The sequence below is a fragment of the Rhodanobacter soli genome (genome assembly GCF_040548735.1).
Classification (GTDB): domain Bacteria; phylum Pseudomonadota; class Gammaproteobacteria; order Xanthomonadales; family Rhodanobacteraceae; genus Rhodanobacter; species Rhodanobacter soli_A.
The window spans coordinates 512815-567612 of record NZ_JBEPSD010000003.1 but is presented as its reverse complement, the minus strand read 5'-3'; the positions used below and the strand labels follow the sequence as shown (position 1 = coordinate 567612).

The window sequence follows — 54798 nt, the reverse complement described above, 5'->3', positions numbered from 1 at the left end:
CTTGTAGCCGCGATTCTCGTCGAGCCAGCCGGCGCTGCCGACCAGCTTGTCGGCATTGCGGTAGGCGTAGTACACCGAACCGTGGAATTCGTTCGTGCCGCTCTTGGTCACCGCGTTGATGTTGGCGCCGACGGTGTCGGAAGCCACGTCGAAGTTCGCGGTCGAGATGTTGTATTCCTCGATGGTGTCGGTGGACACCGGCGAGCCGATGTACGGCATGCCGTTCGAGTTCAGGCCGAACGGGTCGCCGACGGAGACGCCGTCGACGCTGATGTTGTTGTAACGGCTGTTCTGGCCCATCGTCGACATCGAGCCGTCACCGCGATCGGTGATGACGATGCGCGGATCGAGGCGGGCGATGTCCTGGATAGAGCGGCCCGGCGTCGGTGCGGCCTGCAACTCGCGCTGCGACACGTTGGTCGAGAGGCCCTTGTTGTCCGGCGTGAAGGTCTGCGCCAACGCGCTGGCCGAAACGGTCACGCCTTCCAGATTCTTCGCTTCCACCGCGCCCATGGTCAGGTTCACCGCGGTGCTCTGCGACAACTGCAGGTAGACCTTGTTCTGCTCGCCCTGGGTCAGGCCGGCCTTGGACGCCGTCACGTCGAACGGGCCGCCGACGCGCAGACCCTGCGCCGAGTAGCGGCCATCCGCGTCGGTCGTGGTGATCTTGGTGGTGCCCGACGGCTCATGCACGATCTGCACGGTGGCGCCGGCCACCGGCTGGCCGTTCGCGTCAAGCACGCGGCCACTGATCGAGGAGGAGGTGTCCTGCGCGATGGCAGGCACCGACGACGCCAGCAACGAAGCAATGGCAAACGGCAGGAGTTTGGCGCGAATTCGGCTGTTCATTCTTGATCGACCCTCAGGCTCGCAACGAAAAAAACTTGATTGGGGGCAAAAAAAGCCCGACCTCGCCCGGCGCATGCCAGGCGTAACATCGACGCGATGCGTGACCCCAGTTGTGGTATTGCCGCGACTCCATGGAGCATGGAACCGCAAATCTCAGCTCGCCGGACCTTCCCGCCTGCGGCGATTGTTAAGCGATTTTAACGGCATTGTATGACATTTTTGTAACATTTACACGTCAGTTGCGGCTGCCCCATCCCCTCATAACCGCTACACGAACCGTTTGAAATCAGACAGATGGAAGGCCGCCCCCGCGACTTCCATCACCACCATGGTGCATCACATCCGGCTCGCTGCCTATACCCCTGATCAGTCGCGCTTGCCGAGATAGCGTGCACGCTTCGCCGGTTTCAGGTTGGCCAGGTCCAACATCACCAGGCCGTCCACGCAACCGGAAAAATCCGGGTCCTCGCCGAAGTCGAGGAACTGCACGCCAGCGGGCTCGACCAGGTCGACGTACTGCCGGTACAGCACCGGCATGCTGACGCCCAGTGCATCCAGATGATGCTTCAGCTGGCCCAGCCCAGCGACAGCGTCCAGCCCCTCCAGCGCCGCGCGCACGCCCTGCACCACTTCAGGCGAGACCACGAAAGGCTGGCGTGCAGCGGCCAACCCCGGCGCACCGAAATAATGCTGGTGCGCCGCCGCGATCCATTCGCGCGCCTCGCGCGGCAGGTTCACCGACATGCTGACCGGGCCGAACAGGTAACGCAGTTCCGGGTGCCGTTGCAGATACAGGCCGATGCCCTGCCACAGCTGGTCCAGCGCACGCGAACGCCAGTAGGCCGGCGCAATGAAACTGCGCCCCAGTTCCAGCCCCTGCGCCAACCTCGACTCGAGCGCCGGCGAGTAGTTGAACAGGCTGGAGGTATACAGGCTGGCCATGCCGCGCTCGGCAATCAGCCGGCCGCCATGGCCGAAGCGATAGGAGCCAACGATGCGCAAGGCCTGCGGGTCCCACAGCACCAGGTGCTCGTAATGCTGGTCGTAGGCATCCAGGTCGCGTCGCGCGCCGGTGCCCTCGCCGACCTTGCGGAAGGTCAGTTCGCGCAACCGGCCGATCTCGCGCATCACCGCGCTGTCGGGCGCGCCCTTGAACAGCCAGGCCTGCTTGCCGTCGCCGAGATCGGCCAGTTTCTCGCAGCGCGCCAGTTCGGCAGCGACCTGTTCGACCGGCTCAGGCAATGCCAGCGGTGCCTGTCCGCCGAAGACCAGGCCGCGATGCTGGCCGACCCGGTAGACGTGCCGGCGCATCAGCTTCGCCGCCTGTGCCGGCGAACCGCCGCTGCGCTGACCGAGCTCCTCGGCGCTGACCAGCGCGCCGATGCTGAAACCGATCCGCCGCTTGCCTGGCGCCACCGCTTCGCGCGGCAGCATCGCCGTGCTCAGCGGCTTGGCCAGCATCGACAGGCCGTAGAACATCGCCGAGTTGCGCGCCGAAACATGCACCGGCAGCACCGGTGCCTTGCTGCGCAACGACAACCGTGCGAAGCCGTCCGACCAGCGGCCGTCGCGCACGCCGCCGGCGCGCACGCGCGAGACCTCGCCGGCAGGAAACACGATCAGCGCTTCGCCATTCTCCAGTGCGCGATAGATGCCGCGCAGGCGCGAAGCGGCGCCCTTGCCGAACACGTCCACCGGCAGCAGCAGCTTGCCCAGTGGCGGCACCGTGGCCAGCCAGTCGTTACCCAGGATGCGCACGTCGCGGCGCACCGAACCGATCATCTGCAGCATCGCCATCGCGTCCTGCATGCCCAGCGGGTGGTTCGCCACCACCAGCAGCGGGCCCTCCGCCGGGATGTTATCGAGATCGCCCGGGTTGACGTGATGGCTGGTGCCGAGCACGTCCAGTACGCGGTCGACGAAATCGAAACCCTCGGCGGTACCGACCCGGTCCAGCACGCGGTTGAAGCCTTCTTCGTCGGCCAGGCGCCCGAGCATGCCCGCCATCGGCCGGCGAAGGCGTGGGTACTGCGCCAGCCATGGCAGCCGCTCGACAAGGGACTGTTCGATACTCAGCATGTCTGCGTCCTCGGATTTCCCCCATCCTGGCGGCCGATTATGACAGCTGCACGATCATCCGAAGCGACGCTTGCGACATTTCGACGACGTCGTCGTTTCAAACGCTCATGTGCAGGAACGACGCCACGCCGGCCATGAACATCTGCACCGACAACGCGATCAGCAGCATACCCATCACACGCTCCAGGGCGGTCAGCACGCTCTCGCCGAGCCAGCGGAAGAGGTAGGTCGCACTGAGCAGGATCAGCGAACTGGCCAGCCACGCCAGCAGCAGCGCGATCGTCCAGTCGGCGGTGCGGCCGGGCTGGGTATTGGTCAGCAGCAGCAGCGCCGCCATTGCCGAAGGGCCGGCCACGCCGGGTATCGCCATCGGCACGATGAACGGTTCGCCGCCGCCGGACTTGCCGAAGATGCCGCTGCCGTCGGCCGGCGGAAACACCATGCGGATGCCGATCAGGAACAGCACGATGCCGCCGGCGATGCTGATCGATTCCTGCTTCAACTGCAGCAGCTTGAGGATGTACTGGCCGCCGAACAGGAACGCCAGCAGCACGCCCAGTGCGATCAGCAGCTCGCGCACCATGACGCGACGACGCCGCTTCGGCGGCACGTCCTTCAGCAGGCTCAGGAACAGCGGGATATTGCCCAGCGGATCCATGATCAGGAACAGCAGGATGCCCGCCGACAATGTGGTCATCTGCGATTCCATCTCAACTCCATCCTCGTTGGGCGGGCGCCCCGCCGGCGCCGCCGGGGCAACCGCTCAGGCGACCCGCAAATCCAGTATCGCGCCACGCGCCGCTGCGCCCTGCGCGCTGAGCAGATAGACCGCGGCGGATGCGGCGGTATCCGGCAGCGGTCGCTGCAGGATGTCTTCGCCGAAATACGCCAGTTGCCGCAGCGCCGTGCGCATCGGCCCGGGCAGCATCGCATGGGTACGCAACGTGCTGCTATCGGTTTCCTCATGCAGGATCGCCACGAACCGTTCGAGCGCCGCCTTTGACGCGCCGTAAGCGCCCCAGTGCGCACGCTGCAGCAGTTCGGAGTCGTCCAGCACGAACACCACGGCGCTGTCGCCGGCCTTGGTCAGCAGCGGCAGGCAGGCCTGGGTCAGCGCAAACGGCGCGTTCACGTTGACGTGCATCGCGCGCAGCCAGGCATCCGGCTTGTGCATGCTTATCGGCGTCAATCCGCCGAAACTGACGGCGGCGTGCACGATGCCGTCGAGCCGGCCGAAGTCGCGTTCCAGCCCCTCGGCCAGCGCGGCGTATTCGCGCGGCGTGGCCACCTCCATGTCCAGCGGATGGATTACCGGCTCGGCCAGGCCTTCGGCCAGCATCGCGTCGTACAGTTGTTCCAGCTGGCGCTTGCGCTTGCCGGTGATCACCACCGTGGCGCCGGCGCGCGATGCCGCGCGCGCCACCGCCCCGCCGAGGCCGCCGTAGGCGCCGGTGACCAGCACCACGCGATCGGCAAGGGTATCGGCGGTCGTCTGCCAACCTGCGGGCAATCGTGAAACGGGCAGCATCGTCAAGGCGCCACCCCGGCCACGTCGCTGGCCATGCGGGACAACTCGCCGGCGGAGTTCAGGTCCTCGATGATGTCGCAACCGCCGATCAGCTCGCCCTGGATGAACAACTGCGGAAAGGTCGGCCAGTTCGAGAAATGCGGCAGCGCTGCGCGGATCTGCGGATCGGCCAGCACGTTCACCGCATGGAACACGGCGCCGGCTTCCGTCAGCGCCTGGGCCGCACGACTGGAAAAGCCGCACATCGGAAATTCGGGCGTGCCTTTCATGAAAAGCACGATGGGATGCGCGGCCAGCATCGCCTTGATTTGCTCGTTGATGTCCATAGCTCGGTGTTTCATCTTTACAATGCAGGCAGACCGATATTGTATCAGTCACCCGTCGGCTGCCGTTTGCTGCGCCGACACATCTCCCCCAGCCAACGCTAAGGAGCCTCATCATGGCGATCGAACTTCCTCCGCTTCCGTACGAAAAGAACGCTCTGGAGCCGCACATTTCCGCCGAAACGCTGGAATACCATTACGGCAAGCACCACCAGGCCTACGTGACCAACCTCAACAAGCTGATCGAAGGCACCGAGTTCGCGAACGCGCCGCTCGAGGAAATCATCAAGAAGTCATCCGGCGGCGTGTTCAACAACGCCGCACAGATCTGGAACCATACGTTCTACTGGAATTCGATGAGTCCGAAGGGCGGCGGCGCACCGAGCGGCAAGCTGGCCGACGCGATCAACAAGGCGTTCGGCTCGTTCGACAAGTTCAAGGAAGAGTTCAGCAAGTCCGCCGCCGGCAACTTCGGCTCCGGCTGGACCTGGCTGGTGCAGCGCCCGGACGGCTCGCTCGGCATCGTCAACACCTCGAACGCGGCCACCCCGATCACCGGCAGCGACAAGCCGTTGTTCACCACCGACGTGTGGGAACACGCCTATTACATCGACTACCGCAACGCCCGCCCAAAATACGTGGAAGCGTTCTGGAACCTGGTGAACTGGGAATTCGCGGCCAGCAACCTGGCCTGATCCCCGGCTGAAACAAGAACGGAGCCCCCCCGCGGCTCCGTTTTTCATGCCCGCGCCTGCGCCCGGCTCAACCGAGTTCCGGCAGCACCGGCGCCACTTGCACCTCGCGCCCGAGCGCACTGGCAATCCCGCCCAATCGCGCCGCCAGCTGACCGGCATCCGGCGCGCACACCGTGGCATGGCCTACCTTGCGACCCGGCCGGGCCTGCTTGCCGTAATCGTGCCAGTGCGCGTCGACCGCCTGCAGTACCGCCGAGGTGTCGGGCAGCTCGCCGATCCAGTTGAACATTGCCGACATGCCGCGCGCACCGGTGTCGCCCAGCGGCAGGCCAAGCACCGCGCGCACATGGTTCTCGAACTGGCTGGTGTGCGCGCCCTCGATGGTCCAGTGGCCGGAGTTGTGCACGCGCGGCGCCATCTCGTTGCCCAGCAGCTCGCCGTCCCTGACGAACAGCTCCAGCGCGAACACGCCGACGTAACCCAGCCGCTCGGCCAGCGTGCGGGCCAGTTCGGTGGCGCGCGGCTGCAGCAGCTCGATGTCCGGCGCCGGCGCCAGACTCATCGACAGCACGCCATCGACGTGCCAGTTGCGGGTCAGCGGCCAGGTGCGGAAATCGCCATCGCGACTGCGCACGGCAAGCACCGAAAGCTCGCGTTCGAACGGCACGAACGCCTCCAGGATCAGGCCGTGTTTCGACGCCTGCGCACCAAGCGCGGCCCACGCCGCATCCGCGTCCGCCGGCTTGTGCAAGCGGAACTGGCCCTTGCCGTCGTAGCCGAGCCGGCGCGTCTTCAGGATCGCCGGAGTGCCGACCGCAGTCAGCGCCTGATCCAGCTGTTCGCGCGTATCCACCGTCATGAAGTCCGGGGTGGGCAGGCCGCACTCGCGGAACAGGGTCTTCTCGGCCAGCCGATCCTGCGCCACCGCCAGCGCCTGCGGTGCGGGGAATACCGCCACCCGTTCGGCCAGCCAGTGTGCCGTCTCGGCCGGCACGTTCTCGAAATCGAAGGTGACCACGTCGACCCTGGCGGCAAATGCCTCCAGGGCGGCGTAGTCGGTCCAGTCGGCCACCACCAGCGGCGCGACCTGCCCCGCACAGGCGTCGGCGGAACTGTCCACCGCCAGGGTCTTCACGCCCAGTGGTGCCGCCGCCAGCGCCAGCATGCGGGCCAGCTGCCCACCGCCGAGTACGCCCAGCACGGGCTGTCGCCGTTCGCTCACCGGCGCGGGTCCGGCTGCTCGATCACGGCTTGGGTCTGGCGTGCGCGCCAATTGTCCAGCGACGCGGCCAGCGCCGGATCGTGCAAGGCCAGCACCGCCACGGCCAGCAAGCCAGCGTTCACCGCGCCGGCACGGCCGATCGCCAGGGTGCCGACCGGGATGCCGGCCGGCATCTGCGCGATGGACAGCAGCGAATCCATCCCGTTCAGCGCCTTCGACTGCACCGGCACGCCGAACACGGGCAGGCGGGTCTTCGCCGCCAGCATGCCGGGCAGGTGGGCGGCGCCGCCGGCGCCGGCGATGATCACCTGGATGCCACGCGCCGGGGCCTGCTCGGCGTAGCTGAACAGCAAATCCGGTGTGCGATGGGCGGAAACCACCTGCACTTCATGCGCCACGCCCAGCTCGGTCAGCACGTTCGCGGTGTGCTGCATGGTTTCCCAATCCGAACGCGAACCCATCACGACGCCAACGCGTGGTCTGCTTGTTCCTGTCATGGCCGGACCGTCCAAAAACGGCTATTGTACGGGCTTTCCCTACCCCGGCACACCCAAGCGATCCATGGACAAGCGCCTACTCGACATCCTGTGCTGCCCGGTCAGCAAAATGCCATTGCGCCCGCTGGGCAAGCGCGAACTCGATGCGCTGAATGACGCCATCGGGGCCGGCAAGGTCGACACCGTGGCGGGAGTCGCCGTGCGCGAACGGATCAGTGAAGGCCTGATCACCACCGACCACAAGGTGATCTACCGGATCGAGGACGGCATTCCGGTGATGTTGCCGGAGGAAGGCATCGGCACCACCCAGCTGACCGGCTTCCCCGCAGCCTGAAGCATACCGGCGGTTCCAGGCGGATACCCGCGCATGACACGGACACCCGCTTTGCCTTATCGTCGACACCTGCGCGGCCCGTCCTGGGTTCAGCTGCGCATCGCAATGCTTCAGGGGTTTGGCGATGAACGAAGCCAGTGATCCATCCCGAGTCATCAATCTGAGCCAGCGCCTGGACCCGGCCAGCGAGCGCGTCGGCGAGTTGCTGGGTGCCGTGCGCAGCATCGCCAGCAAGCGCTTGCAGCAATGGGTGGGCAACGCCTTCGAGCACGTCGACGACGCGTTGTTCGACCTGGCCGAGAAAGCCGAGAACAATGCGGCCCAGATGCATTACTTCGACGGCATGCGCGAGGTGCGCAAACGCCGTCCGGCGGTGGAACGCAGCTTCCTGGGCGCGATCAGCCGCCATATCGGCGAACTGGCCCATCCGCAGCAGTCGTCCGGCTCGTCGACGTCGTTTGGCGCGGTTGAACTGACGCTGGTGGCCGACAACGAGCTGGAAGAGTCGCTGGCGATCACCAGCATGATCGGCAAGAACGAATCGCGCCTGTCGCGCGACCTGTTTGCGGTCAACCAGCGGCTGTCGGTGATCTGCGGTGGCCGCAAGGTCGAGGACGCCAGCAATCCGGTGGCTCCGGCGATCCTGGCGCAGGCATTCCGCCAGGCGTTGCACGAACTCAGCGCCGACATGCGGGTCAAGCTGATCATCTACAAGCTGTTCGACCGCTACGTGCTGTCGTCGCTGGAAGATCTCTACCAGGAAATCAATACCGAGCTGGTGCGCGCCGGCGTGCTGCCGCAGTTGCGCCACGAAGTGCCGCGTGGCGACGCGAAGGCCGCAGGCGCCGCCGGCCAGGCGACGGACGAGGCCGCCGGCGACATCCCCAGCGACCTGCTGCAGACCCTGCATGCGCTGTTCAGCGCACGCCGCGGTCCGGCCGTCGGCGGCAACGTCGGCATGCACGCGTTGTCGAGCGGCCCGCTGCCGTCGGCGAACGAATTGCTCGGCGCGCTCAGCGTGCTGCAGAGCCAGATTGCCAGCGCCGGCCCGTTGCCGTACGCGCAGCCGGACGATGCCGCCGCGCTCACTCGCGAAGTGCTGCAGCTGAAGGGTCAGTTGCTGACCCAGATCGGCGCGCTGCGCGGCGAGAAACCCAGCCATGTCGCGACCATCGATGAGGACACCATCGACCTGGTCGGCATGCTGTTCGAATTCATCCTGGAAGACCGCAACCTGCCCGCCGCCATGCAAGTCATGCTGGCGCGGTTGCAGATCCCCTACCTCAAGGCGGCGATCCTCGACCGCAAGCTGTTCGCGCATCGCCAGCATCCGGCGCGGCGGCTGCTGGACTGCCTGGCCGAACAGGCCAAGAGCTGGTCGGAGGAATCCGACCGGGACCATCGCCTGTACGACAAGGTGAAGTCGATCGTCGACCAGTTGCTGCATGACTTCGACGACGACATGGGCGTCTTCGAGCGCCTGCTGGTCGATCTGCAGCAGTTCCAGGACGTCAACAAGCGTCGCTCCGAACTGGCCGAGCAGCGCGTGGCCGAATCCACCCGGGGCCGCGAAAAACTCGAGCAGGCGCGCCGCCGCGCCGCCCGCGAGATCCTCGACCGCATCGGCGAGCACAAGCTGCCGCCGCTGGTGCACGGCGTGCTGGCCCGCGCCTGGGCCAACCATCTGGTGCTGACCCTGCTGCGCCAGGGCGAAACCTCGCCCGAGTTCAAGAGCGCGCTGCGTTTCGTCGACGACTTCATCGCCAGCACCAAGCCGGCCACCAGCCCGGAAAGCCGGCAGATGCTGCGGCAGATGCTGCCCGGGATCGAGCGTGCGCTGCGCCAGGGCCTGGCCAACGTGGCATTCCAGGAACAGGACATCGAACGCCTGCTGGGCCAGTTGCATACCTATTACCGGCAGCAGCTGGGCGAAACGCTGGATGCCGCCGAGGTGGTCGCCGTCGACGAAGACGCCGCCATGCTGGCGATCCCCGACAGCATCCAGCCGGTCATCGACCAGGGCACCGCGCCGCAGGACAGCGTCGAAGAAGACCTCGCCGAGGCGCCGCTGGACAGCCCGGAATGGCACCAGGTGCAGGCATTGCAACCCGGCACCTGGCTGGAATTCTGCCTGCCCGACGAGCCGATGACCCGCGCCAAGCTGTCGTGGATCAGCCCGATGAGCGGCCGCTACCTGTTCGTCAACCGGCGCGGCCTGAAGGTGGCGGACTACTCGCCGCAGGAGCTGACCGCGCTGCTCACCGACGGCCAGGCCCGCATGCTCGCCGCCAACGCGCTGTTCGACCGCGCGATGAGCGCCATCGTCGACAAGCTGAGCCAGCCCGACGCCGTGCCGCCCGCTGATACGGCCGCCGAATGAGCCAGGCTCCATCGTTCGCGGCGCCGGACGCCGCCCAGATCGCCATCGATATCGAACGTGCCCTCGCCGAAGACCTCGGCCAGGGCGACGCCACCGCGGAACTGCTGCCGATCGACGCCCGGGCCCACGCCGTGCTGACCTGCCGCGATGCGGCGGTGATCGCCGGCACAGCATGGTTCGACGCCTGCTTCCGCCGGTTCGACCCGGCCGTGCGGATCGACTGGCAGGTCCGCGACGGCGACCGGGTCGCCCCCGACACGGTGATCTGCCGCCTGTCCGGACATGCCCGTTCGCTGGTGACCGCGGAACGCTCGGCGCTCAACTTCCTGCAACTGCTGTCCGCCACCGCCACGGTGACCGCCGAGTATGTCGCCGCCGTTGCCGGCACCGCGGTGTGCGTGCTGGACACCCGCAAGACCATTCCCGGCCTGCGCCTGGCGCAGAAATACGCGGTGCGCTGCGGCGGCGGCCACAACCAGCGCATGGGCCTGTACGACGCGATCCTGATCAAGGAAAACCACATCATCGCCGCCGGCAGCATCGCCGCCGCCGTGCAGGCGGCACGTCGGCTGCACCCGGACCTGCTGCTCGAGGTCGAGGTCGAGAACCTCGACGAACTGGAGCAGGCGCTGCAGGCCGGCGTGGACCGGATCATGCTGGACAATTTCGAGCTGGCGCAGATGCGCGAGGCGGTGCAGCACACCGCCGGCCGCGTGCCGCTGGAGGTATCCGGCAACGTCGATCTGCGCACGATCGGCGAATACGCGCACACCGGCGTCGACTTCATCTCGGTCGGCGCACTGACCAAGCATGTGCGCGCCGTCGACCTGTCGCTGCGCCTGCAACTGGACTGAACGCCAGCTTGCACCCGGTCGCTTGCGCCCACACACTGCGGGGATGAGCGACCTTTCCAACCTGTTGCTGCTGCTGGCGCTTGGCGCCATCGTGGGGCTGTGGCTGAAGCTCAGCTCGGCGCGCGAACGCGCCGTGCAGGAGGCACGCCAGCAATGCCAGCAGCACGGCCTGCAACTGCTCGACGAAACCGTCGGCCTGCGCGGCGTGCGCCTGCGCCGCGTCAACGGCTTGCGCGTGATCGAGCGCTGCTACGGCTTCGAGGTGAGCATCGACGGCCACGACCGCGAGCCGGGCCGGCTGTGGATGATCGGCAACGCGCTCAGCAGCCTGAGCCTGCCCACGATCGAACTGCTGCCGCACCAGGAGGTCGCCGCAAGGGGCACCCTGCCCTCGCCATCCGGCAACGTCGTGCCGCTGCGCCCGCGTCCGCGCGACCGGTTGAACTGAACACCGCTGGCGTTCGCCGGAGCGGGCGAACGCGGCGGCGGATTCCTACTTGACCACCCGCAGATGCGGCGTGCTGCGCTTCGGCTTGTCGCCGCCAGCGTCATCGGCACCCGGCGCCGGCGTGGTGTCGTCGGGTCCTGGAGCGGGCGGCGGCGTGTCGCCGCCTTCCTCCTCGGCCGGGAACATCATGCCCTGGCCGTTCTCCTGCGCGTACAGCGCCAGCACGGCCTGCACCGGGATCTGGATCGCCTGGCTGACCCCGGAGAAACGCGCCTGGAAACTGATCCACTCGTTGCCGAGATCGAGGTTCGCCACCGCGCGCATCGCCAGGTTGAGCACCACCTGGCCGTTCTTGACCACCTGCGGCGGCACCCGCACGCCGGCGAACCCCGCGTCGACCAGCACGTACGGGGTCAGGTTGTTGTCGCTGATCCAGTCATAGATCGCCCGCAGAAGGTACGGGCGATTGGTGGTCATCGGTACTGCTTCATTCTTGCTCATGGACTTGCCGCATCGCCTTTTCCTGATCGGTCATGCTGCGCGCAAAACCCTGACTATGGAACAAACGCTCGCCGTAATCGATCACCGGCTTGCCCTCGCGCCCCAGATCCACGCCCAGCCAGGGCAGCCGCCAGATCACCGGCGCCACCAGGCAGTCGGCCAGGCTCATTTCCGGGTTGAGAAAGAATTTCGCGGCCTTGAACAGCGGGACCGAGGACAGCAGGTGTCCGCGCAGGCGCTTGCGCGCTGCATCCGCGGGCCGGCCGCCGGCGCGGATGATGTCCACCTCGGTCAGCCAGTCCTTCTCGATGCGTACCGCGGCCACCCGCAGACGCGCACGCGACTGCGGATCGATCGGCATCAGCGGCGGATGCGGGTAGCGCTCGTCGAGGTATTCGCAGACCACCGAAGTATCGAACAGGGTGAGGTCGCGATCGACCAGGGTCGGCGTACTGGCATACGGGTTCAGGTCGACCAGGTCTTCCGGCGGCTTGGCCGGATCCACCAGGACCCGTTCATAGCTGACCCCTTTGGCGGCCAGCACCAGCCGGGCGCGATGACATTGCACGTCGTCGGCGGTGGTGTAGAGCGTCAGTACGCTACGCGAGCGAGCGCTTGGGACCATGCGCGATTCCCCATCGGTGAGACGACTGCGGCGGCTCGTGGCCGCCGCAGTCGGATAATGCCATCCGGGCTCAGTGGACGTCCTTCCAGTATTCCTTCTTCAGCATGGCGGCCAGGAAGGTGAAGAACGCCAGGAACAGCAGCACCCAGATACCGTAGTGATGGCGCTGCAAAGCAGCCGGTTCGGAAGCGTATTCCAGGAAGGCCGTCAGGTCACGAGTGGCCTGCTGGAACTGCACCGGGGTCAGCTTGCCCGGCTGCGACAGCACCAGCTTCTCCACCGCCGGATCCTCGCCAGCCTTGGCCGGCTTCATTTCCGCAGTCTGCAGGCCCTGCAGCTCCCACAGCGGGAACGGCATCGACGCGTTCGGGAACACCGTGTTGTTCCAACCCACCGGGCGGCTCGGGTCCAGGTAGAACGAGTTGAGGTAGGCGTAGACCCAGTCGGCGCCCTTTGCGCGCACTTCCAGCGACAGGTCCGGCGGAGCCTTGCCGAACCACTTGGCGGCCGACTCTTCCGGCATGTGCGAAACCACGGTTTCACCGAACTTGGCGCCGGTGAAGTTGAGGTTCTGCATCACGTCCTGCTCGGTCAGCCCCAGGTCGCTGGCGATCCGCTCGTAACGCATGTACTTCAGCGAGTGGCAGCCGACGCAGTAGTTGAAGAACAGCTTGGCGCCCCGCTGCAGCGAAGCCTGGTCCTGCACATTGGTGCCGGCATGGGGCAGGCCGCCTTCCTCCGACGCATGCACCGACACGCTGCCGACGATCAGACTGAACGCCAACGCCACCGGGAAGATGTATCGCTTCATTAGCAGCTGCCGCTTAGTCATGCGTCGTCACCCGTTCCGGAACCGGCTTGGTCTTTTCCCAGCCGAAGTATGTATAGGCCCAAAGGAATGCGAAGAACCCGAAGTAGATCGCCGTCATCACGCGGCCGAACAGGTTCTCCCAGAACGTCACGTCGATGTCGCCGAACCAGACCGGGATCACCTCGGCGGTGATGCCCGCGCCCACCGCGCCGAGCATGAAGAACGACAGCACGAACAGGCCCAGCGCCACCTTGAAGCCGGTGCCGCGGTAGCGGATCGACTTGACCTTGCCGCGATCCAGCCACGGCATCGCGAACAGCACGCCGATCGAGCCGAACATCGCGATCACACCCCACACGGCCGAGCCGAGGAAGGACGGGATCATGCGCACGATCGCGTAGAACGGGGTGAAGTACCACACCGGCTTGATGTGCGACGGTGTCGCTAGGTTGTTCGCCGGAATGAAGTTGTCGTGTTCCAGGAACCAGCCGCCGAAGGTCGGCGCGAAGAAGATGATGAACGCGGCGATCAGCAGGAAGAAGCCCACGCCGACCAGGTCCTTCACCGTGTAGTACGGATGGAACGGGATGCCGTCGGTCGGCTTCAGCGCATCCCAGCGGTTGCCCTTGGGACCTTTCTTGATCTCCACGCCGTCCGGGTTGTTCGAGCCCACCTCGTGCAGCGCGGCGATGTGCAGCACCACCAGCAGCAGCAGCACGATCGGCAGCGCGATCACGTGCAGCGCGAAGAAGCGGTTCAGCGTGGCATCGGCCGGCAGGAAGTCGCCCATGATCCACTCGACCAGGTCGCCGCCGATGTAGGGAATCGTGCCGAACAGCGAGATGATCACCTTGGCGCCCCAGAACGACATGTTGCCCCACGGCAGCACGTAGCCCATGAACGCTTCGGCCATCAGCACCAGGAAGATCAGCATGCCGAGCAGCCACACCAGCTCGCGCGGCTTCTTGTACGAGCCGTACATGATGCCGCGGAACATGTGCAGGAACACCACCACGAAGAACAGCGAGGCGCCGGTGGAGTGCATGTAGCGGATCAGCCAGCCCCACTCCACGTCACGCATGATGTACTCGACCGAGGCGAAGGCTCCCGCCGCGCTCGGGTTGTAGTTCATGGTGAGGAAGATGCCGGTGACGATCTGGTTGACCAGCACCAGCAGCGCCAGCGAACCGAAGTAGTACCAGAGGTTGAAGTTCTTCGGTGCGTAGTATTCGGTCATGTGCGCGCGATACATCGGCATCATGCCCGGTGCGCGCTCGTTGACCCAGTCACCGATGCTCGTGAATACGTTGGCCATTAGCCAGCCTCCTTCGGATCCACGCCAATCTGGATGGTGCTGTCGTCGATGAAATGGTACGGCGGCACCGGCAGGTTCTTCGGCGCCGGCACGCCGGCGTAGACGCGACCGGCCAGGTCGTAGCGCGACTTGTGGCAGGGGCAGTAGAAGCCGCCCTTCCACTCCGGGTCGAACGGCTCGGGCTTGATCTCGGGCACGAAGTCGGGCACGCAGCCCAGGTGCGTGCAGATGCCGATCACCACCAGCCATTCCGGCTTGATCGAGCGTGCCTCGTTCTGCGCGTACTTCGGTTGCTGGTCGGCGGAGGCGCCGTCGGACTTGGGGTCCACCAGGCGCGAATCGACCTGCGGCAGCGTGGCCAGCTGTGCCTTGGTGCGGTTGAGCACGAACACCGGCAGGCTGCGCCACGACACGGTCAGCATCTGCCCCGCCTCGATCTTGGCCAGCGACTGGGTGACCGGAGCGCCAGCGGCCTTGGCGCGCGCGCTGGGTTCCCACGACTTGATGAAGGGCACAGCCGCCGACACGATTCCGATGCCACCAACCACCGCGGTGGTTGCTGTCAGGAAGCGGCGGCGGCCATGATCGACGACTTCGTTCGCCATCAGGCTCTCCGGTACTTGCAATGTCATGCCAGTGGGGTTTGGGGCCCCGCAAAAATCGCGTTAGTGTAGCGTCAGGCCCCGCCCCGTACAATAAACCGCATCGCGGCGAAGTCCAGCCGCCGCAACACTCGCCACGATTGCCGGGACCCTTTCCTTTCGACATGAAACATGCCGCCGGCACGCTCCTCTTCATCGCGCGCTTCGCCGTCCTCGGCTTGGCCATGGCCTTCGTGGTCGGCCTGTTCTGGCCCGGCAGCGGCGAACGTCTGCGCGAACGCTTCGGCCTGACCGCGCCGCCGGCACAGCACGCCAGCCAAGGCCACGTCGGCAACGGCCCGGTCTCGTACGCCGACGCGGTGGCTGCCGCGGCGCCGTCGGTGGTCAACATCTATGCGAACAAGATCGTCACCGAGCAGGCCGTGCGGATGTACGACAACCCGGTGCTGCAGCAATTGTTCGGCGGCCAGCCCACCACCTTCCAGCACCGCGAGCAGACCCTGGGTTCCGGTGTCATCGTCAGCGCCCAGGGACAGGGCTATGTGCTGACCAACAATCATGTGATCGCGCACGCCGCGGACATCCAGGTGCTGCTGTACGACGGCCGCATCGCCAAGGCGAGCCTGGTCGGTGCGGACGAGGAATCCGACCTGGCGGTGCTGAAGATCGAAGCCAGCAACCTGCCGGTGATCCACATCGCCGAACAGCAACTGCGCCCCGGCGACGTGGTGCTGGCGATCGGAAATCCGCTCGGCCTCAACCAGACCGTCACGATGGGCATCGTCAGCGCGATCGGCCGCCAGCTCAATGGTTCCAGCGCGGAGGATTTCATCCAGACCGACGCGGCCATCAACCTGGGAAATTCCGGCGGCGCGCTGGTCAACGCCGAAGGCGAGCTGGTCGGCATCAATACCTTGCTGATCGGCAAGGCCGCCGGCGCCGAAGGCATCGGCTTCGCGATTCCGGTCACCACCGCCAAGAAGGTGCTGGACCAGATCATCGCCACCGGCCACGTGGTGCGCGGCTGGCTCGGCGCCGACTACGCGTTCGTGCCGGTGGCGGCCAATGGCGGCCTGCCGGCAGCGGCGCGCGGCGCCCTGGTCACCGTGGTCTATCCCGGCAGCCCGGCCGCGCTGGCCGGCATCCGGCCGCGCGACATCCTGCTCAGCATCGGCACCGACGACATCCTCGACCCGGCCGATCTGCGCCGGCACGAGGCCGCGCTCAAGCCCGGCAGCAAGGTGCAGGTCTCGGGCCTGCGCAACGGCAATCCATTCCACGTCGAAGTCACCCTGGCCCAGCGCCCCGCCATGAGCGCCAGCGCCGAGCTGGACAATTGAATTCGTGGATCCGGCCGGCGCCGGCGGGAATCAACCCGGCCCGCGCGATGCCAGCGGCGGATGGATCGCTGCACCGTAGCGCCTGCGCAAGGTGTCCACGCGCTCCACATACACCTGGGTCTCGGCGTACGGCGGCACGCCCTTGTAACGCTGCACCGCACCGGGACCGGCGTTGTAGGCTGCGGCGGCCAGCCGCTCGTTGCCGTCGAAGTCGCGCAGCAGCAGGCCCAGATAACGCGCACCGCCGCGGATGTTCTGATCGGAATTGAAGGCATCCAGCACGCCCATGTCGCTGGCCGTACCCGGCATCAATTGCATCAGCCCTTGCGCACCCTTGAGTGACAGCGCGCGCGGATTGAACGCGCTCTCGGCGTGGATGATCGCGCGCAGGAACGCCTCGTCGACGCCGTACTCGATGCTGGCCGCGCGGATCGTGTCCGCGTACGCGGTGAGGTTGAGCGACACGCTGCCCCAGCGTATCGTCGAATGCAGGTTGCACGCGGCACAGGTGGCGATATAGGTGAACAGCATGGTCACCGCATGGCCCTTGCCGCCAGCGGGACGCAGGTTGGTGTACTCCACGCTGCCGTCCGCGCGCACGATGCGGTACACCGCGCCGCGCAGGACCTTGTCCGCCGAGTCATCCGCCATCGGCGCAGCCGCTGCCGCGGTCGTATGCGATTCGCGGTAGCTCCATTGCCCTGGTACGCCGGCAGCAGCCACTGGAGGTTTCGTGCGGGTCTCGGCCGAGCCCTGCACCGCTGCCAGCGACGTCTGTTCCGCCTGGGCTTCGCCGATGCGAAGTGCGCTGGTTTCGACCGTCCCGCGCACGCCGGTCAGCGAGGTCGATTCGGTACCGTCCGCCGAGAGGTTGCGCGCTGTGGTCGCGACCGAACCGGTCACCCGGGTCAACGACGCCTGGGGCGGCGGCGCCCGACGCCGTGACGTGGGCGCGGCATAGCTGCTGATCGCCTTGCAGCGGTGATACCCGACTTTGCTGCTGCTGAATACCGTCTCGCCGCTGGCACCGGCACATTGATACAGGACACCGGCTCGCGCCGCCGGCCACCACAGCAGCGCGCAGACGAACGCGACCCCGCAAAGGATCGAACGTAATGGGAAGCCCCCGGCAGGCCGATCGGCGCTTCCCCCATGGCTTGCGACGCCGAACATGGGCGCAGTGTGCCGCCATGCGCTGTCATCGCCAAGTGCGCGCCGGTGATTTTGTGGACCGCTGCTCCGAACCATGCAGCGCTTGTCGGAGCATGCACTGCCGAGGGACCACGCCCGGCCGGCGCAAGTGCTTGATCCGTCATGTCGAATTACTGGCAGGCGCGCCTTCACGCGGGTAAACTGCGCGGTTCGGCGGACCCTGCGTCATGCCTCACGAAACCACGGTGCCTCAAGCCATGAGCGGCAAGCTTTTCATCAAGACCCACGGCTGCCAGATGAACGAGTACGACTCGGCCAAGATGGCCGACGTGCTGAAGGCCTCGCATGGCCTGGAGCTGACCCAGGACGAGTCCGAGGCGGACGTGATCCTGATCAACACCTGTTCGATCCGCGAAAAGGCGCAGGAAAAGGTCTTCAGCCAGCTCGGCCGCTGGAAGCAGCACAAGAAGGACGGCAAGCCGGTACTGATCGGCGTCGGCGGCTGCGTGGCCTCGCAGGAAGGCGCGGCGATCGTCAAGCGCGCGCCCTACGTCGACCTGGTGTTCGGGCCGCAGACCCTGCATCGCCTGCCCCAGCTGATCGAGGCGCAGCGTGCCAGCGGCTTGCCGCAGGTCGACATCAGCTTCCCGGAGATCGAGAAGTTCGACTGCCTGCCCGAGCCGCGCGCCGAGGGCCCGACCGCCTTCGTCTCGATCATGGAAGGCTGCTCGAAGTACTGCAGCTATTGCGTGGTGCCGTACACCCGCGGCGAGGAGATCAGCCGTCCCTTCGACGACGTGCTGGTGGAAGTGGCCAAGCTTGCGGCGCAGGGCGTGCGCGAAGTCAACCTGCTCGGCCAGAACGTCAACGCCTACCGCGGCCCGACCCACGATGGCGGCATCGCCGATCTTGCCGTGCTGATCCACGCGATCGCGCAGATCGACGGCATCGGCCGCATCCGCTTCACCACCTCGCACCCGCTGGAGTTCTCCGACTCGCTGATCGAGGCCTACGCCAACGTGCCGCAGCTGGCGAACTACCTGCACCTGCCGGTGCAGGCCGGCTCCGACCGCATCCTCGGCGCGATGAAGCGCGGCTACACCGCGCTGGAATTCAAGCAGAAGATCCGCAAGCTGCGTGCGGTGCGGCCGGACATCTGCGTCTCGTCCGACTTCATCGTGGGCTTCCCTGGCGAGACCGAAGCGGATTTCGAGAAGACCATGAAGCTGATCGACGACGTCGGCTTCGACCAGAGCTTCTCCTTCATCTTCTCCGCCCGCCCCGGCACGCCGGCGGCCAAGCTCGCCGACGATACCCCGATGGAGGTGAAGCACGAACGGCTGGCGCGCCTGCAGGCCGCGATCAACGCCAACGCGAAGAAGATCAACGAGGCGATGGTCGGCTCCGTGCAGCGCGTGCTGGTGGAAAAGCCAAGCACGCGCAATCCGGACGAACTCAGCGGCCGCACCGAGAACATGCGCTACGTGAACTTCGCCGGCAACCCGCGCCTGATCGGCCAGTTCGTCGACGTGGAGATCACCGAGGCGATGAGCAATTCGCTGCGCGGACGGGTGAAACCGGTCGACGAACCGGAGGCGCTCGCTTCGTGAGCGATCTGGTGACCCGGGAAATCGGCGCGGATGAATTCGTGCGCGTGTGGCCCTTTTTCCAGGCCATCGTTGCTGCCGGCGACACCTACACCTACCCGCTCGACATGAGCCTCGAACAGGCCCGCACCATCTGGACCACGCCGCCGGCACGCTGCTTCGTGGCCGAACGCGACGGCCAGGTACTGGGCTGTTACCGGCTGGCGCCCAACCAGATGGGACCGGGTAACCACGTGGCCAACGGCAGCTACATGGTGGCGCCGCAAGCGCGCCGCCAGGGCATTGCCTCCACGTTATGCGAGCACTCGCTGGAACAGGCGCGACAGGCCGGCTTCACCGCGATGCAGTTCAATGCCGTCGTCGCCAGCAACACCACCGCCGTGCGGCTGTGGCAGCGCCACGGCTTTCGCATCGTCGGCCAGGTGCCCGGTGCGTTCCGTCACGCACAACTCGGGCCGACCGATCTCTACGTGATGCATCGCGCCCTGTGAGCCACTGGCCGCACGCGGCGCAACGGATCAATCCAGCCGCTTGCGAAAGCGCAGTATCGCCAGCGCCATCATCACCAGCGTGAACACCGCCAGCGCGAGCACGTCGATCCACATCTCCCACAGGCCCGCGCCGCGCAGCATCACGCCGCGGATCAGGCGCAGGAAGTGGGTCAGCGGCAACACCTCGGCGATCCACTGCACCAGCTTCGGCATGCCGGCGAACGGGAACATGAAGCCGGACAGCAGGATCGACGGCAGGAACACGAAGATCATCATCTGCATCGCCTGGAACTGCGACTGCGCACGCGTGGAAATCAGCAGGCCCAGCGTGAGGTTGGCCAGGATCAGCAGGCCGGACGCGAGATACACGTCGAGCACGCTGCCACGGATCGGCACGTCGAACAGCCACATGCCCAGCGCCAGCACCACGCTGGTCTGCACCAGGCCGATCGCGACGTACGGCAGCACCTTGCCGACCATCAGTTCGGAACTGGTCAGCGGCGTGGCGATCAGCAATTCCATGTTGCCGCGCTCGCGTTCGCGCACGATCGCGATGGCGGTGAACAGCACCATCGTCATGGTCAGGATCACCCCGATCAGGCCGGGCACGATGTTGACCGCCGAGCGCCGCTGCGGGTTGTAGAAACTGACCACGCTGATCCGTCCGCCCGGCGGCGTGCTGGTCAGCGGCGCGCGCATGTCCGGCCGGGCGCTGTCGATCGGCACCTGCGCAAGCTGCGCGGCGGCGCCCTGCACCGCGGTGTCGCTGCCGTCGACCAGCACCTGCGCCAGTTCGCGGCCGTCGATGCGGCGACGCTCGAAATCCGGCGGCACCACGATGCCGATGCTGATGCGGCCTTGGCGGATCATCGCCATCAGTTCCTGCGGTGTGTCCGCCCTGGCTACCGGCGCCACCACGCCGGTGGCCAGCATGTCCATCACCAGCGCCCGCGAACCGGCGGTGTTGGCCTGGTCGACGACGCCGGTATCGAGCCCGCGCAGGTTGGTGTTGATCGCGTAGCCGAACAGGACCAGCTGGATCACCGGAATGCCCACGATCATCGCCAGCGTGACGCGGTCGCGGCGCATCTGGCGCAGCTCCTTGACCACGATCGCCCACAGCCGGCGCCAGTTCATGCGGCGCGCTCCTCGCCACCGTCACCCTTGCGCGTGGCGGCGACGAACACGTCTTCGAGGTTCGGCGGTGCCGCCGCCAGCCCGGCCTTCTGCCCGGCCGCGGCCAACGCCTTGTCCATGTCCGGCGTCGCGCCGTCGGCATCGGTCAGCACGCGCAGGGTATTGCCGACCTGGGCCACGCCGAGCACGCCCGGCACGTCGACCAGCACGCGCTGGGCCGCGCGCGGGTTGTCCGTTTCGACGATGAAGGTGCGCCCCTCCAGTTGCGCGGTCAGCTCATGCGGCGTGCCGTCGGCAACCAGCGCGCCGCGGTCGAGGATCGCCAGCCGATGGCAGCGCTCGGCCTCGTCCATCAGGTGGGTGGAGACCAGCAGCGTGGTGCCAATGTCGGCCAGCTCGAACAACTTCTCCCAGAAATCGCGGCGCGATTCCGGGTCGACCGCGCTGGTCGGCTCGTCCAGGAACAGCAGCTCCGGTTCGTGAATCACCGCGCAGGCCAGCGCGAGGCGCTGCTTCTGGCCGCCGCTCATGGTGCCGGCCAGCTGCTTCTGCCGGTCGCCGAAGTGGTACTGCCCGATCAGTTCGTCGATGCGGGCTTTCGTCTTCGCCTTCGGCACGCCCTGGATCGCGGCCAGGAACTCCAGGTTCTCGCGCACGCTGAGGTCCTCAAACAGGGAGAACTTCTGCGTCATGTAGCCGATGTGCGGGCGCAGCTCGTCGGCCTGCGCCGGGATGCGCAGGCCGAGCACCTCGATCTCGCCCTCGCTCGGCGTCAGCAGGCCGCACAGCATGCGGATCGTGGTCGACTTGCCCGAGCCGTTCGGGCCGAGGAAGCCGTAGACGCGCCTGGCCGGTACTTCGAGGTCGACATGATCGACCGCCACCAGTCTGCCGAAGCGCCGGGTCAGGCCACGCGCGCGGATGGCCACGCCGTCGGCATCGGTGGTCATTTCGCGGGCCCACGGAATTCGACGCGCACCGGCAGGCCGGCCGGAAGCTCGGCCGCGTCCGCGCCCAGCGCGACCTCGGCGAGATAGCTCAGCCGCGCCGCGTCGTCACCGATCAGCGCGTAGTACGGGGTGAAGTCGGGCTCGCTGCGGATCATCCGCACCTTGCCGGCATACGGCTGCTCGCGGCCGGCCACGAACACCTGGATCGCATCGCCCACACGTACCCCGGCGCGCTGCGGCTCGGGCACGTAGATGCGCGCGTACGGCGCATCGCCGGCCAGCAGGATCGCCACCGGCGCGCCGACCGGTGCCTGGTCGCCCAGCTTGTACGGAAGGCTGTCGACGCGCCCGGCGCGCGGCGCCAGGATGTTCAACTTGCCCAGCAGCACCTGCTGCGCGCTGGCCTGCGCCTCCGCCGCCGCGACGGCGGCCTGCGCCTGGGCGATCTGCTCGGGACGGGTGCCGTGCAACAGCTCGTCGAGCGCGGCCTGCGCCGCCGCCACCTGGCCCGCGGCGTTGCCGGCCGCAGCCCGGGCCCGATCGAGATCGGCCGCAGCCACATAACCCTTGCCCTTCAGCGGAGCCAGCCGGTCGTAATAGGCACGCGCCTCGCGCGCCTGCGCCTGCGCGGACGCCAGGTTCGCCCGCGCCCTGTCGATGTCCTCCACGCGCGGGCCGGTCTCGAGTTCGGCCAGCACTTCATGCTGCTGCCGCACCTGCGCCTGGGCCGCGGCGAGTTCGGACCGGGTATGCGCGGGATCTAGCTGCAGCAGCGGCTGCCCGGCCGCGACCTGTTCGCCCTCGCGCACCTGGATCGCCACGATGCGTTCGGCGGCCGGTGCCGGCAGGGTGATGCGGTCATATTCGAGCGTGCCCAGCGCCTGCGGCGGTTGTTTGCTGCAGGCGGCAAGGCCGGCGACCGCGAGCAGGATGGCCAGCGGCAAGCGACGAATCGTGCGTGCGACGTTCATGCGGTTTCTCCGGATCCGGCTGCACCCGTGCCACGATCGAGCAGCGCAAGCGTGTGTCTGAGCATGGCCTCGGGCCCCAGCCCCTCGGCGCCGAACGCGCGCCGCCAGATCGGCGCACCGGCGGCGGGAAACAGGGTCAGCCCGACCAGCGAGACGACCAGCAGACGCGGATCGAGATCGGCATTCAGCCGTCCATCCGCCTGCGCCGCCGCGAAGCGCCGGGCCAGCAGTTGCGGCACGCCCGGAACGGCCTGGGCGAACAGCACTTCGCGCAACGCGCCGCCATCGCACAGCACCTCGCGCACCCATAGCGGCGGCAGCCATGGATGGCGCGCCACCACCTCGCCGATGCCGCGCACGAAAGTCTCGATCAATACCCGCGGATCGTCGCCGGCCTGTTCCAGTTGCACGCGCAGCGGCGCCAGGGCCGGCAACAGGCGCTCCTCGACCAGCGCCTGGACCAGCCGCGGCTTGTCGCCGAAGTAGTAATGCAGCATCGCGGGCGTGACCTCCGCCTCGCTGGCGATCGCGCGCAGCGGGGTCGCGCCTATGCCCACCCGGGCGAACTGCGCGATCGCGGCATCCAGCAGGCGCGCGCGCAGGTCCAGGTCGTCGCCGCTGGGACGTCCGGCGCGGCGCCCGGCTTTCGCACGCTTGGTCGAGGTAGCCATGCGCATAAATTAATTTAATATTTAATTGTACGCAACCGTGAAATCGCGACCGTCACGGCCGACGGTCGTCATGGCTCTTCCAGCAGCGGCGCGCTACTCTCGCGCCCCTATGAGCGAACTCAATCAACGCGATTTCATTCTCGACCCCGAAGACAACGCCCGCCTCGCCAACCTGTGCGGGCCATTCGACGAACACCTGCGCCAGGTCGAGCTGCGCCTCGGCGTGGAGATCAACCACCGCGGCAACATCTTCCAGGTGATCGGCGAGGATGCCCCCGCCAGGGCCACCGAGAAGGTGTTGCGCGCGCTGTACGCCACCACCGAGGACGAGGCACTGACCGGCGCGAGGATCAACCTGCAACTGGCCGAATCCGGCATCGACGCGATCACCGACGCGGCCGCCGAAGGCGCCCAGGAAGTGGTGATCAAGGTCAAGCGCGGCGTGATCAAGGGCCGTGGCCCGAACCAGGCGCGCTACCTGCATGCGATCGCCAGCCACGACATCAACTTCGGCGTGGGCCCGGCCGGTACCGGCAAGACCTACCTGGCCGTCGCCAGTGCGGTCGAGGCGCTGGAGGCGAACCGGGTGCAGCGGCTGATCCTGGTGCGCCCTGCGGTCGAGGCCGGCGAGAAGCTGGGCTTCCTGCCTGGCGACCTCAGCCAGAAGGTCGATCCCTACCTGCGCCCGCTGTACGACGCGCTGTACGAGATGCTCGGCTTCGAGAAGGTGGCCAAGCTGATCGAGCGCAACGTGATCGAGATCGCGCCGCTGGCCTACATGCGCGGGCGCACCTTGAACGATTCCTACGTGATCCTCGACGAGGCGCAGAACACCACGGTCGAGCAGATGAAGATGTTCCTCACCCGCATCGGCTTCGGCACGGTGGCGGTGATCACCGGCGACGTCACCCAGGTCGACCTGCCGCGCAATACGCGCTCGGGCCTGCGCCAGGCGATCGAGGTGCTGCGCGGCGTCAGCGGCATCAACTTCACCTTCTTCACCTCGCGCGACGTGGTGCGCCACCCGCTGGTGGCGAAGATCGTGCGCGCCTACGAGGCGTTCGAACAGAAGGACGAGGACGGCGAATGAGCGGACCGGTGACGCTCGCCGTCGGCTATGCCGTGCCGCGCGCTGGCCTGCCCGCGCCGGCCAGCTTCCGCCGCTGGGTCGAGGCGGCGCTGCGCGGCGCGAAACGGCGCAAGCCGGCCGAGCTGGCGATCCGCATCGTCGACGCCGACGAAGGCCGCGCGCTCAACCGCGACTATCGCGGCAAGGACTACGCCACCAACGTACTGTCATTCCCTGTCGAACTGCCGCCAGGCGTGGCCCTGCCGCTGATCGGCGACCTGGCGATCTGCGCCCCGGTGGTGCTGCGCGAGGCCGCCGAACAGGGCAAATCGGCGCGCGACCACTGGGCCCACCTGACCGTCCACGGCGTACTGCACCTGCTCGGCTACGACCATATCGAGGACACCGAGGCCGAAGCGATGGAGGCGCTGGAAACCCGCATCCTGGCGGGCTTGGGCATCGCCGACCCGTACGCCTGAGCCGCGCTCGGCATGCTTCCTCCCCCGCGCGGCAGGGAGGGCTGGGGTGGGGTGCTCTTGCCTGCACCGCCATCGAAATGAAAGCGAAGGCCCTGAATCGTCAAAAATTTTCCGCTAGAATCGGCCTTCCGCCCGGTTTCGGGCAGAATCCCAACGAGTAATGAGCGACGACCCCGGCAGTACCAGCGGCCCGGCCCACCGAACCTGGTGGGATCGACTGGGCCACATGTTTTCCGGCGAACCGCGCAACCGCGACGAACTGATCGAGGAGTTGCGTTCCGCCCAGACCAACGGACTGCTGTCCGTGAACACCCTCACCATGGTCGAGGGTGCGATCAAGGTCACCGAACTGAGCGTGGACGACGTGATGGTGCCGCGCGCGCAGATCGTGATGCTGGCGGCCGAGTCGCCGCTGCCCGACATCCTCGCCGCCGTGGTCGAATCCGGCCACTCGCGCTTCCCCGTGCACGGCGAGGACAAGGACGAAATCCTCGGCATCCTGTTGGCCAAGGACCTGCTGAAGTACTTCGGCGCCGCCGAACACTTCGACATCCGCGCGATCCTGCGCCCGGCCGTGTTGATTCCCGAGTCGATGCGCCTGAACGTGCTGCTGGAAGAATTCCGGCTCAGCCGCAACCACATGGCACTGGTGGTCAACGAGTACGGCGGCGTCGCCGGCCTGATCACCATCGAGGACGTACTGGAAGAGATCGTCGGCGAGATCGACGACGAGCACGACGACGGGGAAGAGCCCGAGTTGATGCACGAGCAACCCGGCGGCGACTGGCTGGTCAGCGCGCTGACCCCGATCGAGGATTTCAACGAGCAGACCGGCGCCGATTTTTCCGACGAGGAGTACGACACCGTGGGCGGCATGGTCACCTCCGAATTCGGCCACTTGCCCGAGGTCGGCGAAGAGGTCGGCATCGGCGACTACCTGTTCCACGTCACCGAAGCCGACGACCGCCGCGTGCAGCAGTTCCGCGTGGTCAAGCAGTAAGCCGCATGAACCTGATTGGCCGCAACCTCCTGCTGCTCGCGCTGTTGATGCTGGCCCTGCTCCCGCCTGCCCATGCCAGCGTCGCCAACGCCCCCGGCGCCAACCTCGAAGTCTCGCTGGTCACCTACGGCCCCGGCGAAACCTACTGGGAGCGCTTCGGCCACGACGCGATCGAGCTGCGCGACACGGCCTCGGGCGAAGCGATCAACTTCAACTACGGCGTGTTCGATTTCAGCGAGAAGAACTTCCTGCTGAACTTCGCCCGCGGCCGCATGCACTACCTGATGGACGCCGCGCCGAGCGGCCTCGACGAGAATTTCTACGTCGAGGCCGGCCGCTCGATCACCCGCCAGCAACTGGCGATGACTGCCGACCAGGCCGCCGCGCTGCGCGACTTCCTGCTGTGGAACCTGCGCCCGGAGAACGCCGGCTACGACTACGACTACTACGTCGACAACTGCACCACCCGCGTGCGCGACGCGCTGGACAAGGCGCTGGGCGGCGTGCTGGAAACCCGGCTGAAGGCCCGTCGCGGCGGCATGACCTACCGCCAGCAGACCGTCCGCCTGATGAGCGCGCAACCCTGGCTGATGCTGGTGCTCGACCTGGGCCTGGGGCCGTATGCCGACCAGCCGCTGGATGCCTGGCAGGAAAGCTTCCTGCCCGAGGTGTTGCAGGCGCAACTGCGCGAGGTGCGCATCGACGATGGCCACGGCAACCTGCAGCCGCTCGTGCAGAGCGAACAGCTCCTCTCGCCGAACCGGTTGGACGCGCCGCCACCGGCCGCACCCGACCTACGCCTGCCGCTGGCCCTGGCCGGGCTGCTGCTGGCCGCGCTGATCGTGCTCAGCCGCCGCTGGTGGCCCGCCGGCTACGCCCTGCTCGGCACGTTGTACCTGCTCGCGGCCGGCTTGGTCGGCCTGTTGCTGCTGACGCTGTGGACGCTGACCACCCACCACTCGGCGTGGGCCAACGCGAACCTGCTGCTGTTCAACCCGCTGGCCTTCCTGCTGCTGCCCACGCTGTGGCGATCGCGCCGCGGCTACGCCGCCTCGCGCTTCATCGACGGCGTGATCGCTCTGCAATTGCTTGCCTGCATGGTCGCCGTGCTGCTGCACCTGCTGCCCGGCACCGTGCAGCAGAACCAGCCGTGGCTGCTGTTCGCCCTGCCGTGCTGGCTGGCGCTGGCCTGGAGCCTGCGCCGCCATCGCCGGTAATCCAATTGCCCCGCCCACTGGCGCGGGGCATGATGCGCGCATGAATCCGATCACACCGTCGAGCGCACCGTCGACCAGCGACCAGCCCATGGTGGTCAACTGCATCGCCTACCGAAAGGACGGCAGCCGGATCGGCGACGTCACCATCGACGCGATCAGCGACGTGCTGGCCGAACCGGACACCTTCGTCTGGGTCGGCCTGTACGAGCCGGACGAAGAGCTGCTGGAAAAGATCCAGGACGAATTCGGCCTGCACGACCTGGCGATCGAGGACGCGCACGCCGCGCACCAGCGCACCAAGCTGGAGGCCTACGGCGACTCGCTGTTCCTGGTGGTGCAGACCGCGCAGCTGATCGGCGGCGAACTGGCGTTCGGCGAAACGCACATCTTCTTCGGCCCGCGCTACCTGGTCACCGTGCGCCACGGCGCTTCGCAGTCCTACGCGCCGGCGCGGCGCACCTGCGAACACGCGCCGGAGCTGCTGGCGAACGGCCCCAGCTACGGGCTGTACGGCGTATTAGATTTCATCGTCGACAACCTGCTGCCGATCGTGCGCGACTTCCGCGAGGAAGTGCACCAGCTGGAACACGACATCTTCGGCGAGACGTTCAAGAGCAGCACGATACGCCGCCTGTACGACATGCAGCGTGACCTGATGACGCTGCGCCTGGCAGTCGCGCCGCTGCAGGACATCATCAACCAGCTGATCCGGCTGCACCCGAACCTGATACCCGACGAACTGCACGTGTATTTCCGCGACGTCTACGACCACGCCTTCCGCGTCAACGAGGCGATCGGCGCCATGCGCGAGATGCTCACCGCCGCGATCAACGTGAACCTCTCCCTGGTCAGCCTGCGCCAGAACGAGGTGATGAAGAAGCTCGCCGGCTGGGCCGCCATGCTCGCCGCGCCGACCCTGCTCACCAGTTGGTACGGCATGAACTTCGCCCACATGCCCGAGCTCAGCCGCCCATGGGCCTACCCCGCAATCATCGTGGTGATGGCCAGCATCGTCAGCGGTATCTACATCGGACTCAAGCGCGCGCGGTGGCTGTAGCCCGGGGGCGCGCCTGCCGGCGTGGCCAGCCGGTTGTCGCTGCCGCCGGGAACGGTCACCATGTCGGCTGGTTTTTCCCGCACCCGATGACCGATGAACGACTCCGCCAGCCGCATCCCCGCCGACGCCAACGCCCCGGTGGAAACCCTGCATGAAGGCCGCTGGCTGAGCCTGCGCAGGCGCGGCCGCTGGGAGTACGCCGAACGCAACAACCCTGGCGGCGCGGTGATCATCCTGGCGGTGACGCCCGCGGACAAGGTGCTGTTCGTCGAGCAGTACCGCGTGTCGATCCTGCAGAACACCATCGAGATGCCGGCCGGCCTGGTCGGCGACCTGGCTGGACAAGCCTACGAAAGCGCGCTGCTGGCCGCCCAGCGCGAACTGGAGGAAGAAACCGGCTGGCGCTGCCAGCGGGTGGAATTCGTCCATCGCGGTCCGTCGTCATCGGGCATGAGCACCGAGATGATCACCTTCGTGCGCGCATGGGAACTGGAAAAAGTCGGTCCCGGCGGCGGCGACGAAACCGAGAACATCGTGGTGCACGAGGTCCCGCGCCGCGAGGCGGGCGCCTGGCTGTTCGCGCGCGCCGCCGAGGGCTATTCGATCGACCCGAAATTGTTCGCCGGGTTGTGGTTCATCGAGCACCCCGACCGGTAACGACCCGACAAGGTCCCCGGTCGGCGCACCGCCCGTATCCCGCCCTTCTCGACCCACCACCGCGCAACACGCGGCGGGTTGCCGTGCACCGCCCGGCACGAACCGGACTTCATGGCGAGCCTAAAGATTCCGGCGTGCCGGCCGACTCTGAGGATGTGGACCTTTGTCGCTCCCCGGCCGGTCCCTACCTGGCTTCCCTGGACCTACGGATTCGTGCCCATGAAAACGCTGCTTCTCTCCGCCTCGCTGCTCTTCCTCCCGCTGGCCGCCCACGCCGCCTGCGCGCCCACCGATTTCGCCATCAAGGATGTCAAGCTGTCCGCCAATGGTGCCGGGGGAACGACCCGACTCGTCCTCAGCGGCGAACTGGTGAACAACTGCGCCGAGCCGGCCGCCGCGCAGATCAATATCGATGTCAAGGACGCCAGCGGCAAGGTGATCCAGAGCAAGCAGGGATGGCCGGCCGGCACCACCAACATCGCCCCTGGTGCGACAGCGAGGTTCGACTTCGGCAAGCGTTTCCGCTACCAGTCGGACATGGCCGCCTATACGGTCTCCGTGATTTCCGTGCGCGCCTGGTAGACCCGACGATACTGCGACTGCCGCAACAAGAAGGCCCCGCACGGGGCCTTTTTGCTGTCTGGCTTGCGAGGCCCTGGCGGCCCGTCAACCCCGCGGAGCTTTCAATGCAGGACGAACAACTTGTCGAAGCCGGCCACGCGCAGCGTATTGCGCAATTCGTTGCCGGCATTGACGATGCGGATCTCGGCGCGATCGGCGCCGGCATGCTCGCGCAGCAGCAGCAGCATGCCCAGCGCCGAGCTGTCCATGCTGGTCACCTCGCCCAGATCGATGACATAGCTGCGGGCCGCCTTGCCGCTGTCCAGGCAGGCCTCATGGAAATCTCGATGGATGCTGAAGTCGAAGCGCTGGCCCAGTTGCAGGGTCAGGCAATCGTGTTCGCTGTCGTGATGGACGATCATGCTGTGCTCCTCAAAACAATTCGATCTCGCCGGCGTCCATCGAGCTCTGCAAGGCCGGACCGCGTGAGCGCAGGCGTGCCTTTTCGCGCTGGACCGCCAGCCGGCTGCGCACCCGTTGGGCGCGTCCTGCCAGCGCATCGGCGTCGATCGGGCCGCAGGCCAGTTCCTCGATGTCGCGCGTGCACTCGCCCACGACCTCCTGCAGCTCGACCAGCCGGGTGCGGGTCTGCCGCAGCAGCTGGCTGAGGATGTCCTCGAACTGCAGCGAGCGGATGGTGGTGGAAACGTCGCTGCCCAGGCCGCGATTGATCTCGACCACCTGGTCGGCGACCGCGCTGGTGCGTGCGTCGCTCTCGGTGACGTGGGCCATCATCGCGTCGATGCCGCCCTTGGCCGACAGCGCCACGTTGAGGTCCTGCGACGCCATCGCGCCGACCAGGCCGCGCAACTGCTCCATCGCCGCGCGGGCGCGCTCGACGTGGCTGCCGATCTGTTCGTTGAACTGGTTGGAGTTGCTGGCCAGGCTGCGGATTTCGCCCGCCACCACGGCGAAGCCGCGGCCGGACTCGCCTGCACGGGCCGCCTCGATCGCGGCGTTGAGCGCCAGCAGGTTGGTTTCCTCGGCGATCGTGCTGACGTTCTTCAGCAGGCCGAACACCGCGTCCATCTCCTTCGCCATGCCGTCGATGCGGTAGACGATGCGCAGGCTTTCGCGCGACATCTGCACGACCATGCCCACGAAATGCTGCAACAAGTCGCTGGTGCGGGCGGCAAAGTCCTGTACCGACACGCCGCCGTTCTGCACGTCGATGATCTGCTTCAGCAGCGACTGCTGCAGTCCCGTCTTGTGCGACAAACCGTCGAACCCGCCGCCCAGCTCGGACACCGCATCGCGCAACAGGTCGAGTCCCTGGTGCAGCTCGCGGGTGGCATGGCCGAGTTCGTCGACCAGTGCGCCACGCACATCCTCCAGCGCCTCGCGCACGGGAGCGTTGTTGCCGGGCAAGGCCACCGGTGCAGCGATCGGCGGCCGGCGCCGGCTCTCGACGATCCATACCGCGGTGAGCACGACGATCAGCAACGGCGCCAGCCATGTCGGATGCCACAGCAGCGCCAGCAAAAGCGCGAGCGTACTGGCGATCCAGCCGTAGAGCGGATGGGTGGCGACGATCCGGGCAATGTGAGATAGGACAGCCATGAGCCGATATCCGAGGTCAGGTGCGTGAAACACCGTCGTGGGGTTGGCGCGCCAGTGCAAGCAGGCGTGCGGCAATGTGGTCAAGCGGCAGCATCTCTGCGGCCGCACCGAGTTTCCAGGCAGCACCGGGCATGCCCCATACCACCGAACTGGCCTCGTCCTGCACCAGCGTCGCGGCGCCGGCCTGTTTCAGTTCGAGCAGGCCGCGCGCGCCGTCGTCGCCCATGCCGGTCAGCAGCACGGCGATGGTGCCCACGCCGGCGCTGGCCGCCATCGAGCGGAACAGCACGTCCACGCTGGGCTTGTGCCGGTTGACCGGCGGGCCATCGTGCAGCCGGCATACGTACTTGGCGCCGTCCCACATCACCAGCAAATGGTGGCTGCCTGGCGCGATGTAGGCATGGCCGGTCTGGATCGGCTGTCCGTCCTGCGCCTCGCAGACCCGCATCGCCGAACAGCGGTTCATCCGCTCCGCGAACGGGCCGCTGAAAGCCTCGGGAATGTGCTGGGTCACCAGGATCGGCGGTGCATCGGGCGGCATCGATTCCAGCACCACGCGCACCGCCTCGGTGCCGCCGGTCGAGGCGCCGATAACGATGATCGGACTGCCTCCGCGGCTGCCCGAGGTCTGCACCCGTGGCAACACCGCATCCGCCGACAGGCGCGGGGGCACGTCCAGCCTGCGCACCACCGTACGTGCACGCGGCTTGGCCTTGGCAGCCAGCTTCACCTTGGCGCAGATCTCCTGCGCACTCTGACCGAAGCTGTTGGCCAGGTCGCTGCTTGGCTTGGCCAGAAAATCCACCGCGCCAAGCTCCAGCGCGCGCAAGGTCACTTCGGCACCCTGCACCGTCAGCGACGACACCATCACCACCGGCATCGGCCGCAGCCGCATCAGGTTTTCCAGAAACGTCAGGCCATCCATGTGCGGCATCTCGACGTCCAGCGTCAATACGTCCGGATTGAGCAGCTTGATCTTCTCGCGCGCGATCAGCGGATCGGCCGCGGTGCCGACCACCTCGATCGCCGGATCGCAGGCAAGCATCGTCGTCATCAGCTTGCGCACCAACGCCGAATCGTCAACCACCAGAACACGCACTCTTTCCATTGCCATCCATCTCGTTGCCATGAAGCTCAAGCCGCGTCGCAATCGACGGCGGCCTCGCCGGTTTTCCGCGATGAAGCCGCCACTAGAAAAGCTCGACCTCACCCTTTATCGGGTCATTTGCCAAACGCTTGAGGTAGCCGGGCTCATCGGCCACCAACTGCACATCGTCGTGGCGACGCAACAGCCGCACGCGTGCGCGGCCGCTGTTGGGAAAAAATTGCACCTGCCGCGGATACACGTCGCCGAGATCCGACGCACACAGATTCAGTTTTTCGGTGGCGATGTAGTGCTGCACGAAATCGATATTGCGCTGGCCGATGTCGGTCAGCTGCGCCAGCACCCGGCCACCGCCGAATATCTTGACCTGCAGGTCGGCGCGCTGGCCGCCGGCGACAAGGATGGCGTTGATCAGCTGTTCCATCGCATCGCTGCCGTAGCGCGCCGCGCGGCTCGCAGTGGCGGTCCAGCTGTCGCGCTCGCCGCGCGGCTCCGGCAGCATGAAATGATTCATGCCGCCGATGCCGCGGCGCGCATCGTGGATGCACGCCGATACGCAGGAGCCGAGTACGGTGGTAACCAGCTCATTCTGCGTGCTGACGTAGAACTCGCCGGGCAGCACTTTCACCGTCATGCATGCCTGCGCCGGATCCCAGTACCGCCGCAAATGCTCGAAGCCCGGCAGCACCGCTGAGGGATCGGCCGAGGGTTTGCGGCGATCGGCCAGCAGAGTCATCCGCCGATCTTCCGGTGGACCGTGCGGCCGATGAGCTCGAACTGGTCGTTGACGCCGTGCAGCGATTCGGAGTGGCCGAGAAACAGATAACCACCCACCGGCAGCAACTCGGCGTAGCGGCGAAACAGCCGCTGCTTGGTCGGCTGGTCGAAATAGATCACCACGTTGCGGCAGAAGATCGCGTCGAACGGACCGCGCATCGGCCACGGGTGCAGCAGGTTCAGCGGCTCGATGGTGACCAGCTCGCGCAGGCGCGGATGCACACACGCCAGCCCGTCATACTCGCCCTCGCCGCGCAGCATCCAGCGCCGGCAGCGCTCCGCGCTGATGCCGGCGAGGCGCTCCAGCGGATACACGCCCTTGCGTGCGGTTTCCAACGCCTGCGGCGACAGGTCAGTGGCCAGGATTCTGGCGTCCACCTTGCTACCGCTCTGCTCGATCGCCTCGGCCAGCACCATCGCCAGCGCGTAGGGCTCTTCGCCGGTGGAGCAGCCCGCCGACCAGATCCGCAGGCGATCGCCCTCACGGCGTTTTTCGTGCAGCCAGCGCGGCAGCAGCTCGTTGACCAGCAGATCGTAATGGTGCACTTCGCGGAAGAACGCCGTCACGTTGGTGCTGATGGCGCTGGCCAGCTCGCCCAGCTCGCTGTATGGATCGCGCCGCAGCAAATCGCAATAGCTGGCGAAGTTCGACAGGCCCAGTGCGCGCAGTCGGCGCAGCAGTCGGCCCTGCATCAGCTGATGCTTGTGCTCGCCCAGTGCGATGCCGCAATGCTCCAGCACGAAGGCCCGCAGGTATTCGAACTCGGCCTTCCCCAACAGCGGGCCGGCGCTGGCCATCGCGATAGTGTTGTCATCGAGCACGCCGGACACCGCATTCACTTCAGAACTCCTTCCACACACCGGTTGCGCTGGCGGGTTCGACGGGCGCGCGCGCCGGGCGGATGGCTGCCGGCGCGGTGTTGCGCACGGCGGCGAACACCGCCTCGGCCTCAGCCGCCACGGTCTGCGCCCGCGTGGGCGCGGCTGACGCAACGGATGTGGCGCCGTCGTCGCTGAGCTGGAAGAAGCCCACCTGACGGGTCAGCTCACCCGCCTGTTCATGCATGGCGCGGGCGGCGGCCGCAGCCTCCTCGACCAGCGCGGCATTCTGCTGGGTCATCTCATCCATCTGCATCACGGCGTTGTTGACCTGATCGATGCCGGCGGACTGTTCCTGGCTGGCAGCAGCGATCTCGGCCACGATGTCGGTGACTTTTTTCACGCTCTCGACGATCTCCGCCAGCGCCTTGCCCGACTGGTTCACCAGCTCCGAGCCGCTGCGCACTTTTTCCGCGCTGTCGTTGATCAGCGCCTTGATCTCCTTCGCGGCGCCGGCACTGCGCTGGGCCAGGCTGCGCACCTCGGTGGCCACCACGGCAAAGCCGCGGCCCTGTTCGCCGGCACGAGCCGCTTCCACGGCCGCGTTCAGCGCCAGCAGGTTGGTCTGGAAGGCGATCTCCTGGATCAGCCCCACGATGTCGGCGATCTTGCCGCTGGACGCATTGATTTCGCTCATCGCGATGATCGCCCTGCCGGCCACCTCGCCACCGCGCTCGGCCTGTTCGCGGGCACCGCGGGCAAGCTGGTTGGCGTGGCTGGCGTTCTCGGCATTCTGCTTGACGGTCGAGGTCATCTGCTCCATCGACGAGGCGGTTTCCTCCAGGCTGGAGGCCTGCTCCTGGGTGCGCTGGCTGAGATCGTCGTTGCCGTGCGCAATCTGCTGTGCTGCCGTGCTGACTGCATCGGAGCCGCGTCGAACTTCACCGACGGTGAGGGTGAGCCGGTCGTCCATCATCCGGAACGCTTCCAGCAGGCGCCCCAGTTCGTCCTTGCGATGGGTGACGATGTGGTGTCCCAACTGGCCCTGCGAGATGGCGTTCGCCACCAGCACCGCACGGTTGAGGGTGCCGACGATCGAGCGGATCAGGAAGAACGCCATCAGCACGGCCAGCAGCATGCCGGCGCCGAGCGCGCCGAACGTCATCAGGCGGATGCGCTGGTAGCTGCTCAGGGCCGATTCGTACTGCTGCCGGCTTTCGTCGACCTGCATGGCGATGAGCTTGTTCATCTCCGCGCTCATGATCGTCACGTTCGGCAGCACGTCGGAGTAAAGCAGCGCATTGGCGCCGTCGTCGGCCTGGTTCAGCGCATCGGTGATCTCGGTCATCGACGAGGCCACGTCGCCGCGGGCGCTCTCGAACGCACTCCACTGCTTCTTGACCGCCGGCGACATCGTGCCCGCACCCAGTTTCTTCAGCAGCGCCGCATCCGCCACGCCAGCCTTGGCCACCTCCGCGAGCTTCTGCTGGACGATCGCCTTGTCGTCCTTGTGGAAGGCCGCCTCGCTCAGCGAGATGAAACTGTTCAGCGATCCGCGCGCCACCTCGTTGATGCTGGTCAGCGGAATCAATTCATCCTGGTAGATCAGGCGTGCACTTTCGTTCGCCCTGGCCATGCCACCCAGTCCGATCCAGGCGCCTACCAGCAACATCACGCACAACAGGCCGAGCACGCCGATCAGGCGCATCTTGACGGTCAGCGTGGTCAGCCGAACCAGGTAAGCCTTCAAATTCTTCATCTTCATCTCGATTTCCCGGGTCAGGCGGCGACTTCAACGTCCTGGACGGCCGGCAAGGCCGCGTCCAGTGTTTCCACGTCCTCTGGACGCATCAGTTTTTCCACGTCCAGCAGCATCACCATGCGTTCGACGTGGGTGGCAAGCCCTTTCAGATAGCGGGTGTCCACTACCGCGCCCATGTCGGGCACCGGCTTGATCGCCGCCGGGTCGATGTCGACCACGTCGGATACCGCATCCACCACGATGCCGAACAGCCGCTCGGCGATGGCGACGATGATCACCACGGTGTCGTCGCCGTAGCTTTCGCGCTGCAGGCCGAAGCGCAGGCGCAGATCCATGATCGGCACGATCGCGCCACGCAGGTTCAGCACGCCCAGCACGTAATCCGGCGTCTGCGGAATGCGGGTGACGCGCGACCAGCTGCGGATCTCGCGTACGACCAGGATGTCCACGCCGTACTCTTCGTCGGCCAGGCTGAAGGTGAGTTGCTGCAACGGCGGTGCCGCGGCCCGTTTGTCTTCGTACATGGGATCTTCGTACATGGGCGTAACCTCGTGACGGACGTCTGCGCGCCCTGCTGCCTTGTCTGTGTCGGCGCAAGCGCCGGGAACTTGAGTGCCGCGCGCGTTCGGTCAGGCTGATTAGGCTGCCTTTCTGTGCTGCCCCAGCCGCACCACGCCGCCCACATCGACGATCAGCGCGACCGAGCCGTCGCTGAGGATGGTCGCGCCGGAGATGCCCTGCACGCGCCGGTAATGCGCCTCCAGCGACTTGACGACCGCCTGCTGCTGGCCGAGAAGGTCGTCGACCAGCAGGCCCACGCGCCGACCGTCTTCCTCGATCACCACCACGATGCCGCGTTCGATGTCGGTGACCGCATCGCTGCAGGCGAACGCGCGGTGCAGCCGCATGATCGGCAGGTATTCGTCGCGGAAGTGGAACACCTCGCCGCCGCCGGCGATCTTGCGCACCGCATCGGCACGCAGGCGCAGCGACTCGACGATCGAAGTCAGCGGCACGATGTAACGTTCGTGGCCCACGGCCGTGACCAGGCCGTCGATGATCGCCAGGGTCAGCGGCAAGGTGATCGTGAACGTGCTGCCCTTGCCGGACGCGCTGCGCACGCCGACGCTGCCGCCCAGATCGCGCACGTTGCGGCGCACGACGTCCATGCCCACGCCGCGGCCGGAAAGGTCGGTGGCCTGGGCGGCAGTCGAAAAGCCCGGCTGGAAAATGAGTTCGGCCACCTCGGCGTCGCTGAGCTCCTGCCCTGCGGCGACCAGGCCGCGCTGCTGCGCCTTGGCCACGATCGCGGCATGGTTGAGCCCGGCGCCGTCATCGCTGATCTGCACCACGATGTTGCCGCCTTCGTGGTACGCGTTGAGCTTGAGCGTGCCGGTTTCGGGTTTGCCGGCGGCCTTGCGTTGCGCCGGCGACTCCAGGCCGTGGTCGATCGCGTTGCGCACCAGATGCACCAGCGGGTCGCCGATTTTCTCCAGCACCGTCTTGTCCAGCTCGGTGTGCTCGCCGTGCAGCTCCAGCCTGACCCGCTTGTCGAGCTTGCGCTCCAGGTCGTGCACCAGGCGCGGAAAGCGGTTGAACACGGAGGCGATCGGCAGCATGCGGATGCGCATGACGCTCTCCTGCAGTTCGCGCGTGGCGCGTTCGAGCTGCACCAGCCCGTCGCGCAACCGGCCCAGCTGGGACAGTTCGAATTTTTCGCCGATGTCGCTGAGCATCGACTGGGTGATCACCAGTTCGCCCATCATGTTGATCAGCGCATCGACCTTGTCGATGCCCACGCGGATCGAGCTGCCTTCACTGGAGGCGGTGGCTGTCTCGCGGATCGGTCGCGACGCGGATGCGGCGGGCGGCACGGGAGCATCCGAAGTCAGCGGCACCGCGTCGGCCGCGGCAGGCTCGACCATCGGCGCGATAGTCAGTTCGCAATCGCCGTCGAGCCAGTCGAATACCGCGTCGACGTCGCCGCGCGCGACGGCGCCATGCAGGTGCAACTCCCAGCCCAGGTGGCACTGGCTCGGGTCGAGTTCGGCCAGCTGCGCCGGCGCGCTGTCGGTGATGAACGCGCGCACGACCTCCAGGCGACCCAGTTGCTGCAGTTCGCGAAACAGCCGCAGCGGATCGTTGCCGGTCTGCAGCAGGTGCGGTAACGCGGTGAACGCAATGTTCCACCCGCTCACCGGTGCAACCAGCGACGCGGCAGCAACTGCCGGCGCGGCAATCTCGCCGCTGACCAGCTGCACCAGCTCGACGCGCAGCGCCTCGCTCTCGGCATCGGCCACCGGCTGGCCCAGGCTCGACCGCTCCAGCATCGCGCGCATGCAGTCGACCGAGCGCAGCAACACCTCGATCAATCCAGAGTCCACCGCGCGCCGCTCGCTGCGCACTTCCTCCAGCAGCGATTCGGCGACATGGGTGAACGCGGCCACGTCGGCGAAGCCGAACGTCGCCGCGCCGCCCTTGATGGAATGCGCGGCGCGAAAGATGGTATGCACCAGCTCGTGGTCGGTCGAGCCCGAATCCAGCGCCAGCAGCGCGGCCTCCATCGCGTCGAGCCCTTCCCGACTCTCCTCGAAGAATGTCTTGTGGAACTGAGTCAGGTCGACCGCGCTCATGACGCTCCTTAACCCAGCACGCGCTTGACGGTGGCCAGCAGCTGCTCCGGATCGAACGGCTTGACCAGCCAGCCGGTGGCGCCGGCCGCCTTGCCTTCCATCTTCTTCTCGGTGTGCGACTCGGTGGTCAGCATCAGGATCGGCACGCCCTTGTAGGCATCCATCGCGCGCAACTCGCGCACCATCGCGATGCCGTCCATCACCGGCATGTTGACGTCGGCCAGCACCAGGTCGAACGAACTGCCGCGCGCGACGTCCAGCGCCAACTGCCCGTTTTCGGCTTCGGCCACCTCGTGCCCGGCGCCGCGCAGGGTGAACGCCACCATGCCGCGCATCGAAACCGAATCGTCTACTGCAAGAATCTTTGCCATGCTGCCACCTCGTTCAGGCCAGCCCTGCGGCCGGCAGTTCCAGTATTTGTGCCAAGCCGAGCAGGCCTGCCGCCTCGTTGATAGCCTCGCTTGCGCCGCGCCAGCCCAGCCTGCCGCCGCGCGCCTGAAGTTCGCGCCGGAACAGCACCAGCAATTGCAGGGCCGCGGTGTCGGCACGCTCCACCTGGCTGCCGTCCAGCACCACGATGGCGCCTTTCTCCAGCACACCCAGCAGTTCCGCCTTCAGCGCGGCCTGGGCGGCGATGCGGCAATCCGCCGGAAGCACCACCACGGCCGCGCCGTCCGCCACCAGCTGCTGTCCGTCATCTTTCTGCTTCGCCGCCCGTTTGCCGGCCATGCCGCCACTCCACTCGCGCTACTGCGCTGACGAGGACTTATCGGCCACGGGCGCGATCGCTTTAGGGCGTCGTGGCGCGATCTGCCGCCGCAGGCGCCGCGCGCCCGGCGCCGGCCTCGGCTCAAGTTCGCCTGCGCGCGGCCGATGTCCTTCAGGACGAACCCATTCGCACACACGGCGCCGGCGTGCAGGAACCGACTTGATCATCCAACCGACCAGCCTGGCCGCCCTCACCTGGGCCGGTGCCGCCTCCGGCACCACCGCGCCAAGCTGGCGCATCGGCACCGTGCTGTCGGCGCGGCCCCTGGGCGTGAACCCGCAAGGCCTGCTGGTCTTGCAGATCGGCGCCCTCACCGTGGAAGCGGACGTGCCTGGCAGCCAGTTGCCGGCGCAGTTCCAGGTCCGCGTATTGAGCCTGGGCGCGCAACCGCAACTGGAGGTGCTGTCGCTTCCCGCCGACCCGACATTCCAGCGCGTGCTGCGCGAGCGCCTGCCCCAGCAGAACGGCTATGCGCCCTTGCTGGCCACGCTGGGCGCGCTGGCCCAGCGGCCGGTATTGCGCCAGTTGCCGCCGGACCTGCGCACGGCGCTGGCCTTGCTCGAGCAGTCGCTGCGCACGCCCGCCGAGATCACCCGCGGCGAAGGTCTGCGCGAAGCCATCAGTCGCAGCGGCCTGTTCTTCGAATCCAGGCTGGCCAGTCCGCACGCCAATCTGGTGGCACTGGCCGAGGACGACTGGAAAGGTGCGCTGCTGCGCCTGGCCGGCTTGCTCGACCGGCGTGCCACGGCGCCGCCGGCGCCGGGCCGCAGCGACGCCGCGCCGCCGCTGCTGCAACGCGGCGTGCAGGCGCAGCCGCGCCTGCCGCTGCCGCTGGCGCCCGCCGACGACGGCGTGGATCCGCTGCTGGATCGCCTGCATGGCGACGTGAAAGCGGCGCTGGCGCGGGTGGAGGTGGCCCAACTGGAGGCCAGCACCCAGCCGCTGCCGGCGTGGATGATCGAGATTCCGCTGCAGGGAGAGGACGGGCGCGACGTACTGCAACTCCAGCTGGAGTTCGCCGCCGACCTCGCCGACGGCACCCACGGCTGGACGCTCGGCTTCGCACTGGATCTGCCTGCCCTGGGCCCGGTGCAGGGCGAGCTGCAATTGCGCGAGCCGCGGCTGGCGGTACGCCTGTGGGCCGAACAGGCGGAGACCGCACAGCGGATGGAGCGCCAGTTCGGTCCGCTGCGCCAGCGGCTCGCCGCCTGCGGCATCCTGCTCGACCAGTTGAGTTGCCAGGTCGGCTTGCCGCAGCCGCAGGGCCGGCACAGCTCCGTGCTGCTGCAGGCCACTGCATGAATACGCCCCCGCCTCCGCGTCGGGTCAGCCTGCGGCTGGCCAGCGGCAATCATGCGCAGATCAAGGCGATGCCGCCCGAGTCGCTGGAAGTCCTGCTGGCGCGCGCACAGGCACTGGGCCTGCCGCTGCATCACGATCCCCAGATCGCCGCCTTGCTGGCATCGCTGCGGTTGCGCGACGACGTGCCTGTGCTGCTCTACGCGGCTGCCGCCTCGGTGCTGGCCGCCGTCTACGACGCGGCCGAGGAGTGACTGGCCGGGGGGCCAGCCGGCCACCGCGCCGCACCCGCATTTCAGGGATTGGCCGGATGCATCTGCAGGACCAGCCTCGCCTCGTCGCGCGACAAGCCGCAGCGGCTGACCAGTTGTTCCACGTCGGCGCCTTCGCGCGCCAGTTGCTGGGCCAGTTCGTAGGATTGCCGGGTCGGCGGCGGTTGCTGCTCGAGCCGGCCCACCTGACGCTCCAGCCGTCCCAGCGCCGTCACCAGCATCGAAGTCGGCACGTCGGTACCGGCATGGATGGCGTCGTGCGACAGTGCGGCAACCTGCCGTTGCAACTCGCGCAACTGCCGCCAGCCATGGAACAGCAGCGCCGACTGCGCCAGCGCCAGCAACAGCAGGATGCCCACGCCGGCCTCAAGCCACATGGCCGCTCCCATCGTCCACCCGGCACAGCCGGCGGACATCGAGCAAGGCCACGAAGCCACCTTGCCAGGCCAGCACGCCGCTGACCGGGTCGTCGTCGCGGCTGGCCCGTCCCGGCGGCGGCGGCGCGATGTCGATGCCGTCGCTGCACAGCAGTTCGCCGACCGCGTCCACCAGCAGGCCAACCCGCTGGCCGGCGTGCGACAGCATCACCACGCGGGCCGTGACCGGATTCGCCGCCGGCAGCGCCGGCAGGCCCAGCCGGCAGCGGCCGTCCATGACCGGCACGATGCGCCCGCGCAGATGCCGCACGCCCAGCAGGTCGGGGGCGGCACCCGGCACCGGCGTGAGGTCGCCATCGCGGATGACTTCGCTGACATTGTCCAGCGGCGCCGCGTACAGTTGCGTCCCGATACGGAACGACAGCCAGTGCCGGGGGCGTGCTTCGGGCGCGGCGGCGGCGGCATTCATGCGTTTACTCCATGGTCGGCGGATGCGGTCATCGGTTTCACTTGCTCGAGTTGGTACGGTGAGCCGCCCCACCGGCGTGCCCGGCGACGACATCGGGCAGCGCGGGATTTTCGGCGCCGCCGGCCACCTGGGCCGGCGTGCCGCTGCTGCCACTGCTGACGCGCACCGTGGGCATCATCTCGACGGCCGGTGCCGGCGAGGCCGCCAGTCCGGTCACCTCATCGACGTGCTCGGGCGTGGTGTGATCGCGCGGCGCGGCCGGGCGATCGCTCATCACCACCACCAGCACGCGCCGGTTCTGGTTGCGGCCTTCCACGGTGGCGTTGTCGGCGATCGGGCGCATTTCGCCCCAGCCGATGATGCCGAGCCGCGCGGGGGCGATTCCGGTCATGGAGAACAGGCGCGCCACGCTGGCCGCGCGCGCCGCCGACAGTTCCCAGTTCGACGGATACAACGCGTTGCTGATCGGCACATCGTCGGTGAAACCCTCCACCCGCAGCGGGTTGGCGAAGCGGGCCAGGATCGCCGCCAGGTCGCGCAGCACCGCATTGGCCGGCTCCGACAGCTGCGCCACGCCGCTGGGGAACAGGATGTCGGTGCGGATCTCGATCTCCAGCCAGTCCGGCTTGTGCCGCACCACCACCAGCTTGCGGTCGATCAGCGGCTGCAGCGCCTTGCGCACCTGGTCCTCGATGCGCCCCAGGTTTTCCTGCTGCTTCGACTGGCGGCCCGCCTCGCGGCCGGTGCCGCCGCTCGCCGGCACCGGATGCGGCGGGATCGGCACCGCGATCGGCACGATCGACGAACCCGACTGGCCGGCCGGCGCGGCGATCGCCGGGGCGATGTTGTGCGGCCGGATCCGCGTCGGCGGCAGCGGCGCGATGGCGTGGCTGGAGCCGTTGAACGCCTCGATCAGCGATTCGGACATCACCCGGAACTTGCCTTCGTTGACCACCGAGACCGCATACATCACCACGAAGAACGCGAGCAGCAAGGTCATCAGGTCGGCATAGGGGATCGCCCAGGCCTCGTGATTGATGTGTTCCTCGTGCTTGTGCCTTCTCATGCCACGTAACCTTGCAGGCGCGCTTCGATCTGCCGCGGGTTGTCGCCCTGGGCGATCGACACCAGGCCCTCGATCAGGATCTCGCGCATCTGCGTCTGCTTGTGGATCAGGCCCTTCAGCCGCGCCGCCATCGGCAGCATGAACAGGTTGGCCAGCGCCACGCCGTAGATGGTGGCCACGAAGGCGGCGGCGATGCCGTGGCCGAGCTTGCTCGGATCGGCCAGGTTCTGCATCACCGCCATCAGCCCCATCACGGCGCCGATGATGCCCAGCGTGGGCGAGTAGATGCCGGCCATCTCGTACACCTTGGCGCCGGCCAGGTCGATCGACTCGCGGGTTTCCAGGTCCACCTCCAGCACGCTGCGGATCGCCTCCGGCTCGCCGCCGTCGACCAGCAGTTGCAGACCCTTGCTGACGAACGGGTCGACCTCCGCCTCGATCTGCGGCTCCAGCCCGAGCAGGCCCTGCCGGCGCGAGATCTCGCTCCAGCCGACGATCCGGCTGATCAGGTCGCTCGGCCTGTGCTGGGGCGGCCGGTAGACCATCGAGAGCATCTTGAACGCATGCTTGAGCACCTTGCCCTGGGTCTGCACCAGCAGGGCCGCGGCCGTGCCGGCAAAGACGATCACGAACGCCGCCGCGTTCCACAGCGCACCCACGGTGGAGCCCTTCAGAACGGTGCCGACGATGATCACCACGAAGGCCAGAATGGTGCCGATGATGCTTACCAGATCCATGGCGGTCAGCCGGTCAGTTGCAGTGAAGTGGAAAGTTGCCCGGCATCGCTGGCCAGGCCGGCCAGGTCCATCACCAGCGCCAGCCGGCCATCGCCGGTGACGGTGGCCCCGGCGATGCCAGGCACGCCGTCGAACAGGGGACCGAGCGGCTTGACGATGACGTCCTCGCGACCGAGCACCTCATGCACCAGGCAGCCCAGCCGCTGGTGGCCGATGTGCAGCACCGCCACGTGGCGGCCGGCGGCCGCCACCGCGCCGGCCCAGCCGACCAGGTTGACCAGCGGCAGGGCGCGGCCGCGGTGCCGGGCGACCAGGCGGCCGTCCAGCAGGGAGTCCTGGCCGTCGTCGAGTTCGAACACCTCCTCCACGTTGCACATCGGCAGCGCGAGCAGGCGCATGTCCACGCGCACCATCAGCACGCGCAACACCGCCAGGGTCAGCGGCACGGTCAGTTCCAGCTCGCTGCCACCACCCAGGCTCGAGTGCACCTGCAAGGTGCCGCCGAGCTCGGCCACGCGCGTCTTCACCACGTCCATGCCGACCCCGCGGCCGGAGATGTCGGAAACCGCCGCGGCGGTGCTGAAGCCGGGGCGGAAGATCAATTCGTAGCATTCGCCTTCGCTCAGCCGCGAGGCCTGCACGGCATCGATCACCCCTTTCTCCACCGCCTTGCGGCGCAGGATGTCCGGGTCCATGCCGCGGCCGTCGTCGCTCACCGCGATCACGATGCGCTCGCCGCGCTGGCTGGCCGACAGGCATACCCGACCCTTGCGCGGCTTGCCCGCAAGCTCGCGCTCGCCAGGCATCTCCACGCCGTGATCGAGCGCGTTGCGCAGCAGGTGGATCAGCGGATCGGCCAGCGCCTCGACCAGGCTGCGATCGAGGTCGGTGCCCTCGCCTTCCAGCACCAGCTCCACTTCCTTGCCGAGCTGGCGTGCCAGGTCGCGCACGATCCGCGGGAAGCGCTGGAACAGCCGGCCCACCGGCTGCATGCGCATGCCCATGACGGCGGTCTGCAATTCGTCGGTGACCCGGTCCAGCTCGTTGGCCGCAGCGACCAGGGCCTCGCTGCCGTTGCGTGCGGCCAGGCTGAGCAGGCGATTGCGCACCAGCACCAGTTCGCCGGCATGGTTGACCAGAACGTCCAGGCGCGCGGTATCGACCCGCACGGTGTTCTCTACCGGTGCCGCCTGATGCGTCGCCGCGGCGGCGGCAGGTTTCGCCGCAGCCGTTTCGGCCACCGCTGCCGGCGCCATCGTGGCTGCCGCGGCCGGCTGCTCGGCCTTGCCGTGCAAGGCGTCCAGCAAGGCCTCGAATTCGTCGTCGTCGATCGTCGCGGACGTGGCCGGCAACGGTGCCGGCGTAACGGTGCCCGGAGCGGCGCTGCCGTACATGCTGTCCAGCAGGGCCTCGAACTCGCTGTCGTCGATCGCGCCACCATCCGCCGACGGCGCCGGAGCGGCCGCTGGCACGACGACCGGGGCCGGCCGGGTTCCCGGCAACAGCGATTCCAGCAGCGCCGCCGGCGGCACGCCCAGCGGCGCCCCGGCGCTCACCGCCGCCATCATGTCGTTGAGCAGGTCGAGCGCCTCGAGCAACGCATCCATGTGGATGGCGCCGAGTACCACCTTGCCGTTGCGGGCCTCGTTGAGCAGGTCCTCGGCGTGGTGGCACAGCAACACCATCGGTTCGAGCGCCAGGAACCCGGCGCCGCCCTTGACGGTGTGGAAGGCGCGGAACACCGCATTCAGCAGTTCGCCATCACCCGGCGCCGCTTCCAGCCCGACCAGCTGCTCGCCCAGTCGCTGCAGCAGTTCACCCGCCTCGACCAGGAAATCCTGGCGCAGCTCGCTGTCGAATTCCGCATTCATCCCCAGGTTCTCGTCAAAACCCGAATTCGCTGAGCAGGCGGTCGGCATCTTCCTGGCTGGACACCTTGACCGCGCTGGCCGGCGCCTCGCTGCCGGCCAGTGCGCCGGTCAGGCGCACCAGCTCCAGCAGCGACGATTCGACCGTGCCGATGAAGCTGGCGACCTTCTTGATGCGCTGTCCGGTCAGGTCCTGCCACGACTGCGCCAGCACCATGTCGGCGAGGCCGTCGCGGCAGCTGCCGGCGAACGCCACGGCCTCGCGCGCCAGTACGGCGGCGGCATCGTTGCCGTTCGTCCACTCGAGCACCTGGCCGGCATTGCGCGTCAGCGATTCGGCCTGGGGCCGCATGCGCTCGGCGAAATCGAGGCTGCGATGCGCGGCCTGCGCGCTCATCTCCAATGCATCCTGCAGATGCTGGCGCGCGTCGGCCACGATGCCGGGCACGCCTTCCTGGGTCAGTTCGCCGCCGAGCCGGCGCACCGCGTCGTGCAGGTCGCGGGCCAGCTGGCCGAGCGCACGGAACAGGCGCTGTTCGCGCTGGCGCACCATCACGTCCAGCGCCTGCTCGAACGCCGGGCCGTCGGGACTGTTCAGCAGTTCGCGCAGTTCGGTCGGCAGCGTATCGTCGATGGCGAGGGGGGAAGAGAGATTCATGCGCTGACTCCGCTGGCGGCGATCCGTTCGAAGATCTTGGTGAGCTTTTCCTTGAGGGTGACCGCGGTGAACGGCTTGACGATGTAGCCGTTCACGCCGGCCTGCGCGGCGGCGATGATCTGGTCGCGGTTGTTCTCGGCCGTGACCATCAGCACCGGCAGGCCTTTCAGCGAGTCTTCCGCGCGGATCGCGCGCAGCAGGTCGATGCCGGTCATGTTGGGCATGTTCCAGTCGGTCACCACCAGGTCGAACGGCTGGCTGCGCAGCAGCACCAGCGCGTTCTCGCCGTCGTCGGCCTCCTGGATCAGCGGGTTGCTGAAACCCAGCTCGACCAGCAGGTTGCGGACGATCCGCCGCATGGTGGAAAAATCGTCCACCACCAGGATTTTCATGTTCTTGTCCAAACGCTTTCTCCACGTGCGGTACAGGCCGAGGTCCGGCCGCGGGGATTCAATGGGTTACTGGATCAACTGCGCCAGCCGGTGAGCCGTGCGCGAAGCCGGATGACCGCCTGTCCATGGATCTGGCAGACGCGCGACTCGCTCACGCCGAGCACGGCGCCGATCTCCTTGAGGTTCAATTCCTGTTCGTAATACAGCGACATCACCATCTGCTCGCGCTCGGGCAGGCCGCCGATCGCCTCGGCCAGCGCCTCGCGCATGCCGTCGCGCTCGATGTTCTCCGATGGCCCCAGGCTGCCTTCGTCGACCACGTCGAGCACCGTGCTTTCCTCGCCGTCATCTGACGCGGTGAGGCTGAGCAGGCGCACGCAGGCCGCGTCGGCGAGCACCTGGTGGTACTCCTCCGCGCTGATGCCCAGCCGACGCATGACTTCGGCGTCGTCGGCCTCGGCGCCGGTCTCGGTCTCGATCTGGCGGATCACCTCGGCCACTTCGCGGGTCTTGCGATGCACCGAACGCGGGGTCCAGTCGGTGCGGCGCAATTCGTCCAGCATGGCGCCACGAATGCGGATGCCCGCATACGTCTCGAAGCTGGCCCCGCGATCGAGGGCGAAGTGACGTGCCGCCTCCAGCAAACCGATCATTCCTGCCTGGATCAGGTCGCCCACGTCGACACTGGCCGGCAATCGCCCCATCAGGTGATAGGCGATCCTCCGGACCAACGGCGCGTGCCGACGCACCAGTTCGTCGGCACTCTCGCGGGAAAGTTGCAGATATTCCGAAGCCACGCTCATCTCGGCACCCCACCCACCGGTGTTGTCCGGCCACCAAAAAAAGCAATCCGGTCGAGACCCGCGCGGTCGGGCTCCACCCACTTATCGACCGCACCCGCCAATTGCTTGAATGCCAGCGCGGAATGACTCGACGGCCACAGGTCGACGACCGCGCACTGTCGGCGAATGGCCTGGCGCAGGCGCTCGTCGTGCGGCACCCAGCCGCCGAACTCGATCACCACGTCAAGGAAACGGTCGCTGACCCGCGCCAGCTTCTGATGCAACGCCCGCGCGTCGCCCTCGTTGCGCACCATGTTGGCGACCATGCGGATGCGCCGCACGCCGAAATCGCGGCTGAGCACCTTGGTCAGGCCGTAGGCATCGGTCAGCGACGCCGGTTCGTCGCACACCACCACGATCACCTCGGCGGCGGCCGCGGCGAACATCGTCACGTTGTCCGAGAGGCCGGCGGCGGTATCCACCAGCAGGTATTCGGGCGGCTGCACCAGTTCGTCGAACGCGCGGATGATCGCCGCGTGCTCGCCGTTGTCCAGCTGCGCCAGCCGGCGCGCGCCGGAACCGGCCGGCACTACCCGCAGGCCGCGCGGCGCGGGCAGCATCAATTCTTCCAACGTGCACTCGCCGTCAAGCAGGTGACCCACGTGGCGCGACGGCGTGAGGCCCAGCATCACGTCGACGTTGGCCAGACCCATGTCGGCATCCAGCAGCACCACGTCATGTCCGGCCATCGACAGCGACATGCCCAGGTTCACCGCCACCGTGCTCTTGCCGACGCCGCCCTTGCCGCCGGCCACGGCGATGGTGCGGCAATGCCGGCGGGTGGCAGGTGCGGCGGCCAGCAGGCTGCTGGCCTGGTGGGCGGACGGCACGTCCGCCGCGGGCCGGCTGCTCATGGCCGACAACATCTGCTTCAGCCCGAAAGCCTGGTCCATTGCCAATACTCCACTCATGCGCTTGCCACCGCGAAGCCGAAGCGCTCGGCCATCAGGCCGTCGTCAGGTATCTGGCTTTTCAGCGACTGCGCGGCGCGGCATACCAGCACGCGCGCATCCGCCGTGGCGATGTCCTCGGGCACGCGCTGGCCGTCGGTGGTGTAGTCCAGCGGCAGCCGGTGGCGGATCAGCACCGACAACGCGCCGCCCAGCGCCGGGGCTTCGTCCAGCTTGGTCAGGATGCAGGCGTGCGGCTTCAGCGGCAGGTACGCGCGCACCGCTTCGTCCAGCGCCTGCGACTGCGCGTTCGCCGCCAATACCAGGCAGGCACGCAGGCCGCTGGCATCGGCCAGAATTTCCAGTTGCTGGGTGAGCCGCGGATCACTGCCGGCGACGCCGGCGGTATCGATCAGCACGGTATGGCTGCCGCGCAACATCTCCAGCACCTTGCGCAGGCTTGCCGCGTCGTAGGCCGGATAGACCCGCGCGCCGAGCAGCCGGCCGTAATGTTCCAGCTGCGCGGCGGCACCGATGCGGTAGTGATCGGTGCTGACCAGCGCCACCCGGTCGGCGCCATGGCGCATGACCGCGCGGGCCGCCAGCTTGGCGATGGTGGTGGTCTTGCCCACGCCGGTCGGCCCCACCAGCGCGATGACCCCGCTGTCGTCGCCGCACAGGTCGCGGCCGCTCACCGTCAGGCTGCGGCTGAGCATGCCCAGCGGCAGGTAGCGCGCCTGTTCGGCACTGATCTGGTCGGGCAGCTCGGCCACCAGCGCCCGCGCCACGTCGGCTTCGATGCCCAGCCGCGTCATCTCGCGCAGCACCCGCGCGCGCAGCGGCTGACGCCGCTCCATGTCGTTCCAGGCCAGGCTGGACAACTGCATTTCCAGCATCTCGCGCAGGCTGCCCAGTTCGCTGCGCATCTGCGCTGTGTCCTGCGCGGCCTGTTCCACCAGCGGACGCATCGCCGGCATGTCGTTCGCCGGGGACAACGGCGGCGGCACGGCCACGGCGACGGGCGGGCGCGCCAGGAGCGCGGCGGGCGCCGTCTCCGCGACGCGCGGTTTCGATGCCGCCTCCGCTTCGACGAGCGCCGCCGCAAGCGGTGCGCCGTGCCGGGCCGCCTCGCGCACCAGCGATTCGTCGTAGTCGATCGCGGCAACCACCTCGATGCCTTCATCCAGCCGGCGCGTGGACAGGATCACCGCTTCCGGCCCCTGCTCCTCGCGCACCTCGCGCATCGCCTGGCGCATGTCCGGCGCCACGAAACGTTTGATCTTCATTGCTTGCTCCGCGCGGGGCTTTTCATCGACCCAATGCCTGTACCAGTCGCACCCGACGGTTGTCGGGCACTTCGTTGTAAGCGAGTACGTGCAGGTTCTGTGCCACGTGGCGGGTGAAGCGTGCGAGCCATGGCCGCAGCAGCGGCGCGACCAGCAGCACCGCCGGTTCCCCGCTCAATTCCTGCCGGCGCGCAGCCTCGGCCACGCTCTGTTGCAGACGGTCGGCCAAGCCCGGTTCCACCGCAGCGCCGGCCACGCCACCGCCGCCGGACAGCGAGCCCAGCAGGATCTGTTCGAGCTCGGGCGCCAGCGTGATCACCGGCACCTCGGTACCCAGCCCGGTGATCTCCTGCACGATCTGCCGGCCCAGCGCGACGCGTACGGCGGCGGTCAGAACGCCGGGATCCTGACTCTGCCCGGCGTGCTCCGCCAAGGATTCGACGATGCTGCGCATGTTGCGGATCGGCACCCGCTCGGCCAGCAGGTTCTGCAGCACCTTGACCACCACGCCGAGCGACAGCCGCTTGGGTACCAGGTCCTCGACCAGCTTCGGCGCCGTGGCGGCGAGCCGGTCCAGCAATTGCTGCACGTCCTGGTGGCTGAGCAGCTCGTGCGCGTGGCCCTGCAGGATGTGCGACAGGTGCGTGGCGATCACCGTGGCCGGGTCGACCACGGTGTAGCCGTAACTCTGCGCCAGCTCGCGCTGGCCGCTTTCGATCCACACCGCCTCCAGCCCGAACGCCGGGTCCTGCGTGGCAATGCCCTGCAGGGTGCCGTGGACCTGGCCCGGGTTGATCGCCATCAGGCGCTCGTTGTGCACCTCGGCCTCGCCCATCGGCACGCCCATCAGGGTGATCCGGTAGGTGTTCGGGCCCAGGTCGAGGTTGTCGCGGATGTGCACCGCCGGCACCAGGAAGCCCAGTTCCTGCGACAGCTTGCGGCGCACCGACTTGATCCGTCCCATCAGCTCGCCGCCCTGGTGCACGTCGACCAGCGGGATCAGCCGGTAGCCCACTTCCAGACCCAGCGGATCGACGCTGGCCACGTCCTCCCAGCCCAGCTCCAGGCGCTCGGTCGGCGTAGTGGCGACCGGTTTCTCGGCGATCGACTCCGCCAGTTTGGCGCGGGTATCGCGCTCGCGCTTGAGCAGCATCCACGCCGCGCCGCCGCAGCTGGCGCCCAGCAGCAGGAACGCCACGTTCGGCATGCCGGGGATCACCCCCATCACGATCAGCACCACTGCCGCCACGCCGAGCGCACGCGGCTGGCCGAACACCTGGCCGATCACCTGCTTGCCCATGTCCTGCGACTTCGACACGCGGGTCACGATGATCGCCGCGGCCACCGACAGCATCAGCGCCGGCACCTGCGCCACCAGGCCGTCGCCGATGGTCAGCAGGGTATAGGTCTTGGCCGCTTCGCCGGCGGACAGGCCGTGCTGCATCACGCCGACGAAGAAGCCGCCGACGATGTTGATGATCAGGATCAGGATGCCGGCGGTGGCATCGCCGCGCACGAATTTCGAGGCGCCGTCCATCGAGCCGTAGAAGTCCGCTTCCTCGCGCACTTCCTGGCGCCGCTCGCGCGCCTGCTCCTGGGTCAGCAGGCCGGCGTTGAGGTCGGCGTCAATCGCCATCTGCTTGCCGGGCATCGCATCCAGGGTGAACCGCGCGGTCACTTCCGACACGCGGGTGGCGCCCTTGGTGACCACCACGAAGTTGATGATGGTGATGATCGCGAACACCACCAGGCCGACCGCGAAATTGCCGCCGATGACGAATTCGCCGAACGCCTCGATCACCTTGCCCGCGGCGCCGGGGCCGTCATGGCCGTGCAGCAGCACGACGCGGGTGGAGGCGATGTTCAGCGCGAGGCGCAGCAGGGTGGCCATCAGCACCACGGTGGGGAACGCGGCGAACTCCAACGGGCGCATCACGTAGACCACCGCCAGCAGGATCACCAGCGACAGCGCGATGTTGAAGCTGAACAGCATGTCGAGCAGGAACGGCGGCAGCGGCAACATCAGCATCGCCAGCATCACCAGCATCATCACCGGTGCGCCAACGCCACGTCGCGCCAGGTGTTTGAAGTTGCCCAGTACGTCTGCACCCGTCATGGATTTGACTCGTCGTTATTCGCGGTAAGGCCCCATCAGGTCGGGATCGACCTCAGGGGTTGGCGCTGCCGGTGGTGTCTCGCCCTGCGCCGCGGCTTGCTTCAGCTGGTAGACGTAGGCCAGGACCTGGGCCACCGCCACATACAGTGCGGCGGGAATTTCCCGACCCAGTTCAGTCGTTGCATACAAGGCGCGTGCCAACGGCGGCGCCTCGACCAGGGGGATGCGATGCGAGCCCGCCACCAGGCGGATCTGCTGAGCCAGCACGTCGACGCCCTTGGCGATCACCCGCGGCGCGCCCATGCGGCCGTCGTCGTAGCGCAGGGCCACAGCAAAGTGGGTTGGGTTGACCACCACCACGTCGGCCTGGGGCAGTTCCTCCATCATTCGCCGGCGCGCCTGCGCCTGCTGCACCTGCCTAATGCGCCCCTTCATCTCGGGGTTGCCTTCGCTTTCCTTCATCTCGTCCTTGATCTCCTGCTTGGTCATGCGCAGGTTCTTGGCGTGGTCGAATTTCTGGTAGAGGGCGTCGATGCCACCGATCAGCGCCAGCATCGAGCCGAACCACAGCGCGGCGCGGCCGAGCAGGCCGATCGACTGCGCTATCCCGGCCATGACCGAGCCGCGGCCGGTGGCCTGCAACTCGCCCTGCCAGTGCCGCAGCAGCAGGCCAAGCACCGCACCGATGAACAGCAACTTCAGCAGCGCCTTGCCCAGCTCGACCAGACCGCGCATCGCGAAAATCTTGCCCAGCCCCTTGATCGGATCGAGCCGCTCGAACTTCGGCTGCAGCGCCTGCGCGCTGAAATTCAGCCCGCCCAGCAGCAGCGGCGCGGCCAGGGTGGCCAGCATCGTCGCCACCGCCACCGGCGCGAACAGCATGAGCGCCTCGTGCATCGCCGCGTGCAGCGCGCGCCCCGGCAGCGCATCGGTGAACAGCGCCTCGCGCGAATAGCCCAGGCCCAGCGAGAAGATCTGCCGGGCATGCAGGAACGCGCTCTCGCCGCTGTTCATCAACGCGGCCACGCCAGCCAGCACCACCATCGCGCCGGACAGGTCGCGTGATCGCGGAACCTCACCCTTCTCGCGGGATTCGCGCTGCTTCTTTTCGGTAGGTTGTTCGGTTTTTTCCTGGTCGCTGTCGTCGGACATCGCAGTCAGCCCCCCAGCAACTGGCGCATCAGCGACCAGGCGTCATCCTGCAACGCCTCGAAGGCGCCCGGCAGGCTGCGCAGCGCCAGCCACAAGGCGATGAAGCCCAGCGACACGGTGATCGGGAAGCCCACCGCAAACAGGTTCATCGATGGCGCCGCGCGGCTGATCGCGGCAAAGCCGATGTTCACCACCAGCAGCGAGGTCATCGCCGGCAAGGCAACGCGCACGGCGCCGGCAAACAGCTCCGCCGCGAAGCCGACCACCGCGTGCAGGCCGTTGGCGTTGATCGCCGGCACACCCGGCGGCAGGCTGTGGAAGCTGTCGGCAAGCAGCGCGATGAGGCGCAAATGGCCGTCCATCGCGAGGAACAGCAAGGTCACCAGCAGCAGGTAGAACTGGCTCAGCACATTCGAACTGCCGCCGGCCTGCGGATTGACCACCTCGGCAAAACCCAGGCTCATGCTCTGCCCCACCAGCTCGCCGCCGAACGACACCGCCTCGAACACCAGCTTCAGCACGAACCCCACCGCCGCGCCGATCAGCACTTGCCCGGCCATCGTCGCCACGCCGTCGCCGCTGAGCGGGTCGATCGTCACCGGCGCCAGCGGTGCCAGCACCAGCGACAGCACCACCACCACGCCGATGCGGATACGCGCCGAAACCACCGTCGCACTGAACACCGGCGCCACCAGGCACAGCCCGCTCACCCTGCCGATCGCCCAGAACAGGCTGCCAAGCCACAGCGGCAACTGCGCCAGGTCCAGCGCCGTCATCTGACCGCGCCCGGCAGGCTTTCGATCAGCTGCGTGGTGTACTGCACCAGCAGGCGCAGCATCCACGGCCCGGCGATCAGCGCCACCAGCGCCATCGCGATCAGCTTGGGGATGAAGGAGAGGGTCATCTCGTTGATCTGCGTGGCCGCCTGGATCACGCCCACCAGCAGGCCCACCGCCAACGCGGTCAGCAGCAGCGGCGCGGCCACCAGCATCGCCACGTACAGCGCGTGCTGACCGATCTCCATGATGGACTCGGGGGTCATGCGAACGTACCTTCGTTGCGGTTCACCGAAGGAATGGCGAAGGGCGCCTCCCCTCCTGTTCCCGTAGGAGCGCACTCCATGCGCGATGCTCTTGCTCTTACCGCATTTAAAGCGAAGAACCTCAGGGGCAAGAGCTTTCGTCCTCCTGCGGAGGCCGAGTTACTTCTCTTTTGCTTGTCCAAAAGAGAAGTAACCAAGAGAAAACGACACCCCGCTTGGCGCTTGCCGGGCATCCTGCCCGGCAAGTCCGTGAGCCGGGGCCGGGCTTTTCGAACGGGCATCCTGCCCGTGCGAAAAGGAACCGACATCCCTGTCGGTTCCCGCTGCGCGGCCTGTCGACCCCGACTCACCGCCGCACAAGGGACCCCGGGTAGAGCAGCGGGCCATCCTGGCCCGCACTCGGTGGAAAGCCGAAAAGCAAAGAGCGAAAGCCACAGCAAAGCGGTGCTTTGCTCTGACTTCGCTTCTGCTCTTGATCCGGCTCCTTCGAAGAGTGCGCGCCGGGAGCGCGCTGCTCTACCCGGGGCCCCTATGGCGCGGCGGGTGGGCGAAGGAAAGCCCGCAGGGTGGCCGGCAAGGATGCCGGCCAGTTTTTCGCCAGCACAGGATGTGCTGTCGAAAAACCCCGTAGCCCACCCGCGCACCCGGAGGGCAGGATGCCCGCAGGGCGCGCCATCGGGGTGGCCTTTCTCTTGGGTTACTTTCTCTTTGGCCACGCAAAGAGAAAGTAACTCGGCTGCCGAAGGCAGACGAAAGCTCTTGCTCTGAAGGCCCTGCCCCCGGCCAAGCAAGAGCATCGAGCGCAAGCGCGCTCCTACAGCTGCGGTGGAGCGAAAATCCCTGGCGGCCAGCCGGAGCGCGGTCACGTGTAGAAACTCCCCGCCAGCGTGCCGAGCAGCAGCGTCCAGCCGTCCACCAGCACGAACAGCATGATCTTGAACGGTAGCGAGATGATCATCGGCGAGACCATCATCATGCCCATCGACATCAACACGCTGGCCACCACCAGGTCGATGATCAGGAACGGGATGAACAGCAGGAAGCCCATCTGGAACGCGGTCTTCAGCTCGCTGGTGAGGAACGCCGGCATCGCCACCTTGAACGGCACGTCGGCCTTGCCCGCGTAGGGCTTTTCGCCGGCCAGCCGGGTGAACAGCGCCAGGTCGGCCTCGCGCGTCTGGTCGAGCATGAACTGCTTGAACGGCGCCGAGGCCGCCGGCAGCGCCTGCTCGGCGGCGAGCTGGCCGTCCATATAAGGCTTCACACCGTCGGCGTAGGCGCGGTTGAGCACCGGCGACATCACGAACAGGGTGAGGAACAACGCCAGCCCCAGCAGCACCTGGTTCGGCGGGGTCGATTGCGTGCCCAGCGCCTGGCGCAGGAAACCGAGCACGATGATGATGCGGGTGAACGAGGTCATCATCA

Annotated in this window: 59 protein-coding genes (2 of these 59 cut by a window edge); 17 read left to right on the top strand and 42 right to left on the bottom strand. The window is 67.4% G+C overall.

Annotated features, from left to right (window positions below):
* The 5 genes from ABIE04_RS16595 to grxD form a co-directional block, all read right to left on the bottom strand.
* Positions 1-849, bottom strand: the start of a protein-coding gene (locus tag ABIE04_RS16595; RefSeq protein ID WP_354552749.1) for a TonB-dependent receptor. It extends 2394 nt beyond the left edge of the window; the window shows 849 of its 3243 coding nt (coding positions 1-849); the start codon lies at positions 847-849; the stop codon falls past the left edge of the window.
* Positions 850-1215: 366 nt separating this feature from the next.
* Entirely contained in the window at positions 1216-2928 is a 1713-nt protein-coding gene (locus ABIE04_RS16590; protein WP_354552747.1) for a lysophospholipid acyltransferase family protein, read from the bottom strand.
* Between the two features lie 97 nt (positions 2929-3025).
* Complete coding sequence (locus ABIE04_RS16585) at positions 3026-3625, bottom strand: YhgN family NAAT transporter (protein WP_214557412.1); 600 nt, start codon at positions 3623-3625, stop codon at positions 3026-3028.
* A gap of 66 nt (positions 3626-3691) precedes the next feature.
* A complete protein-coding gene (locus tag ABIE04_RS16580) occupies positions 3692-4462 on the bottom strand; it encodes an SDR family NAD(P)-dependent oxidoreductase (protein ID WP_354552745.1) in 771 nt (256 codons plus the stop codon).
* A complete protein-coding gene (gene grxD, locus ABIE04_RS16575; protein ID WP_214557832.1) occupies positions 4459-4782 on the bottom strand; it encodes a Grx4 family monothiol glutaredoxin in 324 nt (107 codons plus the stop codon). Before grxD ends, ABIE04_RS16580 begins: the two co-directional genes overlap by 4 nt.
* 113 nt (positions 4783-4895) lie before the next feature.
* Here grxD and ABIE04_RS16570 point away from each other — a divergent pair, with 113 nt between their 5' ends.
* Positions 4896-5474 carry a superoxide dismutase gene (locus ABIE04_RS16570; protein WP_214557414.1) on the top strand — a complete coding sequence of 193 codons (579 nt, stop codon included), beginning with the start codon at positions 4896-4898 and terminating at the stop codon, positions 5472-5474.
* Positions 5475-5541: 67 nt separating this feature from the next.
* On the opposite strand, the gene ABIE04_RS16565 is transcribed toward ABIE04_RS16570, so the two are convergent.
* A complete protein-coding gene (locus tag ABIE04_RS16565) occupies positions 5542-6696 on the bottom strand; it encodes a 5-(carboxyamino)imidazole ribonucleotide synthase (protein WP_354552742.1) in 1155 nt (384 codons plus the stop codon).
* Positions 6693-7193 carry a 5-(carboxyamino)imidazole ribonucleotide mutase gene (gene purE / locus ABIE04_RS16560; RefSeq protein WP_354552740.1) on the bottom strand — a complete coding sequence of 167 codons (501 nt, stop codon included), beginning with the start codon at positions 7191-7193 and terminating at the stop codon, positions 6693-6695. Before purE ends, ABIE04_RS16565 begins: the two co-directional genes overlap by 4 nt.
* A 64-nt stretch (positions 7194-7257) precedes the next feature.
* Between purE and ABIE04_RS16555 the strand changes: the two genes are divergently transcribed.
* The 4 genes from ABIE04_RS16555 to ABIE04_RS16540 all read left to right on the top strand — a co-directional run bounded on the left by ABIE04_RS16555 (position 7258) and on the right by ABIE04_RS16540 (position 11209).
* A complete protein-coding gene (locus ABIE04_RS16555) occupies positions 7258-7527 on the top strand; it encodes a Trm112 family protein (RefSeq protein ID WP_354552737.1) in 270 nt (89 codons plus the stop codon).
* Positions 7528-7651: 124 nt separating this feature from the next.
* A complete protein-coding gene (locus tag ABIE04_RS16550) occupies positions 7652-9907 on the top strand; it encodes a DUF1631 domain-containing protein (protein WP_354552735.1) in 2256 nt (751 codons plus the stop codon).
* Positions 9904-10761: a carboxylating nicotinate-nucleotide diphosphorylase gene (gene nadC, locus ABIE04_RS16545; protein WP_354552732.1), complete on the top strand. Its 858-nt coding sequence runs from the start codon at positions 9904-9906 to the stop codon at positions 10759-10761. The genes ABIE04_RS16550 and nadC overlap by 4 nt, the downstream gene beginning before the upstream one ends.
* 43 nt (positions 10762-10804) lie before the next feature.
* Positions 10805-11209, top strand: a complete 405-nt coding sequence (locus ABIE04_RS16540; RefSeq protein ID WP_354552730.1) for a DUF3301 domain-containing protein — start codon at positions 10805-10807, stop codon at positions 11207-11209.
* A 45-nt stretch (positions 11210-11254) separates the two neighbouring features.
* Here the strand turns inward: ABIE04_RS16540 and ABIE04_RS16535 are convergent, their stop codons facing one another.
* From ABIE04_RS16535 to petA, 5 genes are all read right to left on the bottom strand, one after another.
* Complete coding sequence (locus ABIE04_RS16535; RefSeq protein WP_354552727.1) at positions 11255-11686, bottom strand: ClpXP protease specificity-enhancing factor; 432 nt, start codon at positions 11684-11686, stop codon at positions 11255-11257.
* A gap of 10 nt (positions 11687-11696) precedes the next feature.
* Positions 11697-12335, bottom strand: a complete 639-nt coding sequence (locus ABIE04_RS16530; protein WP_214557422.1) for a glutathione S-transferase N-terminal domain-containing protein — start codon at positions 12333-12335, stop codon at positions 11697-11699.
* 70 nt (positions 12336-12405) lie between these two features.
* Positions 12406-13146 carry a cytochrome c1 gene (locus ABIE04_RS16525; RefSeq protein ID WP_354552724.1) on the bottom strand — a complete coding sequence of 247 codons (741 nt, stop codon included), beginning with the start codon at positions 13144-13146 and terminating at the stop codon, positions 12406-12408.
* A 13-nt stretch (positions 13147-13159) separates the two neighbouring features.
* On the bottom strand, positions 13160-14461 hold the full coding sequence (locus ABIE04_RS16520) for a cytochrome b (protein WP_354552722.1): 1302 nt from the start codon (positions 14459-14461) through the stop codon (positions 13160-13162).
* Positions 14461-15066, bottom strand: a complete 606-nt coding sequence (petA, locus tag ABIE04_RS16515) for a ubiquinol-cytochrome c reductase iron-sulfur subunit (RefSeq protein WP_027490624.1) — start codon at positions 15064-15066, stop codon at positions 14461-14463. Before petA ends, ABIE04_RS16520 begins: the two co-directional genes overlap by 1 nt.
* A 161-nt stretch (positions 15067-15227) precedes the next feature.
* Here petA and ABIE04_RS16510 point away from each other — a divergent pair, with 161 nt between their 5' ends.
* Positions 15228-16403 carry a S1C family serine protease gene (locus ABIE04_RS16510; RefSeq protein WP_354552714.1) on the top strand — a complete coding sequence of 392 codons (1176 nt, stop codon included), beginning with the start codon at positions 15228-15230 and terminating at the stop codon, positions 16401-16403.
* Between the two features lie 30 nt (positions 16404-16433).
* On the opposite strand, the gene ABIE04_RS16505 is transcribed toward ABIE04_RS16510, so the two are convergent.
* Positions 16434-17576, bottom strand: a complete 1143-nt coding sequence (locus ABIE04_RS16505) for a lytic transglycosylase domain-containing protein (RefSeq protein ID WP_436410394.1) — start codon at positions 17574-17576, stop codon at positions 16434-16436.
* Between the two features lie 236 nt (positions 17577-17812).
* Between ABIE04_RS16505 and miaB the strand changes: the two genes are divergently transcribed.
* Together miaB and ABIE04_RS16495 are read left to right on the top strand one after the other, a co-directional pair.
* The gene (gene miaB, locus ABIE04_RS16500; RefSeq protein WP_354552706.1) at positions 17813-19165 is read left to right on the top strand and encodes a tRNA (N6-isopentenyl adenosine(37)-C2)-methylthiotransferase MiaB; all 1353 of its coding nucleotides are present in this window, start codon (positions 17813-17815) and stop codon (positions 19163-19165) included.
* Positions 19162-19653: a GNAT family N-acetyltransferase gene (locus ABIE04_RS16495; protein ID WP_354552702.1), complete on the top strand. Its 492-nt coding sequence runs from the start codon at positions 19162-19164 to the stop codon at positions 19651-19653. The genes miaB and ABIE04_RS16495 overlap by 4 nt, the downstream gene beginning before the upstream one ends.
* A 27-nt stretch (positions 19654-19680) precedes the next feature.
* On the opposite strand, the gene ABIE04_RS16490 is transcribed toward ABIE04_RS16495, so the two are convergent.
* Genes ABIE04_RS16490 through ABIE04_RS16475 form a run of 4 tightly spaced genes read right to left on the bottom strand, consistent with a single transcriptional unit; the run spans position 19681 to position 23382 of the window.
* Complete coding sequence (locus ABIE04_RS16490; RefSeq protein WP_354552698.1) at positions 19681-20790, bottom strand: ABC transporter permease; 1110 nt, start codon at positions 20788-20790, stop codon at positions 19681-19683.
* Complete coding sequence (locus ABIE04_RS16485; RefSeq protein WP_354552694.1) at positions 20787-21740, bottom strand: ABC transporter ATP-binding protein; 954 nt, start codon at positions 21738-21740, stop codon at positions 20787-20789. Before ABIE04_RS16485 ends, ABIE04_RS16490 begins: the two co-directional genes overlap by 4 nt.
* Positions 21737-22711 carry an HlyD family secretion protein gene (locus tag ABIE04_RS16480; protein ID WP_354552690.1) on the bottom strand — a complete coding sequence of 325 codons (975 nt, stop codon included), beginning with the start codon at positions 22709-22711 and terminating at the stop codon, positions 21737-21739. Before ABIE04_RS16480 ends, ABIE04_RS16485 begins: the two co-directional genes overlap by 4 nt.
* Positions 22708-23382: a TetR/AcrR family transcriptional regulator gene (locus ABIE04_RS16475; RefSeq protein ID WP_354552688.1), complete on the bottom strand. Its 675-nt coding sequence runs from the start codon at positions 23380-23382 to the stop codon at positions 22708-22710. Before ABIE04_RS16475 ends, ABIE04_RS16480 begins: the two co-directional genes overlap by 4 nt.
* 109 nt (positions 23383-23491) lie before the next feature.
* Between ABIE04_RS16475 and ABIE04_RS16470 the strand changes: the two genes are divergently transcribed.
* From ABIE04_RS16470 to ABIE04_RS16440, 7 genes are all read left to right on the top strand, one after another.
* The gene (locus ABIE04_RS16470; RefSeq protein WP_354552683.1) at positions 23492-24472 is read left to right on the top strand and encodes a PhoH family protein; all 981 of its coding nucleotides are present in this window, start codon (positions 23492-23494) and stop codon (positions 24470-24472) included.
* Positions 24469-24930, top strand: coding sequence for an rRNA maturation RNase YbeY (gene ybeY, locus ABIE04_RS16465; RefSeq protein WP_354552679.1), 462 nt, complete (start codon positions 24469-24471; stop codon positions 24928-24930). Before ABIE04_RS16470 ends, ybeY begins: the two co-directional genes overlap by 4 nt.
* A 160-nt stretch (positions 24931-25090) precedes the next feature.
* On the top strand, positions 25091-25930 hold the full coding sequence (locus ABIE04_RS16460) for an HlyC/CorC family transporter (RefSeq protein ID WP_354552676.1): 840 nt from the start codon (positions 25091-25093) through the stop codon (positions 25928-25930).
* A gap of 5 nt (positions 25931-25935) precedes the next feature.
* Positions 25936-27147 carry a lipoprotein N-acyltransferase Lnb domain-containing protein gene (locus ABIE04_RS16455; protein ID WP_354552672.1) on the top strand — a complete coding sequence of 404 codons (1212 nt, stop codon included), beginning with the start codon at positions 25936-25938 and terminating at the stop codon, positions 27145-27147.
* 40 nt (positions 27148-27187) lie between these two features.
* The gene (corA, locus tag ABIE04_RS16450) at positions 27188-28204 is read left to right on the top strand and encodes a magnesium/cobalt transporter CorA (protein ID WP_354552670.1); all 1017 of its coding nucleotides are present in this window, start codon (positions 27188-27190) and stop codon (positions 28202-28204) included.
* 93 nt (positions 28205-28297) lie between these two features.
* Entirely contained in the window at positions 28298-28861 is a 564-nt protein-coding gene (locus ABIE04_RS16445; RefSeq protein WP_354552668.1) for an NUDIX hydrolase, read from the top strand.
* Positions 28862-29080: 219 nt separating this feature from the next.
* Positions 29081-29443, top strand: coding sequence for a hypothetical protein (locus ABIE04_RS16440; protein WP_354552666.1), 363 nt, complete (start codon positions 29081-29083; stop codon positions 29441-29443).
* A 101-nt stretch (positions 29444-29544) separates the two neighbouring features.
* Here the strand turns inward: ABIE04_RS16440 and ABIE04_RS16435 are convergent, their stop codons facing one another.
* From ABIE04_RS16435 to ABIE04_RS16390, 10 genes are all read right to left on the bottom strand, one after another.
* A complete protein-coding gene (locus ABIE04_RS16435) occupies positions 29545-29844 on the bottom strand; it encodes an STAS domain-containing protein (protein WP_343853012.1) in 300 nt (99 codons plus the stop codon).
* A 10-nt stretch (positions 29845-29854) separates the two neighbouring features.
* Complete coding sequence (locus ABIE04_RS16430) at positions 29855-31042, bottom strand: methyl-accepting chemotaxis protein (protein ID WP_354552663.1); 1188 nt, start codon at positions 31040-31042, stop codon at positions 29855-29857.
* 16 nt (positions 31043-31058) lie between these two features.
* Positions 31059-32156, bottom strand: coding sequence for a protein-glutamate methylesterase/protein-glutamine glutaminase (locus ABIE04_RS16425; RefSeq protein WP_354552661.1), 1098 nt, complete (start codon positions 32154-32156; stop codon positions 31059-31061).
* 76 nt (positions 32157-32232) lie between these two features.
* Positions 32233-32883, bottom strand: coding sequence for a chemoreceptor glutamine deamidase CheD (cheD, locus tag ABIE04_RS16420; protein WP_354552659.1), 651 nt, complete (start codon positions 32881-32883; stop codon positions 32233-32235).
* Positions 32880-33764, bottom strand: coding sequence for a CheR family methyltransferase (locus ABIE04_RS16415; protein WP_354552657.1), 885 nt, complete (start codon positions 33762-33764; stop codon positions 32880-32882). The genes cheD and ABIE04_RS16415 overlap by 4 nt, the downstream gene beginning before the upstream one ends.
* Before the next feature lies 1 nt (position 33765).
* Entirely contained in the window at positions 33766-35508 is a 1743-nt protein-coding gene (locus ABIE04_RS16410) for a methyl-accepting chemotaxis protein (protein WP_354552655.1), read from the bottom strand.
* Between the two features lie 14 nt (positions 35509-35522).
* Positions 35523-36029, bottom strand: coding sequence for a chemotaxis protein CheW (locus ABIE04_RS16405; protein ID WP_354552789.1), 507 nt, complete (start codon positions 36027-36029; stop codon positions 35523-35525).
* 114 nt (positions 36030-36143) lie between these two features.
* Entirely contained in the window at positions 36144-38138 is a 1995-nt protein-coding gene (locus ABIE04_RS16400; RefSeq protein WP_354552653.1) for a chemotaxis protein CheA, read from the bottom strand.
* An 8-nt stretch (positions 38139-38146) separates the two neighbouring features.
* Positions 38147-38509: a response regulator gene (locus tag ABIE04_RS16395; RefSeq protein ID WP_027492089.1), complete on the bottom strand. Its 363-nt coding sequence runs from the start codon at positions 38507-38509 to the stop codon at positions 38147-38149.
* Between the two features lie 13 nt (positions 38510-38522).
* The gene (locus ABIE04_RS16390; RefSeq protein ID WP_354552650.1) at positions 38523-38867 is read right to left on the bottom strand and encodes an STAS domain-containing protein; all 345 of its coding nucleotides are present in this window, start codon (positions 38865-38867) and stop codon (positions 38523-38525) included.
* 199 nt (positions 38868-39066) lie between these two features.
* Here ABIE04_RS16390 and ABIE04_RS16385 point away from each other — a divergent pair, with 199 nt between their 5' ends.
* Positions 39067-40209 carry a flagellar hook-length control protein FliK gene (locus ABIE04_RS16385; RefSeq protein ID WP_354552647.1) on the top strand — a complete coding sequence of 381 codons (1143 nt, stop codon included), beginning with the start codon at positions 39067-39069 and terminating at the stop codon, positions 40207-40209.
* Entirely contained in the window at positions 40206-40460 is a 255-nt protein-coding gene (locus ABIE04_RS16380) for a flagellar biosynthesis protein (RefSeq protein ID WP_354552645.1), read from the top strand. The genes ABIE04_RS16385 and ABIE04_RS16380 overlap by 4 nt, the downstream gene beginning before the upstream one ends.
* Positions 40461-40501: 41 nt before the next feature.
* On the opposite strand, the gene ABIE04_RS16375 is transcribed toward ABIE04_RS16380, so the two are convergent.
* The 15 genes from ABIE04_RS16375 to fliP form a co-directional block, all read right to left on the bottom strand.
* A complete protein-coding gene (locus tag ABIE04_RS16375) occupies positions 40502-40855 on the bottom strand; it encodes a DUF2802 domain-containing protein (RefSeq protein ID WP_354552643.1) in 354 nt (117 codons plus the stop codon).
* The gene (locus ABIE04_RS16370) at positions 40845-41324 is read right to left on the bottom strand and encodes a chemotaxis protein CheW (RefSeq protein ID WP_354552641.1); all 480 of its coding nucleotides are present in this window, start codon (positions 41322-41324) and stop codon (positions 40845-40847) included. Before ABIE04_RS16370 ends, ABIE04_RS16375 begins: the two co-directional genes overlap by 11 nt.
* A gap of 37 nt (positions 41325-41361) precedes the next feature.
* Positions 41362-42390, bottom strand: a complete 1029-nt coding sequence (gene motD, locus ABIE04_RS16365; RefSeq protein ID WP_354552639.1) for a flagellar motor protein MotD — start codon at positions 42388-42390, stop codon at positions 41362-41364.
* Complete coding sequence (locus ABIE04_RS16360) at positions 42387-43127, bottom strand: flagellar motor protein (RefSeq protein WP_354552637.1); 741 nt, start codon at positions 43125-43127, stop codon at positions 42387-42389. Before ABIE04_RS16360 ends, motD begins: the two co-directional genes overlap by 4 nt.
* 5 nt (positions 43128-43132) lie before the next feature.
* A complete protein-coding gene (locus ABIE04_RS16355; protein ID WP_354552635.1) occupies positions 43133-44998 on the bottom strand; it encodes a chemotaxis protein CheA in 1866 nt (621 codons plus the stop codon).
* A 13-nt stretch (positions 44999-45011) separates the two neighbouring features.
* On the bottom strand, positions 45012-45653 hold the full coding sequence (locus ABIE04_RS16350) for a protein phosphatase CheZ (RefSeq protein ID WP_354552633.1): 642 nt from the start codon (positions 45651-45653) through the stop codon (positions 45012-45014).
* On the bottom strand, positions 45650-46057 hold the full coding sequence (locus ABIE04_RS16345; RefSeq protein WP_354552631.1) for a chemotaxis response regulator CheY: 408 nt from the start codon (positions 46055-46057) through the stop codon (positions 45650-45652). Before ABIE04_RS16345 ends, ABIE04_RS16350 begins: the two co-directional genes overlap by 4 nt.
* A 62-nt stretch (positions 46058-46119) precedes the next feature.
* On the bottom strand, positions 46120-46848 hold the full coding sequence (locus tag ABIE04_RS16340) for an RNA polymerase sigma factor FliA (RefSeq protein WP_354552629.1): 729 nt from the start codon (positions 46846-46848) through the stop codon (positions 46120-46122).
* Positions 46845-47780, bottom strand: coding sequence for a MinD/ParA family ATP-binding protein (locus tag ABIE04_RS16335; RefSeq protein WP_354552627.1), 936 nt, complete (start codon positions 47778-47780; stop codon positions 46845-46847). The genes ABIE04_RS16340 and ABIE04_RS16335 overlap by 4 nt, the downstream gene beginning before the upstream one ends.
* 14 nt (positions 47781-47794) lie before the next feature.
* On the bottom strand, positions 47795-49063 hold the full coding sequence (gene flhF, locus ABIE04_RS16330) for a flagellar biosynthesis protein FlhF (RefSeq protein ID WP_354552625.1): 1269 nt from the start codon (positions 49061-49063) through the stop codon (positions 47795-47797).
* Between the two features lie 22 nt (positions 49064-49085).
* Complete coding sequence (flhA, locus tag ABIE04_RS16325) at positions 49086-51179, bottom strand: flagellar biosynthesis protein FlhA (RefSeq protein WP_354552623.1); 2094 nt, start codon at positions 51177-51179, stop codon at positions 49086-49088.
* Between the two features lie 15 nt (positions 51180-51194).
* A complete protein-coding gene (gene flhB / locus ABIE04_RS16320) occupies positions 51195-52331 on the bottom strand; it encodes a flagellar biosynthesis protein FlhB (RefSeq protein ID WP_354552621.1) in 1137 nt (378 codons plus the stop codon).
* A 5-nt stretch (positions 52332-52336) separates the two neighbouring features.
* Positions 52337-53107, bottom strand: coding sequence for a flagellar biosynthetic protein FliR (fliR, locus tag ABIE04_RS16315; RefSeq protein WP_354552619.1), 771 nt, complete (start codon positions 53105-53107; stop codon positions 52337-52339).
* Positions 53104-53373, bottom strand: a complete 270-nt coding sequence (gene fliQ, locus ABIE04_RS16310; protein WP_007506969.1) for a flagellar biosynthesis protein FliQ — start codon at positions 53371-53373, stop codon at positions 53104-53106. The genes fliR and fliQ overlap by 4 nt, the downstream gene beginning before the upstream one ends.
* Positions 53374-54235: 862 nt before the next feature.
* On the bottom strand, positions 54236-54798 hold the 3' portion of the coding sequence (fliP, locus tag ABIE04_RS16305) for a flagellar type III secretion system pore protein FliP (protein WP_354552616.1). It continues 187 nt past the right edge of the window; 563 of the gene's 750 nt are visible here — the last part of the coding sequence; its start codon lies off the right edge, out of view — the gene reads right to left on this strand; it ends in the stop codon at positions 54236-54238.

Excerpts from the sequence above, each read along its gene's own strand:
- ABIE04_RS16590 (WP_354552747.1), bottom strand. The coding sequence starts at position 2,928 with ATGCTGAGTATCGAACAGTCCCTTGTCGAGCGGCTGCCATGGCTGGCG.
- ABIE04_RS16585 (WP_214557412.1), bottom strand. The coding sequence starts at position 3,625 with ATGACCACATTGTCGGCGGGCATCCTGCTGTTCCTGATCATGGATCCG.
- grxD (WP_214557832.1), bottom strand. The coding sequence starts at position 4,782 with ATGGACATCAACGAGCAAATCAAGGCGATGCTGGCCGCGCATCCCATC.
- ABIE04_RS16570 (WP_214557414.1), top strand. The coding sequence starts at position 4,896 with ATGGCGATCGAACTTCCTCCGCTTCCGTACGAAAAGAACGCTCTGGAG.
- purE (WP_354552740.1), bottom strand. The coding sequence starts at position 7,193 with ATGACAGGAACAAGCAGACCACGCGTTGGCGTCGTGATGGGTTCGCGT.
- ABIE04_RS16555 (WP_354552737.1), top strand. The coding sequence starts at position 7,258 with ATGGACAAGCGCCTACTCGACATCCTGTGCTGCCCGGTCAGCAAAATG.
- ABIE04_RS16550 (WP_354552735.1), top strand. The coding sequence starts at position 7,652 with ATGAACGAAGCCAGTGATCCATCCCGAGTCATCAATCTGAGCCAGCGC.
- nadC (WP_354552732.1), top strand. The coding sequence starts at position 9,904 with ATGAGCCAGGCTCCATCGTTCGCGGCGCCGGACGCCGCCCAGATCGCC.
- ABIE04_RS16540 (WP_354552730.1), top strand. The coding sequence starts at position 10,805 with ATGAGCGACCTTTCCAACCTGTTGCTGCTGCTGGCGCTTGGCGCCATC.
- ABIE04_RS16535 (WP_354552727.1), bottom strand. The coding sequence starts at position 11,686 with ATGACCACCAATCGCCCGTACCTTCTGCGGGCGATCTATGACTGGATC.
- ABIE04_RS16530 (WP_214557422.1), bottom strand. The coding sequence starts at position 12,335 with ATGGTCCCAAGCGCTCGCTCGCGTAGCGTACTGACGCTCTACACCACC.
- ABIE04_RS16525 (WP_354552724.1), bottom strand. The coding sequence starts at position 13,146 with ATGAAGCGATACATCTTCCCGGTGGCGTTGGCGTTCAGTCTGATCGTC.
- ABIE04_RS16520 (WP_354552722.1), bottom strand. The coding sequence starts at position 14,461 with ATGGCCAACGTATTCACGAGCATCGGTGACTGGGTCAACGAGCGCGCA.
- petA (WP_027490624.1), bottom strand. The coding sequence starts at position 15,066 with ATGGCGAACGAAGTCGTCGATCATGGCCGCCGCCGCTTCCTGACAGCA.
- ABIE04_RS16510 (WP_354552714.1), top strand. The coding sequence starts at position 15,228 with ATGAAACATGCCGCCGGCACGCTCCTCTTCATCGCGCGCTTCGCCGTC.
- ABIE04_RS16505 (WP_436410394.1), bottom strand. The coding sequence starts at position 17,576 with ATGTTCGGCGTCGCAAGCCATGGGGGAAGCGCCGATCGGCCTGCCGGG.
- miaB (WP_354552706.1), top strand. The coding sequence starts at position 17,813 with ATGAGCGGCAAGCTTTTCATCAAGACCCACGGCTGCCAGATGAACGAG.
- ABIE04_RS16490 (WP_354552698.1), bottom strand. The coding sequence starts at position 20,790 with ATGAACTGGCGCCGGCTGTGGGCGATCGTGGTCAAGGAGCTGCGCCAG.
- ABIE04_RS16485 (WP_354552694.1), bottom strand. The coding sequence starts at position 21,740 with ATGACCACCGATGCCGACGGCGTGGCCATCCGCGCGCGTGGCCTGACC.
- ABIE04_RS16480 (WP_354552690.1), bottom strand. The coding sequence starts at position 22,711 with ATGAACGTCGCACGCACGATTCGTCGCTTGCCGCTGGCCATCCTGCTC.
- ABIE04_RS16475 (WP_354552688.1), bottom strand. The coding sequence starts at position 23,382 with ATGGCTACCTCGACCAAGCGTGCGAAAGCCGGGCGCCGCGCCGGACGT.
- ABIE04_RS16470 (WP_354552683.1), top strand. The coding sequence starts at position 23,492 with ATGAGCGAACTCAATCAACGCGATTTCATTCTCGACCCCGAAGACAAC.
- ybeY (WP_354552679.1), top strand. The coding sequence starts at position 24,469 with ATGAGCGGACCGGTGACGCTCGCCGTCGGCTATGCCGTGCCGCGCGCT.
- ABIE04_RS16460 (WP_354552676.1), top strand. The coding sequence starts at position 25,091 with ATGAGCGACGACCCCGGCAGTACCAGCGGCCCGGCCCACCGAACCTGG.
- ABIE04_RS16455 (WP_354552672.1), top strand. The coding sequence starts at position 25,936 with ATGAACCTGATTGGCCGCAACCTCCTGCTGCTCGCGCTGTTGATGCTG.
- corA (WP_354552670.1), top strand. The coding sequence starts at position 27,188 with ATGAATCCGATCACACCGTCGAGCGCACCGTCGACCAGCGACCAGCCC.
- ABIE04_RS16445 (WP_354552668.1), top strand. The coding sequence starts at position 28,298 with ATGAACGACTCCGCCAGCCGCATCCCCGCCGACGCCAACGCCCCGGTG.
- ABIE04_RS16440 (WP_354552666.1), top strand. The coding sequence starts at position 29,081 with ATGAAAACGCTGCTTCTCTCCGCCTCGCTGCTCTTCCTCCCGCTGGCC.
- ABIE04_RS16435 (WP_343853012.1), bottom strand. The coding sequence starts at position 29,844 with ATGATCGTCCATCACGACAGCGAACACGATTGCCTGACCCTGCAACTG.
- ABIE04_RS16430 (WP_354552663.1), bottom strand. The coding sequence starts at position 31,042 with ATGGCTGTCCTATCTCACATTGCCCGGATCGTCGCCACCCATCCGCTC.
- ABIE04_RS16425 (WP_354552661.1), bottom strand. The coding sequence starts at position 32,156 with ATGGCAATGGAAAGAGTGCGTGTTCTGGTGGTTGACGATTCGGCGTTG.
- cheD (WP_354552659.1), bottom strand. The coding sequence starts at position 32,883 with ATGACTCTGCTGGCCGATCGCCGCAAACCCTCGGCCGATCCCTCAGCG.
- ABIE04_RS16410 (WP_354552655.1), bottom strand. The coding sequence starts at position 35,508 with ATGAAGATGAAGAATTTGAAGGCTTACCTGGTTCGGCTGACCACGCTG.
- ABIE04_RS16405 (WP_354552789.1), bottom strand. The coding sequence starts at position 36,029 with ATGTACGAAGACAAACGGGCCGCGGCACCGCCGTTGCAGCAACTCACC.
- ABIE04_RS16400 (WP_354552653.1), bottom strand. The coding sequence starts at position 38,138 with ATGAGCGCGGTCGACCTGACTCAGTTCCACAAGACATTCTTCGAGGAG.
- ABIE04_RS16395 (WP_027492089.1), bottom strand. The coding sequence starts at position 38,509 with ATGGCAAAGATTCTTGCAGTAGACGATTCGGTTTCGATGCGCGGCATG.
- ABIE04_RS16390 (WP_354552650.1), bottom strand. The coding sequence starts at position 38,867 with ATGGCCGGCAAACGGGCGGCGAAGCAGAAAGATGACGGACAGCAGCTG.
- ABIE04_RS16380 (WP_354552645.1), top strand. The coding sequence starts at position 40,206 with ATGAATACGCCCCCGCCTCCGCGTCGGGTCAGCCTGCGGCTGGCCAGC.
- ABIE04_RS16375 (WP_354552643.1), bottom strand. The coding sequence starts at position 40,855 with ATGTGGCTTGAGGCCGGCGTGGGCATCCTGCTGTTGCTGGCGCTGGCG.
- ABIE04_RS16370 (WP_354552641.1), bottom strand. The coding sequence starts at position 41,324 with ATGAATGCCGCCGCCGCCGCGCCCGAAGCACGCCCCCGGCACTGGCTG.
- motD (WP_354552639.1), bottom strand. The coding sequence starts at position 42,390 with ATGAGAAGGCACAAGCACGAGGAACACATCAATCACGAGGCCTGGGCG.
- ABIE04_RS16360 (WP_354552637.1), bottom strand. The coding sequence starts at position 43,127 with ATGGATCTGGTAAGCATCATCGGCACCATTCTGGCCTTCGTGGTGATC.
- ABIE04_RS16355 (WP_354552635.1), bottom strand. The coding sequence starts at position 44,998 with ATGAATGCGGAATTCGACAGCGAGCTGCGCCAGGATTTCCTGGTCGAG.
- ABIE04_RS16350 (WP_354552633.1), bottom strand. The coding sequence starts at position 45,653 with ATGAATCTCTCTTCCCCCCTCGCCATCGACGATACGCTGCCGACCGAA.
- ABIE04_RS16340 (WP_354552629.1), bottom strand. The coding sequence starts at position 46,848 with ATGAGCGTGGCTTCGGAATATCTGCAACTTTCCCGCGAGAGTGCCGAC.
- ABIE04_RS16335 (WP_354552627.1), bottom strand. The coding sequence starts at position 47,780 with ATGGACCAGGCTTTCGGGCTGAAGCAGATGTTGTCGGCCATGAGCAGC.
- flhF (WP_354552625.1), bottom strand. The coding sequence starts at position 49,063 with ATGAAGATCAAACGTTTCGTGGCGCCGGACATGCGCCAGGCGATGCGC.
- flhA (WP_354552623.1), bottom strand. The coding sequence starts at position 51,179 with ATGACGGGTGCAGACGTACTGGGCAACTTCAAACACCTGGCGCGACGT.
- flhB (WP_354552621.1), bottom strand. The coding sequence starts at position 52,331 with ATGTCCGACGACAGCGACCAGGAAAAAACCGAACAACCTACCGAAAAG.
- fliR (WP_354552619.1), bottom strand. The coding sequence starts at position 53,107 with ATGACGGCGCTGGACCTGGCGCAGTTGCCGCTGTGGCTTGGCAGCCTG.
- fliQ (WP_007506969.1), bottom strand. The coding sequence starts at position 53,373 with ATGACCCCCGAGTCCATCATGGAGATCGGTCAGCACGCGCTGTACGTG.